Below are 57,671 nucleotides of genomic sequence, written 5' to 3'. Positions count from 1 at the left end.
TACTACCTCGCGGAGTACCCCCTCGGGGACGTCCCGGCCCGGATACGCGCGAGCAGCGACGGCGGACGGACCTGGGAGTCGGTCGTCGAATCCCGCGACGTGCGCCACTTCCACGGCGTCCACCGTGATCCCTACCGCGAGGAGCTGTGGGTGACCGCGGGGGATACCGACCAGCAGAGCGCGATCGGCCGACTCCGCGACGGTCAGTTCGAGCCCGTCGGCGCCGGAAGTCAGCGATGGCGGGCAGTCGACCTGGCGTTCACCCCGACAGCGGTACTGTGGGGAATGGACTGTTCGTACGCGCGCGAGGTGGAACTCCTCCGGTTGGATAGGAACGGGGCCGGCGAACCCGTCACTGTCGGCACGACCGACGCATCCGTCTACTACGCGGAGACGCTCTCGGACGGTCGGGAGACGTGGGTGGTGCTGTCGACCGCCGCCGAGGTCGGCGTCGACAGCACGGCCCCGCCGGGACGGCGTCACAACGAGAGCAGCGACGTCGCGCGCGTGCTCGTCTCCTCGTCGACTACCGGGTTCGAGGAGTGGCACGAACTCGCCGCCTTCGAGCGACGGCGGACGCTGGGAACCCACGTCTCGGTCGTCCCCACGGCCAGCGCGTATGTGTTTCTGGCCGCTGATCCGTCTGTCGGTCTCGTTCTCAACCCGTTCAACACGCAGACGCATCACGGGGATCTCCTCCAGGTGTCTCTGGATCGTCTGCGTTCGCTCACGGCCGCCTGATACTGATTACTCTCACTTTGTACCGCCGAGCGCCACCCCCGTTGGCGGCGTTCGGCGGGAAGAGACGAGAGTAATCAGTACGAGAGGGCACGCACCTCGCAGTGGAAGGAAGCGCTTAACCAAATATCGCCGGGGTGCAGTCCACACCAACCCGCCGACATCCGACCAATGCCACCGGACCTACTCACGAATGCGAGCCGGGGGGCGAACCTGATCAAGCATCAATCGCTGAAGCGAGCGAAGCAGCGGCGCGGCGCCTCTCAGGTCCCGGAAGCCCGGTTCGACGACGTGCTGGATCGCCACGCCGAGGGTCACTCGGAGGTATTCGTCCACGTCGGTCTGAGCGACGTGAAGGGTGCGTTCGCGACCAACCCATACGAGTTCCTCCGGTCGAAGCTCAACGCACGCTTCGAGAGCGTGCTCGCGCCGGGGTTTACCGACTACTTCGCCACCTCCGGCGTCTACCACAAGCAGTACTCGCGCCCGAAGCACGGCACCTTCAGCCAGCTGTTTCTCGACGACGCCGACTACCGCACCGACGACGCGATGAAGTCGATTCTGGTCGAGGGAGAGTACCGGTTCGACGACTGCGTCCACCACGACTCCTACCACCCCGAGGGCTGCTTCGCGAAGCTAGTCGAGGAGGACACGCTGGTGCTCGACGTCGGCACGCCCTGGCTGACCTGTTCGCACCTGCACTACTTCGAGAGCCGCTTCGACGTGCCGTACCTGACCGAACGGACCTTCGAGGGGGTAATGTACACGGACGAGACCGACTGCGAGCGGATCGAACAGACCTGTAGCATCCAGCCCTCGCCGTTCTACTCGTGGAACAAGCCAAAGCTCACGCGCCGCCTCGACCGGGACGGCGCGCTCGACAGGTACGACCTGAACGGTCTCAAGGTACTGTTTTTCACCCTCGGCGACCTGCAATCGTCGCTCGCACCGCGGCTGCGCGCCGATCCGTACTATCTCGTGACGCTGTGACGGCCGGTCACGTCCCGCGGTCGAGACGGATTCCGGAGACTCCGAGCGCGAACCGGTTCCAATCGACGACGGCGGAAGCCGGCGGCCGCCAGCCTCAGACTGTCGGATACAAATCTGCAATGGACTCGTCATCACAGGATGACGGATCCCGAGAAACAGTCGTGGGAGATCGTATTAGCTATCCTCGAACTGCTCCAGGTAGCTCTCCCTGATCGTCTGCTGCTGCTCGTCGGTCAGGTCCTCGTACTCGCTGTCGTATTGCTGGCGGGCCAGTTCGTCCCAGGACTCGACCCGGTCGCCGGTCTGCGACTGGAACTGCGCGTCGTAGTCGGCCTCGATCTGCTGTTGGGTCTCGACGTCGATCGTGGTGGTAGTGTAGTCGTCGTTGAATGCCACGTCGAGGCCGTACTGCTGGCGTGCGATCTCTTCGCGGGTCAGCACTTCGGTGACCACCAGTCCGTCCGCGAACGGTTGGCGCTCGTGGATCTCCTCGATCTGGGTTTTGGTCTCGCCACTCAACTGATCGTGGTCGACGCCGTACTTCGATTGGCTGATCTCGTCGAGCGACGCCGTGTTGGCGCCGTCGCTCGTTTCGTCACTCGTCTCGTCACTCGTCCCACTGCTCGTCGAACTGTAGCTGTCGTAGTCGGGCTCGTAGGCGACGACCGCGGTCATACTATCGTCCTCGCTGTAGATCCCGTAGATATGACCGCCGGCCATCTGTCCTAGTTCGGCCGCCTCGAAGAGTTTGGTGTATTCGACCCCGATTCCGACGGTCGTCCGTTCCCCGGGATCGAGCGCGACAGACCGTTCGATGCCGTACGATTCCGGCTCGTCGTCACCGTTCAGATCGATCCGGAACTCGACGGACTGGTTGTCCCGGGCGTCGCCGGTGTTAACTATCGTCGCATCGAACCGCGTGTCCTCGCCGATGTCCAGCGTCTCCTCTCCCTGGATCTTGGCCACCGCGAAGTGGCTCTCCCGCACCTGCAGCGGGAGCGACGTGGTCTCGTTCGCCACCGCGAGGTCGAGCGAGTAGTTCCCGCGTTCCAGGGTGCTCGTGTTCAGGGTAAACTGGAACGTCTGCGAGCCTCCCTCGTCCAGCTGGACCGACCGCGTTTCCGTCTCACCGGCCGCGTCCGGCGTTTCGAGGCTGAGGGTCGCCGTGCCCGCCACGTCGCCCTCGTTCTGCACCGTTCCCGTGACGTTGATCACCTCGCCACGGGTGACGTTAGCCGGTGCGTCGACCGCTTCGAACCGGTACGTCGCCGGCTGCAGCACCGTCAGCGTCCCCTCAGTGGTGCCCTCCGGGCTCGCAATTTGGTACGCGTAGGTCCCCGGTGAGAGGCTTTCAGTCGGAATCGCCAACGCGACCTCCGTCTGTTCGCCGGGAGCGACGACCGGGGACGCCTTCGCGACTACCTCGCTCGAGCTGAACGTGCCGTCGCCGTCCCGGTCGAGTCGAAGTTCGATCGTCTCCATTCCCCGGAAGTGACCCCGATTACGGATTGTGGCCCGGACGGACGCCTCCTCGCCCCTGACGACCGGCGGCGCGGTCGCATCCGTCAGGACGAACCTCGGCGGGTCAAGAGTGACGCTCCCGTCCTCGCGAACCGTCGGTCCGTCCCCGTTAACAACGACCGCGTACGCGACGGTTCCGGACTGGACCGCCGTCGGAGCCACCTCGAAGGACACGGTCTCGCTCGCGCCCGGCGGGATCGTCACCCTGCGCTCGGCGACCGCCGTTCGGGCAGTCTGGGTCCCGTTCGCGTCGACTAACAACGTCACCGACCGGGTCACGTTCTCCGTGCCGGTGTTGTTGAGAGTCGCGCCCACCCTGAGGGCGGAGTCGGTCCCATCCGTGGGAGTCGCCTCGGCCGAATCGATGCTCACCGGCTGTGCGCCGACGTTGAACCCGGTCACTGCCGCCCCCGCGGCGGCCGTTGCTGTGAGGCTCACGACCAGCAAGAGCGCTATCCTGGAGTTGCTAAATAGCATAGGTATGGGTTACCCTGAAACGTATATTGTAACACTCCGTATAATCCCGCGAACAGCTCCCACCTTCGTTGTCGGGCGTCGTTTTCCCACACACTGTCCCGGGTCCGCTATCTGCCACGGCGATCGGGCGACGGTATCGAGCAGCGCGTTCGGTGCCGGAGCTGTAGCCGGCCGGTGAGGGCTCGAAAACCGGTGGAGTCGCCCTCCCTGCGGCACAGCTTCGATCGACGCCGCCCCTGCGAATCACCCGTTCGAGTCATCGTGGTCGGGCGTTACGGCAGAACACGGACTCAGCGTACGTGATACTGCCAGACAGCACTGTTTCGGGAAGCCAGTCAGCGTCGAAAAGGGGTGGTTGTCCCGGGATGACATCCCGGAGGGGTGGGGAGCGCGCCGGAATGGTGGGCAGGGGGGTATCCTCCGGCGCAGTTACTCCTTTCTCGCTTTCACGTATTGTTATGCACTCTCTAAGACGTACCTCCGACGACGCACGGGACCTGTGTGCCCTGTCGGGACGAGTCCGTAATCGCCCGCGCGCTCCCGACCTGTCCCGTGTCTGGCCATCGATCAGCGTCGGGGTGATTACACACCTACGAATGTAATTTGTTTGTTGGACATATATAGTTCGGCAGCTCGCACTACAGCTTTCGCTCGATTCCACTGGTGGTGCACAAGGGTCGCGGACGCGGTCGACCGGGACACGGGTGCAGGCTGGACGTCCGTCCAGTCAATAGGGGGTTACTCACGAGTAATCAGACCATACCGGGATCAGTCGGTCAATAACAAATACCAAACGAGCATCCGAACTGGACGAACAGATTATGAGTGGACCCCGAAATAGCGTCAAGCCGCCAATCCTCCGAACGAGCAGTCGAACCGACGGCGGGCTCGACACTCGAACTCCGAAGGTGACGCGCTGATGGAGCTGGAAAACTGTCGGGTAGGCGACGGATCGGCAGTCGCCGAGAACGCGACTGTCGGGCACAAGTACGAATCCGACGCCGGTCCGACGGTCCTCGGCAGGGAGGCGATCGTGCGTTCCCGATCGATCATCTACGGCGACGTTCGCGCGGGCGACAGGTTCACCACCGGACACGGAGTGCTCGTCCGCGAACACACAACGATGGGTGACGACGTGCTCGTCGGGACGAACGTCGTCATCGACGGTCACACGACGGTCGGTTCGGCGGTGAGCTTGCAGAGCAACGCATACGTGCCGTCCGAGACGGAGATCGGCGACAGGGTCTTCGTGGGGCCGGGAGCAGTCCTCACGAACGACCCCTATCCCGTCCGCACGGAGGTCGACCTCGCGGGGCCGACGCTCGAAGACGGCGTCTCCATCGGCGCCAACGCGACCGTCCTCCCGGGGATCACCGTCGGCGAGGACGCCTTCGTGGCCGCCGGTGCAGTCGTTTGCGAGGACGTCCCGCCGCGGACGCTGGTCGCGGGCGTCCCTGCCGAGGAGCGCTCCCTTCCGGAGCCGCTCGCTGATTCGAATACGATACTATGAGTCAAAACAGCATTCCCATCGCCGATCCGGACATCGGACCGGCAGAACGGGACCGAGTAGAGTCTGTCCTCGAGAGCGGCCGGCTGGCGGACGGTCCGGCCGTCCGCGAGTTCGAGACGGCGTTCGCCGACTACTGTGGCGCCGGCCACGGCGTGGCAACCGCGAACGGAACCGCCGCGCTCCACACCGCGCTGGCTGCTGCCGGCATCGGTCCGGAGGACGCCGTGATCACGACGCCGTTCTCGTTTGTCGCAAGCGCCAACGCGATCCGGTTCTGCGGGGCGACCCCCGTGTTCGCCGATATCGACCCCGAGACCTACACCCTCGACCCCGAGGCCGTCCGGGGCGCGGTCGAGGAGCGTGAGGATGCGGCCGCGATTCTCGCGGTCCACCTGTACGGACTGCCGGCGGAGATGGATCGACTCCAGGAGATCGCCGAGGAGCACGATCTGCTGTTGATCGAGGACGCCGCCCAGGCCCACGGGGCGACCTACGACGACACCCCCGTCGGAACCATCGGCGACGTCGGGTGTTTCTCGTTTTACCCCACGAAGAACATGACGACCGGCGAGGGAGGGATGGTGGTCACCGACGATCCGGACATAGCCAAGCGCGCTTCCCGACTGGTCAACCACGGACGCGGCGACGCCGATACGCACGGCTACGACCACGTCGAGGTCGGGTACAACTACCGGATGATGAGTATGGCTGCCGCAATCGGGCTCGAACAGCTCCGGAAGCTGCCGGAGTACAACGAGCGTCGACGGACCAACGCCTCCCTGCTCTCCGATCTCCTGGCGCCGGTCACGGAACTGAGCCTGCCGGTCGAGCCGCCGGGTACCCGGCACGTCTACCACCAGTACACGGTACGCTGTCGCGACCGGGCGGCACTCCGTGACCACCTCCGCGCCCACGACGTCGATACCGGGGTCTACTACCCGGTAGCCATCCCCGACCAGCCCGCCTACGACGGGTTCGATCCGGACGTCCCGGAGGCCAGACGGGCCGCCGAGGAAGTGGTCTCCCTGCCGATCCATCCCGGGCTCGACGAACCGGAACTGAGGCGGGTGGGAAGGGCCGTCCGCAGTCACTACGACGAGGCCGTTCCGGAGGGGGAGGTCGTTGACTGAGAACAGTCCCCTCCACGTCGGCGTCATCGGGGTCGGGAGTATGGGGACCCACCACGCCCGCGTCTACGCCGAACTCCCCGAGGTTGAACTGGTCGGCGTCGCGGACGCCGACTGGGACCGCGCAACGGAGATTGCCGAGAAGTACAACACGCGGGCGCTCAACGAGATGGCGTTGCTCCAGGCGGTCGATGCGGTTTCGATCGCTGTACCCACCCCCTACCACGCGGAGGGTATCAGAAAAGCCCTGACGGCTGACACGCACGTCCTCGTAGAGAAACCGTTCGTCGACGATGCCGCCGAGGGCCGCGAACTCATCGCCCTCGCCGACGAGCGCGACCGCCGGCTGCAGGTGGGCCACATAGAGCGGTTCAACCCCGCGGTCGAGACGCTGACGGACATCGTCGCCGAGATGGATGTCCGCGCGGTCGAGGCACGGCGCCTCGGCCCGCCCATCGATCGGGAAAACACCGATAGCGTGGTCCGGGACCTTATGATCCACGACATCGACATCCTCCTCTCGCTTTTCGACGCCGACGTCGCCGACGCTTCGGCGGCTGCAGTCGACGGCGACCCCTACGTCTCGGCCACGCTCAAGCTCGAAAACGGGGTTCTCGGGACGCTGACTGCCAGCCGCATCACGCACCAAAAGGTTCGACAGCTCGCCGTCACCGGTCGGGAATGTCAGGTAACCGTCGACTACCTCACGCAGTCGGTGGAGATCCACCGACAGTCCCTCCCACAGTACATCGAGCACGAGGGCGACGTCCGCTACCGCTCGGAGAGCGTCGTCGAGCGGCCGCAGGTCAACAGTGGCGAGCCGCTCCGGCGGGAACTGCAGTCGTTCGTCGATGCTATCCGATCGAATCGGGAGCCGGCAGTCTCCGGCAGTGACGGCCTCCGAGCACTGGAACTGATCCGACTGATCGAAAACGAAACCGAACAACGGCCGGCGGCAGTCGTTGATTCCTGAGCATATGACGACGGACACATCTACGCAAACCGGGACGGTGGGACTGTACGCAAGCGATGCGACGACAGAGGAACAGCGACGGGCGTTCTGCCGAAGCCGCGTCCCGACAGCCGTCTACGGGCTGGGCAAGATGGGGCTTCCCCTGGGGGCCGTGTTCGCCGAGACGGCGGGTGCGGTCCACGGTGTCGACATCGACCCCGAGCGCGTGGGGACGCTGAACGCGGGGGAAAATCCCTTCGAGAACGAACCCGGCCTGTCAGCGGTGCTGGCCGACGTGATCGAGGACGGCCGGTTCCGGGCGACAACCGACGGCGAGATGGCCGCCTCCGTCGCCCGCATTCATGTCATCACCGTTCCCACGCTCGTCGACGATGCGGAGAAGCCGGATCTCTCGTATCTCCGGGCCGCGACGAGGACGGTCGCCTCCGGCCTCAAGTCCGGCGACATCGTGCTCGTCGAGTCGACGGTGCCACCGGGGACCTGTCGGGACGTCGTCGCCCCGATCCTCGCCGAGGCCGGCACCGAGACGTACGGCCTGGCGTTCTGCCCGGAACGGATCGCCAGCGGCAGTGCACTGCGGGACATCAGGGAGTCGTACCCGAAGATCGTCGGCGGGATCGACGCCGAGAGCGGCCGCGTTGCCGAACTGGTCTACGGGGAGCTCACCGACAACGAGGTCATCCGCGTCAGCGACGCGACGACTGCCGAGTGCGTCAAGCTCTTCGAGGGCGTCTACCGCGACGTCAACATCGCCCTGGCCAACGAGCTCGGCCAACTGACTGACGAACTCGGGATCGACGTCATCGAGGCCATCGACGCCGCGAACACGCAGCCCTACTGCAACATCCACACGCCGGGTGCCGGCGTCGGCGGCCACTGCATTCCCTATTACCCGTACTTCCTGTTCGACGGGCTGGAAAGCGATGCCCGGCTCGTCCGGACCGCCCGGTCGGTCAACGAGGGGATGCCGCAGTTCGTGGTCGGACGGCTCGCCGAAGAGCTGGCCACCGTGGGCACGTCCATCGGCGACGCGACGGTCGCCCTGCTAGGAGTCACCTACCGGCCTGGCGTCCCCGAGACGCGGGAGTCCCCGGCTATCGACATTGCCGATCGGCTGCGGGACCTCGGCGCGAGTGTGCTCGCGACCGACCCGCTACTCGAGGAACCGCCGGAGATGCCCGGCGAGTTCCTCTCTCTCGAGGCGCTCGAATCGCGTGAGATCGACGCCGCGATCCTGGTGACCGCCCACGAGGCGTTCGAAGAAATTGACTGGGACGCCTTCGAGGCCGAGAGGAACGGCGCGTCGACCGGCGTGGGTGCCGACGCCGTACCCGCCACGGACGATACCCGGAGGGATTCAGCGGAGCGGCCGTCCGGTGAGCAGCCCGGAATCGTCGTGATCGACGGTCGCCAGGCGCTCGACCTCTCGGGGACGCGTCACCGCCAGTACACCATCGGCAAGGGGAGCGAATGATGTACGGGGGGAAGACGATTGGCGTTGTCGTTCCCGCCTACAACGAGACCGAGTTCGTCGCCGACGTGATCGAGACGGTGCCTGGGTTCGTCGATCGGATCTACGTGGTCGACGACTGCTCGACGGACGACACCTGGACTGCGATCCTGGACGCTCTGACGAAGCCGGCGGATGCCAGCCAATCGAGGTCGGCGGCCGTCACGGACGGTGGTCCCGGGACGACCGAGATCGGTCGCGTGCAAACCGGGACCGTCGCGAGCCCAGGGGAAGGTAGCTCGGCCGGGAGCGCCGCCTTCGACGAGCGGGTGGTCGCCATCCGCCACGCGGTCAACGCCGGTGTGGGCGGTGCGATCAAGACGGGCTACCGGCACGCCCTCGACGACGGTATCGACGTGACGGCCGTTATGAGCGGCGACGGACAGATGGACCCGGCGATCCTCGATCGCATCATCGACCCCGTCGTCTACGACGACGCCGAGTACGCAAAGGGGAACCGTCTCCGCTACCCCAAGTACCGCCGACAGATGTCGGGCTGGCGGACGTTCGGGAACTATCTCCTCACGTACCTGACTCGGATCGCCAGCGGGTACTGGCGGATGATGGACCCACAGAACGGTTACACAGCCATCTCGAAAACTGCCCTCGAGGCCATCGATATGGACACCCTCTACGACGACTACGGGTTCTCTAACGACGTGCTCGTTCGGCTGAACACGCACGGCCTCCGGATCGCCGACGTCCCGATGCGAGCGGTCTACGGCGACGAGACCAGCTACATCCGGTACTCCCGGTTCGTCCCCGCGCTCTCGCTTTTGCTGCTGCAGAGCTACCTTCGGCGCATCGTCCACCGTACCGTCCGCAAGGAATCGAGCACAACCGTCACCCTCCAGCTGGTCGGAATCCTTTGTCTCCTGCTGGGAACGGTAGCGATGGGCTCCACCCTCGCCGGGGTAGGCCCGTCGGCAGGCCTCCCGGGAGGCGGTGTGCTTTCGCTGGTCGGCGGCGGCCTGTTTCTGGTCGGCGTCGCGGCCGACAGGCACCGGGGAGCGCGGCTCGTAGTCAGCATCGATCCGCCCGAACCGCCGCAGGAATCGGGCGACGGGACCCGGGTGCCGTCACCCGCGGACGACACCCCGGAGGAGGGCTGACCCGTGCGGATCTGCTCTGTCGTCGGGGCGCGACCACAGTTCGTGAAGGCCGCGCCCGTCTCAGAACGGCTCCGGGATGCCCACGAGGAGGTGCTGGTTCACACCGGCCAACACTACGACGAGGCGCTCTCGTCGGTGTTCTTCGAGGAGCTGGACATCCCGGAACCGGCGTACAACCTCGGGGTCGGTTCCGGCTCGCACGCGGGGCAGACCGCCGAGATGATGCGGGGGATCGACGAGGTGCTCGACGCCGAGACGCCGGACGTGGTGCTCGTCTACGGCGACACGAACTCGACGCTCGCGGCCGCGCTGGTCGCCGCCAAGCGGGAGCCGACGCTGGCGCACGTCGAGGCCGGACTTCGGAGCGACAACTGGGCGATGCCCGAGGAGGTCAATCGCGTCCTCACCGATCACTGTTCGGACCTATGTTTCGCCCCCGCGGAGAACGCCGTCGACAACCTCGCGGCGGAGGGAATCCGCGAGGGCGTCGTGGTCACCGGCGACGTGATGTACGACGCCGTGCTCGCGGTCCGGGAGCGCGCACTCGACCGATCGACGATCCTCTCGGAGCTGGCGGTCGCCCCGGACGAATTCGTTCTGGCGACGGTCCACCGGGCGGCGAACACCGACGATCCACGGCAGCTCGCGGCCATCATCGAGGGGTTGGCGGCCGTTCCGGAGCAGGTGGTGGTTCCCGTCCACCCCAGAACCGAGGCGGCCCTCCGCGAACACGGCCTCCGTGAGCGCGCCGCGACGGAGTTGACGCTGATCGATCCCGTCGGCTACCTGGACTTCCTCCGGCTGCTCGAGGCGGCCTCGCGAGTCGCGACCGACTCGGGCGGCGTCCAGAAGGAGGCGTTCTACCTCGATACGCCCTGCGTGACGCTCCGAGAGGAGACCGAGTGGGTCGAGACCGTCGAGGCAGGCTGGAACGTCCTGGTCGGCGCTGATCCCGAACGGATCGAGGCGGCGCTGACTGCCCGGATCGATATGCCCCCGAAACCGACGCTCTACGGCGGCGGCGACGCCGCAGAGCGAACGGTCACCGCGCTCGAGGAGGTCGCAGCGCAGTCCGGTTTCCGGTAGGGGTCACACTCGGGACAGTCGCAGCGCGGTCCGATTTCCGATGGGGGTCACACTCGGGAAAGTCGCAGCGCAGTCCGATTTCCGAGAGGAGTCGCGCTCGCGGAGGTCGTGACGCAGTCCAGTTTCCGAGAGGGCTCCCTCTCGGGTGGCGGTCGTCATCTCGCATCTCCCGTTCTCTGGATGACGCCGATAACCGACAGTCGGCAGGGCGACAGTGTCGGTGAGGGTCCCCCGTCCGCGACGCCTGTAGTGAGGGAGTAACTATCACCCGACGTCGTAACCGTCCCACTATGTTACCGAAACGGCCGGTGGACGTGCTGCGGACGGGGATCGATATGGAGGCGGAAAACCTGCGCCGGTACGACCTCCCGGTCGCCCGCCGCCTCTGGCTGTATCGCCAGGGCTTTCTCTCCTCGCGGGACGCGATCTACGACCTCTCCGAGGAAACCGTCGATGCGTACCTCTCGGACGTCCAACACCTCCGGACCGAGGGACTCAACGAGCCCAACACGATGGCGCTCAACAACACGGCGTTGTTCCAGCTCGTGGTGTCACGGACCCACGCCGAACTGCTGCCGACGTTCCACGCGATCCTCTCGGCGGATCAGGGAGTCACACCCGTCCCCGGCGGCGACGTCGAAACGTTCGACGACCTCGTCGCCCTCGTCCGCGAGAATCCCGTCGTCGTCAAGCCGCTCAAACAGGCCGGCGGAACGGGCGTCGCCCTGCTCGAATCGGACGGCCAACAGCTACAGTTCGACGGGCAGCCGGTTAGCGAATCGGAACTGGCCGAGATCTGTTCGTCGGGGCCCGACAGGATGGTCGTCGAGTACGTCGAGCAGGCTGAGTACGCGCGGGAGATCTACCCCGGTGCGGCCAACACCATCAGAGTGCTGACGATGATCCACCCCGACACGGGCGAGCCGTTCATCGCGGCCGCAGTCCACCGGTTCGGCTGGTCGAACACCGGCATCGTCGACAACTGGTCGTCGGGGGGGCTGACGGCCGCGTTCGATACCGAGGACGGCACGATCGGCGAGGCAGTCGCATCGCCGAAGGGCGGGTCGGTCGCGCGGATGACCCACCACCCCGACACCGACACCCCGATCAGCGGGGCCACCGTCCCCGAGTGGCCGCAGATCCGCGAGCGTCTCCTCGACCTCGCCGAAGAGTATCGCGGGCTCTGGTCGTACGTCGGGTGGGACATCGTCGTCACCGACGACGAGGGCGGGTTCGCGCTGATCGAGGGGAACGCGTTCTGTGACGTCGACCTGCTACAGGTTCACGAACCGCTGCTGGCCGACGACCGCGTCCGGCGCTTCTACGAGCATCACGGCGTCGTCTAAGACAGTCGCGAATCCCGCTGCCCGTTCACCGTTCAGGTGTCCGCCGCAGAGCCTGCAGTGCGGCCAGTTTCGGCCCGCACCAGCCTGGCGACCGCGAAGGCCATCCAGGCCTGACACCAGCGCATCAGCGTGAATCGCTTCGTATAGAAGCGACGTTTCTGGTAGTAGAACCGTCCGTCGCCGGCGTAGAGGTTGTCGCAGGTCCACTCGAGGATACGGCGCGCGAACTCGGTGTCGCCGGCCTCGCTGAACGTGACGATGCCCTGCGCGGCGGCGTGGATGTCCCGGGGGAACTGGCTTCCCTCGTCCCAGTTGGGCGCGCCGGTATCCTCGAAGAGCGTGTTCCGATAGAACGAGAGGCCTCGTTCCACTGCGTCAGCGTAGCGATCGGAGCCGGTGACGGCACGATGTCGAAGCAGTGATTCGACGATGAAGCCGTTGTGGTGGTTGTCCATCGAGAGATGCGAGGCGTCGGGCGGGTCGGTGTACATCCAGCCACCGGCGTCAGTCTGCTCGGTGACGACGTAGTCGAGCACGCGCTCCGCCCGCTCCCGGAGGCGCGGTCGGGGGTCGTGGTGGTGCACGTCGAGCAGCAACCGGGCAGCCAGCGCGTTGGCGTTGAGGACGATCGGATCCTCCCCGTTCGCGCTGGCGTGGTAATCGATCCGCGCACCCGTGGCGGTCTCTCGGTAGTTCAGGTCCTCGAACACGAACGGGAGGGCCGTCTCGGCTACCTCTGCGTACATCGGATCAAAGCGTGCGGCCGCAAGCAACGCTCTGACGGCGTAGCCGGTGGAGACGATTCCCGGCGTCTTCGCCGGTCGACGCGTGTGGAGGTCTTGGGTCGCGTGCTGATGTCCGCCGCAGAATCCGGCGTATCCCCTCGTCCGGTTCGCGATCAGCCAGTCGGCCAGCGCGAGGGCCTCCTGATGGTACCGATCCTCGCCGAGGCGGTCGAAAGCGGCCAGGTTGGCCAGGGTGAAAAGCGCCGTCCCCTTGTAATTCCGCCGCTTTTCGACCAACAGAAGCCGTCGCAGATTGATCGGGGCTCGCTTGATTCCCTCCTGGAACGCGAGGTTGAGCCACTTGTTCTCGACGGGAAGCCGCTGTCGGATTCGGCTGCTCATCCCGTCGAAGTAATCCCAGCCCGTGTACTCGCGGTCCCGGGCGTACGCGAGCGTCTCAGCCAGCAGTCCTCCGACGTCGTCGGCCCCGACGGCGCTGGAAACGCCTGCATCACCGGCTTCACCGGGCCTGACGCCAGGATTGCCTTCCGCTTCAGCCGCGTCGTAGCCCGTGGTTCCGCCGGCGATATTGTCGCTGCCGGAGGTGGTTCGGTCGGTGGTGCTCACGGGCGAGCCGTTCGTCCTCGGATCCACGGAAGGATCGCTCACGGTGCCTCCTCCGCCAGCGGGAGCGACTCCGACGCGTCCACCGCTTCGCCGTCGTCGATTGATTCTCGCCACGGTTCGATGCCGTCGACCCCTTCCGGGCCCGCGTTCTCGGCCACGTCGACGATGACCTCGGTGAGATTCACCAGACCCCCGACGTAGGCGTCCCGGCGCCGCTGCCAGTCGGCCGCGACCGAGTCGTCTTCGAGTACCGCCAGGCCCGTACTGATCACTTCGTCGAACTCGGTGGTGTTGTAGATGAGCCCCTGCCGTTCGAGCTCTTTGAAGTTCCCCATATCGGAGTCGCCGACGAATGAGTTCGATCGCACGACGGGCGTCCCGAGCAACGCCGCTTCCGTGCAGACGGTCTGCGTGTCGGCGACCACAAGGCGCGCAGCGGCCAGCGCGTCGTGTAACAGGGCGGGATGGAGGTCGAACTGTCGGGCGGGCAGCTGCTCGACGTCGAGCGTTCCGCCCTCGTCGGAGACGAACACCGTGGCCCGGTCGGCGTAGGTCTCGATCAGCCGTCGGCGCTGGGCCGGCGTGAATCCCGACTGGCCGACGTCGTGGTGAGAGCCGAAGGCGTTGAACCGGAGGACGACGTAGGGCTCGTCGGCCGGTATCCCGAGCGCCTCCCGGATGTCGGGGTTCGGCTCGTAGACACTCGGATGGAGGTAGGCCGTCTCGCTGAACCCGCGGAACTGGTAGTGGTTCGTCCCGAGGTACTTTCGGAAGGCGTGGGGAGTGAGGAAGGCCGCCGCGAAGGGGCGGGAGACCCTGTGATCGATCGAGGTCGGCTCCGAGTCCAGTACCAGTACCGCCGGGGTTCGGCTCACGAACCCGGCGTGGGCCGCGTACGCTCCGACCCCGAAGATCATATCCGGATCGAACGAGCGAACCGTCGGAAGGATGGTACGGTAGTGGCTCGGGAGGTTTCGGAGCACTGAACCTTTGGTCGTGTCACACTCGCCGTAGATGCGATAGGGGAGGTCGTACCAGTCGAGAAGCGCAACCGTACACCCGTAATCCCTGGCGAGGACGAGCGTCTCGTGGCCCGCCGACTCGAGTCGGTCGACGGCGTGCCTGTAGAGATGCACGTGTGCGGGAGTGTTTGTAAAGAAGACGTATCGCATATCGCGACGTTTGGCTGTAGACCGTTTGTAATGAAGGACCTACTCGACCGCAGATGACTCGCCGGCGGCAAAGCGGACGGAGCCGTCACCGGAGGTCCATCGACCGAGGGCAGCACGGACTGGCCCAGTAGGGACTGTTTACTTTCCCAACTGAGGGAACGGCGGCCTACCGACCAGGCAGTCACCCCTGGTGCGTCCTTCGATAATGCCATCTTACTGCGTGAGGTGCCGACGTCCGGACCGATGCGACGCAACGAGGGGACGGGGAGACCGTAGGCGCGGAATAACCATACGCCTGCTCGTCCTTGCAGGAGGCGATGAGGGATTCGCACGGACAACCGTCCGGAGTGAACGGGCAGGAGCCACGGAGGGTCGGCCAATCAGTATGAAGCGTCGTGTCATTGACAGCGGTCTGGTGTCGGCGAATCGGGATCTCCTCCTCGTCGTCGGCGTCGTCGGCGCCGGCGTCGTCGGCGTCGTCGCCGGGTGGAGCGTTCTGGGGCCCACGGCCGCTGTCGGGCTTCCGGTGGCTTTGGCGCTGCTTTTCGTCTTGCCGGGCTACGTCACGATGGAGCTGGCCTACGCCGAGCGGAGACGACCCCGCGACTGGTCGTTACCGAGCGTGGTCGAACGGCTCGCGCTCACACTCGGCCTCAGTATGGCGGTCATCCCCGTGCTGGCGATCCTGACGTATCTCTCTTCGCTGTCGTTCACCGACGTCGCGGTTGTCCAAGTTGTCGCCGGGTACGTCGTGATCGTGTCGGTACTGACGGCCGTCCGCCGGGGGAGATCCGCGGCAGCCGACGCCCCGACACCGGACCGCGAGCAGGACTCGACGTCCCACCTGCCGTCCCCGACCGGGATGTCCTCCACAGCACTCCTGGTGAACGGGGTGTTAGCGGTGAGCGTCATCGCGGCCACCGCCGCGCTCGGAGGGGCGCTGGTGGCGCCGCAGGAGGGTCCCGGGACGACCGACCTTCACCTCCTGACAGAATCCGGCGATCGGGCCGTCGCCAGCGACTATCCGGCGACGATCGGGTCCGGCGAGTCCGCTAACATCACCGTTGGGGTCACGAACGACGAACGGGCGTCGGTCGACTACACCGCCGTGGCACACCTCCAGCGCGTGCGCATCGAGGGACAGTCGGTCGAGGTCGTCGAACAGGCGGAGATCGGCAGATACGAGTTCGCGCTCGACCAAGGCGATACCTGGCAACGGCAGGTGAGCGCCGACGACGCGCTCACCGGTCAGAACCTCCGGATCGCCGTCTACCTCTATCGCGGCGATGCACCCGAGAGCCCGACAGTCGAAACCGCCTATCGGAACGTGTACGTGTGGGTGGACGTGGGACCGGGTGCGACGGGGTCCTCGAACTGATGTGGCCGTGGGGTCATCTGGCTGTCGGCTACGTCATCTACTCGGCGTTCGAGCGACTCCGGGGAGCCGGAGCGCCGTCCCAGCGGAACGCCTTCGTCCTCGCGGTGGCGACACAGGTGCCGGATCTCGTCGACAAGCCGCTCGCCTGGCAGTTCGGAGTGATGGAAAGCGGCGTCGGCATCGCACACTCGCTTCTGGTCGGCGTGCCGATCGCCGTCCTCCTGGGCGCCTGGCTCTACCGACGCGGGCATCCCGGACCCGGCGGGGCGATCGCAGTCGGTCACGTCACCCACGTTCTGGGCGACCTCCTGTTCGGCTGGCTGTTCGGCAAACCGCCGTTACTTCCGGCGTTCCTGTGGCCGCTCCGGTCGACGGTAGAACCGGCATCGGCGTCGGCCGGCTTCGCCGACAGAGTCTGGGACCTCCTCCTGAACAGTCAGGAGCTTTTCGCCACGCCGACCGGGAGACAGTACTTCCTGCTCCAGGGCGTGCTACTGCTCGTCACCGTCGGCTTGTGGTTCAACGACGGGATGCCCGGACTCAAGCCGTGGCGACGCGCTGAAAAGCCATAGCGTCGACGGAAGAGCCGAACTCGCACGAAAATGGACAGCGAGGCGCGGTCTATCGTTGACAACGACCCGCGGTGCGCCGACGGAAGGCGACGGCAGGCACCGGCCGCTGTTCGTCGACGGATAGTGATCCGGGGCGATAGATGTGGGAATTTATTTCTCCTCGAGGTAGTGGACCACTGCCAGTCCGGCCAATCCCAGAACCCAGACGAGGCCGATCACCGTCGTCCAGAACTCGCCGACGCCGGCTATCAGCGTGCTCGCGGCGTAGACGACCACGCCAGTGACCGCGAGCGCGAGATAGTACATCGCCCAGCGCCGGTCCTCCTCCTCGACATCCCCGTGGAGGTAGACATTGAGGTCGTCGGCTCGGTCGGTGAGCGTTATTTCGCCGCTGTCGCTGTCGTATTCGATGATCTCCGCGTCTTCAAGTGCAGGGATGTGCGTCTGGTACAGCGAGACCTGTACGCGCTTTCGTTGCTGGTCAGTGAGGTTCTCCGCGTCAGTCTCGTTCTCCCAGGCAGCCGTCTCTACGGACAGCTCCTGAAGGGTCACTGGGGTATCGACCCTGTTGAGGTACTGCAGGACGAACCGTCGTCGTGGATTGCTGAGGAGGCTGAAGAGGGTGTCCTGGCTGAGTTCTTCGTCAGGTACGTTTGACATCTGGATGCTCTTGTGTTGGCGAAGGGTCGGTCCCGTGCTGGTGCTACCCGACATTTCTTCTCCCTTGTCTTTGTTAAGAGTCGTATAGTAGCTTCCACTTCGCAGTTAGAGAGAGCAATAGACGGAATTTCCTCGCCTGCAGAGTGCGACCGTCCGCCAAGAATCGGTGGCTCGTACTTTCGAGGCGCGAGATATCGAAATACATCCGGTTGCCCATCTCCGGCCCGTGAGTCGACAGCGGCATTACAGCTCGAAAATCGAGGGACACCGCGGAGGTAAGCGTGGTCCACCCGATGCCAAGACGGCGACCCGATCGTTGCGTTCGTACGTCTTCACCCACCCCAATCGCGCACTATCGAGGGACCGGCCGAACGACGGTTGCAAGCGCTACTGTACCCGACGGCTCGTTCAGTAAGGGTTGCTTACCGGGAGCAGTCGGGCGGTTTGATCAGTTTCCGTTCGAGTCGTTCGTTCGCGTAAATGGTCGGCCGATAACCGTGAAACATCGACTCGTATATCAGCGAGGCGCACCTTCCGACAGTATCACCAACGATGTCTAACGAGGCGGACAATACTGATGAGTGGGACGAGATCGGATTTGTCATCAGTTCTAAATATCGGATTGCGGTACTCGAGACGCTCGCGACCGGTCCGTCGATACCGTCGAGTATCGCAGCCGAGACGGGGCTCCCGATCACCCACGTCTCCAGGGCGCTTCGGGCACTCCGTGAACGGTCGCTGGTCGAACTCCTGGTATCGAAGCAAAAAAAGAAGGGTCGGATCTACGGGATGACAGAGCGCGGCCAACAGCTCTGGAAACGGATCGAAGCCGAAGGGTTGATCGACTGATACGGACAGTCGGCTCCGCGGAATCCCCCGAACCACTTCGGGGATGTGCCGGAACTGCCGGGGAGGTTCACCTCCGGTCGGCGTCCGCGTCGCCGATGCTCACCGATCGACGGTCGCGGCTGCGGTGCCAGTGCGGGAACTTTCCTCGGGGAAGTCGGTGACGAGCCCCGCATACAGCGCCAGGAGGTCCTCGATGATCCCATCCCACGCGTAGGAGGCCTCGACCCGTCGGCGGCTCACCCGTCCCATCCGCTCGATCATCGCGGGGTCGGAGAGCAGCCGGTCGAGTTCCACCGTCAATTCGTCCACGTCCCCGGGAGGAACGACCGCTCCGTTCCGATCGTCCACGACTGACGGGATTGCCCCCACGTCTGTCGAAACGATCGCGTTGGCGCCGGCCATCGCCTCCAGCACCGCGATGGGGAGTCCCTCCGCGTATGTCGGAAGGACGTAGACGTTAGCCTCGCTCAACAGCTCGCGTTTGCGTTCTTCCGGAACGAACCCGATGTACTCCACCTCGTCGTGTTTCGACGCCAGCGCTTCGGCGTGTTCGGAGAGCGGTCCGGCCCCGGCGATCGTCGCCCGGAACTCGACCCCGGCGGTCAGGAGGCTGTCAATCGCCCGGGTCAGTTCGACGATCCCCTTGCGTTCGATGTGGTTGGAGACGAAGACGAGATGCGGTGGGTCAGCCGACGGGTCCGGAACGTACTCCGTAGGGTCGATCGCGTTCGGGAGCACGACCAGTTTCTCCGCAGGCGCACGCACAGCGAGGGCGTCGCGCCAGTATTCCGAGAGAACCACGATCGCGTCGCTCGCACCGAAGACCGCACTTTGCAGTGCTGCGAGGGGGCGGGAGGCGTCCGCAACGTACTCGTCGAACGACGAGCCGTGGACGTGCAGGACGACCGGCCGGTTCCACACGAGTCCCGCCAGGAGGACGTACGGTGTCGAAACCAGGAACGAGACGTCCTGGGACGTGTGCACGTGGACGATATCAGGTCGGCGGCGGAGGAGACAGCTGAGCCACCCCGCAAGCACAGTCACGAGGGCGCGGAGGTAGCCGATCGGACCCGAAGGTGTCCTGATCGCGGTATCGATTACGTCGTACGACAGTCGATCGTCGAGATGGCGACGCTGCTCGGCGATATAGCGGCCGATTCCGCCGGTCCGCTCGGTTTTGTAGCCCGCCGGTCCGACGATGAGCAGGGTCGTGTCGGCCGGTAGTCTGCCCGCGTCGGTTGTCTCGTCGGGGTCCGCGGACGATCTATCGTCGGTCATTCGCTGGCCTCCCCCGCCGCGTCGGCCGTCCCGTCCGTGTCGTTCTCCCCCGCCGGCCGGTCGGCAGACGCACCGGAAACATCCACGTAGTAGACCGTCACTTCACCGTTGTCGCGGATCCGTCCCACGTGGGGTTGGGCGTCGACGGCCTCGAAGGCGGCCTCCGAGTACCGCAGACTGTCGTAGGCGCTTATCTCACGGCCCCGGTCGGCCGCCGAGACTACGAAGTAGTGATCCCGGCGCTGGTCCGGGTCGGGAAGGGTTGCGTAGTAGGCCGGCAACCCGTCGAGCATCGCTGTCTCGGGAACCGCGCCGCTATCTCTGGGCTCCGGAACCACCTGTTCTGCCCACGGTGCGGACTCGGCCCCGTAGAGGGCCTGTTCGTACCGTTCGGAAGAGGTTCGAACTCCACCGAACCAGACCCCAGAGTCGGCCGGCTGGCTGGCGAACGAACTCGCGTATCCATCCATCTCGGCTTCTGGCACGTGACTCCCCGGGAGGTAGACGGACGGCGAGGGGAATATCGAGGCGGCCGACACTGCGATCACGAGAACGACCACCACCACGACGATCGGTCTGCCGCGACGGATCAGCTCGGTGAACCGGACAGGGAGTGCTGCCAGCGTATATCGGATTCCGACGGCGCCGAGGATCGTTCCCAGCATCATCGAGAAGCCGACGTGTCGGAAGAGATACGTCGAGATCGATCCGACGAAGTGCAGTGCGAAAAACGGCAACAGCGCGAGCACCCCGAAGAACAAAAGCGTCAGGACGTCGCTACCCACGTCAGGCATCGACTGCATCGGCTTCGCCTGTTTCAGACGGTCGAGCCGTCCGGTGGCAACAGCGAGAACCACGCCGGAGGCGAGCAGCGCGTAGACGGCCTCGATGCCGAACAGTTTCGCGAACATCTCCCAGATGCTCACGCCGATGGTCTCCGCGGATTCGGCCTGACTTTCGATCCGTGGCGTGGTTCCAGCCGTCCCCTCGATGAATCCCATCACCGACTCCACCATCGTGTCTGCCGTCCTGACGAAGGCCCCGTTGTGCGTCTGCACCCAGGCGACGAAGATCACCAACAACACCGCCGCCTGCAGGACGAGGGCGCGGTGTGCTGCGAGGGACTTCCCGGGTCGATACCGCCGATACCACAACTGCACGACCGCGATACTACCGAGGAGAATCAGCACGTTCAGCGCCACCTGCGGGTGAAAAAGCACCAATGCGAGCGACAAAAGCGGCAGCAGGTAGGTCGTGGGGACCGCCTCGATCGAGCCGAGTTTGAGGCCCACCGATTCTCGGTGGGCACTCGCCCGTGCGCCGGCAGTTCGACCCCCGTCGCTCAGGCGAGCCCCGATGGCCGCTCTCGACTCGTCATCAAGCAGGTGTGTGAACGCCACGTAGAGAACGAAGGGCACGAACAGCATCGTCATCGAGTACGTATGGAAGTGCAGGTGCGTGCTGACGTTGTTGATCGGAAGCAGGAGGAATCCCGAGAAGGCGCCGATGGCAAACGCCCGACGGTCAGGAAAGATGAACCACACGCACAGTGGTACGCAGATAAAAAAGAGCAGGATGTAGAGCAGCATCACGAACATCATCGCCCGCGTGATCTCGATCCCGCCGACCTTCGAGAGGCTCACCGAGAGCAGGTGGCTGCCGGGGTAGAACAACGCCAGTGGGTCGTTGCCGACGTTGATCGCCCGCGTCCAGCCCAGATGAACGAGTGAATCGGCACGGCCGTAGAAGTGATAGCCTCGAATCGTCGGCAACCCCGCCACCGCAAGAGCGGATATCCCCCCGAGCAGCAGGGCGAGCGGGAGCTGTCCGTCGTCACGCAGCGACACTCCGACAGCGGCCGCCGTTGCGATAGCCAGCGCGACCCAGAACTCAAGCGGGGTCGCCGCGTAGATAGACACCTCGTAGCTGCTCGCCGGCGCATCCCACGCGACGACGAGGCCCGCTGCAAGCGAGAGGTAGCCAACTGCGAGCGCCAGTTTACCGGCGAACGCACCACCAGTATTCCGGACTCGCGTCATCCACCATCTCCTCTCTGTCGACCGGACTGACTGGCACCCCCAGCGGGGTGTCGCCGCTGTTCGTGTCCGTTAGTGTTCACGGCCGATTTGACTTCGCTTACGGGCTTTGTTATACATCGATTACCGTCCGCTGCGTGGCGGTGATCCTGGCGGGTACCCCGAATTCGGCACTCGACTCCGGGCACCGCGTGGGTATCCAGTTCATACTTATGGAGCCGTCTGATCTTGCTAAACCTGCAATGAAACGAACACGACTCCTGCTCCTTGTCGGTATTGTTATCGGGATCACCGTTGCGCTCAAAAAGCGTCGTCGTGGAACTGAATCGGGGTGAGGATCGGTTTCGAACACGGCGGACCCCCGTGAACCGAGTAGCGGCTGCAACTGAGTACGCATATTGACTGTTGTAAATTTTTACCGCTGATCGCCACCAGCGGTGCCGGCGAGCACCGAGAAGAGACGACAACAGTCAGTATCAGTCACCCGCGCCTCGTCGTGCGATCGTGTGACTGGAGACGTGCAAACGCTACGATCGGGACGGCCCGTCGGTGTAATTGCGTTTTTCGTTGCGCTAACCGAAAATCGCCACCTCACAGCAGATCGGCTGTTCCGCCCCGTCCGGAGATGTACAGACCTCTTATACAGGTCTTAATTGGGTTAGTAATATATTAACAGGCTGTTAAACTAATGCAGAAGGGTGTAACAGCGGGCGAGCGGTTGGATCCCGTCGCAGTCAGCGAAATAGTAGTCCAAATCGTCCGAGCGATACGATCGTAAATCGGACTGAGTTGCAATCGCGGGATAAAGAAGGTTTTATAAATATACCATATCAAGCTGGTTCCAATGACCGAGAAAGGCTGGCGCTCGTTTGACCGTCCGGATATCGAAATTAACCGCGACGAACAAGTCCGGGTTTTTCGAGCTGACGATCCCGAGCAAGGCGTTTCTACCGATATCGTTCTCGCCGTCGCAGAGCTATCGGGGTCAGATCCCACCGAACTGCGACCGTTGAACGACGTCATCGACGCCGACGCCCTAGACAGCTTGTTCTCTCGAAAGCACCCGGGCAGCGAGAACGACCGAGTATCGTTCAACTACCAGGGCTACCGGGTCACGGTCTATCGAGACGGGGAGATTATGCTCCAGCCGCGAGGCGGGATCGACGCTAAGATCGAGGATAACTCTGTGGACTGTTGACCGGCGCCGACTCGCGCGAGACACTTTCGCGACCTGCCCAGCCTCCGGCAGCAACTGGAGTTCCTTACTACGGGAGTAACGGGGGTAAGCACCGGATTACTTCGAACTCCCTAGATGGTTATTAGCGCCGTATCAGTCCGATGCTCCGGCCCGAGACGACTCCTCGTCCCCGTCCGTCGGGACCAAGATCTCCGGGTCTTTCGCGTACCACGGCGTCTCGTTGAACTTCTTGATCCGTTTCATATCTTGGTCTGACAATCCAACCATACCTCATACTGGCCTCTGATTACTATAGTTACATTGCTCATACTAGTTTTTAGTAGTTTCATACCGGCTTCTGTAGGACTGTCGTTCCATAACGAACTATAATAAAGGACCTATTACTCCTAAAACGTGTCGAAAGATCGCACCCCTTTCGGAAACCCCGTTCGTTCTGGTGCTGTCGAACCAAACCGAGGGAACACACTGGTGGCCACAAGTCGCTGACGAATCTGGTTGTCTCCCTCGTGAACAGTCCGGCAGTCCGTATCAGACGTTCACGGTCCTTACGAAGGCGTATTATAAGTCCGGGGCCATCTCAGCGCCCCCTACAGACAGTCCCGCACGCGAGATCACGGTCCGTGGGTCAACCGAGAGCGGTCCATACCGGGTACTGCTGGGGCGAGCAGAGGTCGAATAAGACGGTTCATACTTTTGGGAGTGTTCCGGTGAGGGGCGGGTATGAAAGCAGTCATTCTCGCAGCGGGGAAGGGAACCCGACTCAGACTTCTGACCGACGATACGCCGAAGGCCCCGGTCGAAGTGGTCGGGCGACCGTTGCTGGATCACGTCTTCGAGCAGCTATAGTAGCGTTCGCAAGTCTTCGCTCATCCGATCGCACGACTGCGAGCGATCGGATGAGCAATCAGTTGCGAACGCTACTATAGTCAGACTCGGCATCTCGGAGTTCGTCGTCGGCTACCGAAAACAGCAGATAATCGACCGGTACGAGGACGAATTCCGAGGGTGCCGATCACGTACGCCCACCAGCGCGAGCAACTCGGCCTCGCACACGCGCTCTTGCAGGCCGAACCGTACGTCGACGATGACTTCGCGTTGATGCTCGGAGACAACATCTTCCGCGCGAACCTCGGGGACGTCGTCGAACGCCAGCACCGCGGGGACGTGGATGCCGCCTTCCTCGTCGAGGAAGTTCCGCTCTCGGAGGCCGGGCGCTACGGGGTCTGTGAGACCAACGGCCGCGGTGAGATCGTCGAGGTGGTCGAGAAGCCCGACGATCCGCCGTCGAATCTGGTGATGACCGGGTTTTACACCTTCTCGCCGGCGATCTTCCACGCCTGCCACCTCGTCCAGCCTTCCGATGGCGGCGAGTACGAACTCCCGGACACCATCGATCTACTGCTCGAATCCGGCCGGACCATCGAGGCGATTCCGATGGACGGCTGGCGGGTCGACGTCGGGTATCCGGAGGACCGCGACCGCGCCAGTCGCAGACTCCGAGCAGACGACGGTGGGTCGGCCGTCAGGAGCGAGGGGCCCACCTCCGACTGAGACCGAGTGTTGGAGTCAGTTACAACAGTCATTATAAGTGCCTCGACATTATGAGTGCCTCGACCGAACAGGAGTGCTCACCGGCGTTGCTTCCGCCGTTATCGCTCTTGGGGACGTCGTACGCTCCCGGAGACAGGGTGAAAGGGATCCGGCCCGGCCGGACGGTCGTGGTAACGGAAGCACGATTCCACCGGACGGCGTGGGCTTTTGACATCCTCCCCGCGCTGAAGCACGGGGCTTTCTCCTCGGCTTTCCGTAACACCGACCGAAGACACGCTGGCCGGGTCGGTGTAACTCCCCGCTCGCGCTGTCGCTCCGAGTAGGAGGTGTATAATAACGTACTGGACCTCCCATTGGGAGAGTAGATGAAACGGGTAGCCTCGGCCGCGATTTCGCCGCTCACCCAAGCGATCCGACAGTCCGACGTTTCGGCGGATTCGCGGCCGCCTGTGGGTCCAAGTCTGTGTTGGGGTCACGGTTCGATCTCGTGTCGGGGTCACGGTTCGATCTCGTGTCGGGGTCACGGTTCGATCTCGTGTCGGGGGAACCACCGATGATCGACCGGCGCATCTTCTCGATCGCGGTCGTGGTCTGTTGTCTCCTCGCGATGGTGAGCCTCTCGGCGTCACTGGAGTCGACCGTCGAGACGTCCCCCGGGAAGGCGATCGAATTGGATTTCGCGTCACTTCCGCTGAGTGTCGGGCAGGCCTCGGAGTTGAAACAGTCCTACCACTCAGGGAGCTCTAGTGAGGACCAGGAGGCTGCCAGTGCGTCGCGTTCGACCGAGCCCGAAAGTGAAGCCGAGCGCTCCGGTGGAACCAGTGAGGCCGAACGTTCCGGCGAGACCAGTGAGAACGAGCGCTCCGGCGAGGCCGATAAGAACGAGTTGGCCGGGGGAGACAGGATGGCCGATCCCGACCAGGGGTTGCTGGCGAAACTCGCGGCGTTGCTGTCTGCTCTGGGTTCGTCGTGGCTGTGGCTGGTGGTGGTCGTCGGCGTCCTGCTCTCGGTCACCCAGCGCAACCGCATCCTCGCGTGGGTGAAACGCCACCTAGACCGTCGCTTGTCGACGGCCGACGATCCGGCTCCCGGCCCGGAGGAGGACCGACCGTTCCACCCACCGGAGAATGTCGTCGAACGGTCGTGGCTCGAGTTGCTCTCGTGGGCCGACGTCGAGCCCGATCCGAGCGCGACACCACGGGAGACCGCCGCGGAACTGGTCGGTGCCGGTCTGGATCGCCGCGCAGTGGGGGAACTCACGGAACTGTTCGAGGAGAGTCGCTACGGCGACGAGCCGGTTACGGCCACGCGTGCAGACCGCGCGCTCAGGTGCCTCCGACGATGTCGACGGCAGGAGGGGACAGCGGAATGAGCGGACCAATTCGGGGAGAGAGGGTGGATTCGCCGAATGTGGTGCAGGTCGCAGTCGGCACGGCAGGGCTCCTCACACTGCTTGCTGCCTTCACGCTCGTCGACGGCACTGCCGAGGCGCTGGCAGCGACGTTGCGCACGACATTCGGCAGCGATTACCTGTTGGCCGCCGGCCTCGGCGGTTGCGCGCTCCTATTTGCCGCCGCAACGTTCGCTTCGAGCGCAGAGGCCGGATACCAGGCCACGATGCCCGAGGTCGAGCGCCCGACGCCGGTCCCGACGCCCGGCGAGAGGTTCGATCAGCGACTCGCCGGGTGGCACGGCTTGGTTCCCGTCGTGACGCCGACCGCGCGAGCGGCCACGATCCGGCGGCTTCGCCGGACCGCAGTTCGCACCATCGTCACTGCCGAGGGCTGTCGCCCGGCCGATGCAGAGCGACGCGTCGCGGACGGCTCGTGGACGGACGATTCCGTCGCGGCCGGGCTGCTGGAACGGGACGCCGGACCGCCGCCCATAGCGATCCGGCTAGTCGCGCTCCGGCGGAGGGAGACCTGGCTCGCGTACGCCGCTGACCGGACGGTCGATGCCATCGTCGCCCGTCGAAACGGAGTGACGGGGCAGTGAGGACGTAAATGCCCGACTCGTATCCGACCGACCGCTGGCTGGGGATTCTCGTCGTCACGCTCGGGACGGGCGGGTTCGGGTTGCTCGCGAAGCGGCCGTCCCTGCTCCTGGTCGCGGCGCTGGGTGTGGTGTTCGCGGCCTATCCACGGGTGTCTTCACCGCCGGAGCCAGACATCCGCCTGGAGCGGCACATCAGCGATGATTCGCCGACCCACGGTGAGTCCTTCGAGGTGACGACCACCGTCCGGAACGTGGGGGACGGGTGGATACCGGACCTCCGCATCGTCGACGGTCTCCCGCCGGCGCTCCCGGTCGTCGAGGGGACCCCACGCCACGGCACCGCCCTCCGAGCCGGCGAGACAGCGTCGTTCTCCTACGTCGTCGAGGCCAGGCGGGGAAAGCATCGATTCGAGCCCGCGACGGTGGTGGCACGCGATATCAGCGGCGGTCACGAGGTGGAACTCGAGGTGGACGCCGGGTCGGAAACGGCCGTAGACTGCACAGCGAGCGTCGCGCAAGCCCCGCTCCGCGCGCAGACGACGGACGTCACCGGGCGGATCGCCGCCGATCACGGGGGAAACGGGGCCGAGTTCTACCAGACGCGGGCCTACCGCCGCGGCGACCCAATCAACCGCGTCGACTGGAAGCGCTACGCCCAGATCGGCGAGTTACGGACCGTCGAGTTCCGAGCCGAGCGGGCGGCGACGGTCGTTCTCGTCGTGGATGCCAGACCGGCGGCCTACCGAGGGGCGAACGGCGAGCCACACGCGGTCGACTACAGTATCGCCGCAGCACGAGAACTGGTGGACACGATGCTGGCGAACCGGAACCGGGTGGGGATCGCTGGCTTCGGCCGGGACGTTCCCTGGCTTTCGCCGGGCACCGGCCGCGACCATCGGATGCGCGCACTGGTTCTCCTTTCGCAACACGCCACCTTTCAGTCCCGACCCCCCACTGGATCCGTCCCGGAACTCGCCGAGCAGGCCGCCCAGTTGCGCGCGCAGCTCCCCGAGGACGCACAGGTGCTCTTGCTCTCGCCGCTTTTGGACGATGAACTCCCGGAGACGATCCGCCTGCTCGACGCACGCGGTCACGCCGTCAGCGTCATCTCTCCCGACGTCACTACGTCCACCGGCTCCGGTGAGACGCTGGCGGCCATCGAGCGCACCGACCGGATCGGTCGCCTGCGCGCGGCGGGCATTCCCGTCGTCGACTGGTCGCCGGAGCGATCCCTCGCGGCGACACTACAGGATACGCCGGAGCTGTTCGACAAATGACCGTGAGAGAAGCGACCTTCAGACCGGCTGTGCCGAGTGCGGCCGTGGCCGTCGCGCTCGTAGTCGGGGTGGTGGTATCGCTCGGCGCTCGCGAGGCGGTTCTCACCACGCTGGCCGTCCAGGGCGGCGGCCTGGCGGCGGTTGGAGTCGGTATCGCGAGCCGACGTCGCGGCCACCGGACACTTGGAACGGCGCTCGCAGTCGTCGGTGTGGGCGCTATCGTCGGGGGACTCACGCTTTTCGTCGACGAGCCACACGCGCTCAGTTACACGCTCCGCTTCCTCCCAGGACTGATCGGCGTTCCACTACTCGTGGGAACGCTGTTACCAGTGAGGGCGAACGGCTCGCGACTCGTGTGCAAACTCGGTACTGGCGGGGTGTTTCTGACGGTCGTGCTCTCGGGGCTCTTCCGTGCAGTCGGTGAGTTACACCTGCTGCTCGTCGCAGTGGCCACGATCGTCGCCTGGGACGCCGCCGACAACGCTGTCAGCATCGGCGAACAGCTCGGGCGGGCGGCGACAGCCTGGCGACTGCAGGCGATCCATACGACCGGCAGCGCGATGGTCGGCCTGGCGGGAGTCGCCGGCATCTATCTCGTACGCCGCATCGCGGTGAGCGACCTGTCGCTGGCCGCATTCGCGCTGTTGTTCGTCGCGCTCCTGTTGTTCCTCGCGGCGATTCGTGGGTAGCACAGCGACACCAGCGCCCCTCCTCGTGGACGTTCTTCGGAACGAGAGTCGTCGCTTGTGGGTACGAGAGTCGGTGTGATAGTCCTCATCTGATCGGAACGAGAGTCGTCACTTGTGGGCACGAGAGTCGGTGTGATAGTCCTCATCTGATCGGAACGAAAGTCGTCATTCTGTCGGCGCGATAATCGCCGTTCTGGGTCGGGAATCCCGACAGCCGAGCACGCTGCCAATCTTAGTCGGTCGGTCGCTGAGTCTCGTATCCGACGCTCGGGACCGGGAGGTCTGCGAGGAGGTCGTCCACGACATCGCGTTCCTCGGTGCCTTCGACCGTAGCCTCTGCTGTGAGTCCGAGGCGATGGGTCATCACGGGCTCTGCGACGGCCTTGACGTCGTCGGGCGTGGCGTACTCGCGACCTGCCAGTGCCGCCCAGCCACGGACGATCTCGAACAGCTTCTGGCAGCCCCGTGGAGAGACACCCACCTCGACGCGGGCGTCGTCCCGAGTCACTCGAACGAGGTCCACGATATACCGCTTGAGGTCGTCGTGAACGCGGACGTCCTCGGGAACACGCTGGAGGGCGCGAACCGTCTCGGGTTCGAGTACCTGTGATGCCGATGGCGTGGACTGTTCGCGTGTCTCCCGACGGTTTAGCAGTTCTAGCTCCCCCGCAGCGTCGGGGTACCCCAGGCTGCTTTTCACCAGGAAACGGTCCTTCTGTGCCTCCGGCAGCCGGAAGGTTCCCTCCCCCTGCTCGACGGGGTTTTGCGTCGCGATGACGAAGAACGGGTCCGGGAGGTCGTGTGTCGTTCCGTCCATCGAGACCTGTCCTTCTTCCATCGCCTCCAACAGCGCCGCCTGAGTCTTGGGCGATGCCCGATTGATTTCGTCGGCGAGAATCACGTTTGCGAAGATTGGACCCTCCTTGAACTCGAACTCGCGGGTCTTCTCGTTGAAGATGTAGGTCCCGGTTACGTCGGCGGGGAGCAGATCCGGCGTGAATTGGATGCGGCCGAACGACAATCCCAGCGCGGTCGCAAAGGCTCGTGCTGTCAGCGTCTTGCCGGTCCCGGGCACGTCCTCCAGAAGCACGTGCCCGCGCGAGACGACGCCGGTCAGGATCACCCGGAGGACGCGCTCCTCGACGACCACCACATCCGACAGTTCTGCCAGCACCTCTCCGGCGAGTTTCTCGGCCTTACCCACGTCCATACCAGTCCGTCAGGGAGCCCCGTCTTTGTTATGGAACAACTATGCTGTCACCGGGACGGTTATGGAACAACTATGCCGTCACCGGGACGGTTATGGAACAACTATGCCGTCATCGGGACGGTTATGGAACAACTATGCCGACACCGGGAAGGGCCATCGGTGTTGTGACTCCGATAGTTGTCTATTCTTTCCCACAGGACGCCTCGTGAGCGATATGTCGACGATGAATGTACCTCACGAGACCGTGGTCCGTCGAGTGCTCGCCAAATCCCGGATGCCGGAACTGACTGCGGTTCCAAGCAGGGAGGTTGGTTAACCAACAAAACCTGTGATGAGATGAATCGTTGGTTAAGATTGGGCGAGTTCGACTTGCCTGATAGAACGGAGCAGAGTTGCTGGGTGGACCCACACCCCTCTATCGATGTGTTCCAGTGAAGTACTCCGGGTGGGTGAGTCTCGAGAGGACCAGAGGAAACGGTCTGTGGAACGTGAGGTAACAGACACACCCCTCTATCGATGTGTTCGAATGGGATGAGTACGATGGGGAAAGACCCACTGGATAGGACTTGACGACGGAAGTGAGCGACAAAACTACGATCTCGTCCGTGAACAGCGGTTATAGGCGATAAGACAATCAGAAGAAGAGAAAAAGAGGCGAAATGAATCTGACTGAATTTAGCCGACAGAATACAGATGAGAAAACACTTCGAACACATCGATAGAGGGGTGTGTGAGTGTTGTTTCTAGTAAACTAGTAGAAGGCTAGTAGAAGGCTAGTAGAAGACTAAAAAGAGAAGGAAAAAGAGAACAAAAAAGGAAGCTATAGAGCAGTGTTAGAGACCGTTCTAAGTGGATTTTGACTCTCTATTCGCGGATAGCAGTCGATTCGACATCTATCCATTCATCATCAACGACGACATTTTGCTGTCAGTACACCCCCCCACGGTTACAGCTCAAACACATCGATAGAGGGGTGTGTCTGTCTCCATTCCGAGCCCGATCGTAGCAAACACTTCGTTAGCCGTCCTGGAAAAATCGCCCAGACACGACCTCAGAGAGCTGGAAACCCCGATGAAACCGTTTGAATCCGCGAATCACACATCGATAGAGGTGGGAGAACGTTTTTATCCCCGGCTCGTGTGGTCGCTCGTATGGATACTCACGAATCCGACGCTTCCGGGACCAGTCCGGAATCATCGGAGAATGAGACCACGACGGGGGCGGACCTCTCATCGGGAACCCCCGAATCGGATCCGTCCTCGGCATCCACAGTTCAATCGTCGTCTGGAACAACAGCGGATACTGACGAGGCGTCAGAGTCGCAGTCCATCGAGGATATGCTGCTCGAGTTTGACGAACAGGACGGCCTCATCCGTGACCGGTCTCTCCTCGATCCGAACTACGTCGTCGAGGAGGACCGAATCGTCGGTCGCGACGAACAACTTCAGAAGGTCACGAAGATGCTCCGTGTCGCGCTCGGCGACAACCGGCCGCCGAATCTCTTCCTCTACGGCCCGTCCGGGACTGGGAAGTCGCTCATCACGAAAGCAGTCTGTAAGAACATCAGTCGCATCTGTGACTCCCGCGACATCCAGTTCGGCACGATCGAGGTCAACTGTCAGGACCTCGATACGCTCGGCGTCGCTGTCTACGAACTCGCCCAGCAAGCCGCCGCCGAGGCAGGCGTCGACGTCGAAGTCCCGAAACACGGTGTGGCGACGAAAGAGAAATGGGACGAACTCTACCGGATTGTCAACGGGAACTTCGATTCCGTCGTGTTCGTCCTCGACGAACTGGATATGCTCGTCGGCCGCAGGGACAAACAGGACCCTGCGTTCTCACGATTACTCTACCAGTTGTCGCGAGCTGGCGCCGCCGACGACCTCACCGCATACATCTCCGTGGTAGCCATCTCGAACGACACGAAGATGATGGAATCTGTCGGGAGTCGCGCACTGAGCTCGTTCACACCCGAGGACGTCCATTTCGACGACTACGATGCGAACCAACTGCAGGCCATCCTCCGCCGTCGTCAGGACGCCTTCCACGACGGCGTCGTCGAGGATGAAGTCATCCCGCTGGCAGCAGCGTTTGCAGCCCAAACACACGGTGATGCACGGAAGGCGATCGATCTGATGCGTGTCGCCGGTGAACTCGCGGAGCGAGAGGGCAACGAGCGTGTTCGCGAAGAACACGTTCGGCAAGCCCAGGATCGTGTCGAAAAGAATCGTGTCCTCGAAGTCGTCCGTGGCATCAGTACACAGAAAAAACTCTGTTTATACGCCACGGCGGCTGTCGCTGCCGAAACCGAAGATGGTACCGCTCGGAGCACTACCGGCTACAGGGTGTATCAGTATCTGACCGACTCGATCGACGCAGACCAGTACCAGCAGGAGTCGTACGTGAACAAGATGAAGGAACTGACGACGTACTCGCTGGTCGACTTCGAACGTCGGAGTCACGGCCCAAGTTCCGGGATGTTTCTCGAGTTCCAGTTCGGCGAACGACCGGAAACCATCTTAGAGACGTTGAGCGAGGATGCCCGTATTGGAATGGTCTCGGAGTCCGAAGTCGAGTCGGTCGTGAAGGCACAGGTTCGGAACGAAGCTTGAGGCACACTCGCGTCTCTCCGGATCGGGCCCCCGTACCCCCCTCTATCGATATGTATACGCGAACGACTCACACGAACTGGACACTTCCCACCATTTTCTCGGGCACCGATCGAGCCGTCGGTTCCAATCACTGCCTGAGAACACACACCTCTATCGAAGTGTATTCCCGACATAGAATTCCCAAACCCGCCGAAGTCAACTGACCTACGGAATTTTGTATATCCATTTGTCAAGCAACCTGCAAGGATCTTTCGGGCACACACCTCTATCGATGTGTTTCGGGGTTTTGCTCGGAGAGACACCCTCCACTATCGATGTGTTTTGATGGCCCGCTCGGAGAGTCCCACTCCGCTATCGATGTGTTTTGATGACCTGCTCGGAGAGACACCCTCCACTATCGATGTGTTTCAGTGTCCTGCTTGGAGAGCAACACTCCGTTATCGATGTGGTCGGATTCGTCGTAAGGAGTATATTAGGGAACACTTGAGGTCGTCGTAAAGCGGTTCTTATACGCTGTCGGTCGACCTGTGGAGCGTTCACCATTTTTCATCGTCGGGCTTCCTCACTCACTACGTTCCCTGTGGGAACCGTTCCTCGAAAAATCTGGATCAAAAAGGAGCGGCGTCGTGACAAGCGTTTCACAACACTCTCACGCGAAAATCAAACTCATCTCGTACACGGCGTGTTGACTCCGTAATTGGATACTTCGCGTTCTCACTCGTCCGGGTTGACTGGTCCATTATCCTGAGAAGATGTCCGGGACTGGGGCTGGGAACTGAGGTATTGCCTATACGGTTCGGTCTAGCGTCGCGAAGAGGGGAGTCAGCCGACGCGTTCCCCCCGTTCCCTCTCGGTGGTGACCGATCGGTATCCTGCCGCGTATGCGAGTACCCCGATCGCCGCAACCACGAGGCCCCACGGAACGTATCGTAGCACGAGCGACACGCTCACGAGACTCATTCCCGTATGTGGTGCAAGTGCGAATACCACTGGAATCGGCGAGAGCAGAAGGCCGGTGGTGAACGCGATCCGAAGTGGCGTCCCCCACTGGCGTGTGATTGCAAGCGGGAGGAAGTACAGTGGCGGCAGCACCAGACTCACCAGCCCGTATGTCGTGTCGTACCCGGCCGCGCCCGCCGCTGCTACGGGAAAGAGCAGCCACTGTCCGGCGAGCACCGTCGCTGTCGGCCACAGAAGCAGCCGCGTCACTGCGTCTCTCGACTCTGTTGTATCTGCCTCCCCCCTGAGGAGACGTCTTGTCAGTAGTATCTGGCCAACGACGAGCGGCCCACCCAGAATGAGTGCCGGTCCGGCACCCGTCGCCGCGACGACGAAGATCAGATAGAACAGGAAATCACCCAGCTGTTCAGTCACCGGGCCAGAAACGCCAACGAGTGTCTCGACGGTCGCTGCAGTAAGGCCGACAGCGGCCAACGGTCCGCCCACGAGCGCGATCAGCCGCAATCGTGAGAGGCCGGCCAGCCGGGAGCCGAACCGCCACAGGAGCGCGAGAACCGCGGCGAGCATTGCGAGGGGAGCGACGGCAGCACCGAGGTCCTGTGCCTTTAGCTGGGCGACGTCGATTCCGATTCCCAGCGCCGTCGCAACACTACTGATGACACCGTCGTCCGGTGCGAAAACGACGTGACTCCGAACGCCGAGGGGGTCGTACTGCTGGTCGCTTCCCTCCCACGTGACGACATCACCGTCGGACGTCGCATCGGCTGGGGCGTGCGACACGACCGTTCCTGACGGACCACGCATCGTCATCGAGTCTGCAGCGAGGTAGAACCACCGCGCCTCGCCACCGTGCCAGTAGAAGAAATCGACCACGTAGACGCCACCCGCGCTTTCGTGGGCCATATCGGGCACCTCGTACTCGACGACCAGTGTATCCCCATCCATCGACGTCGTGAGCGACTTCGGCTCCTCTACCGCGACGTATCCGCGTTCGTACACACGCTGGACGACCCGGTCGCGGAGCGACTGGTCCTCTCTGAGTGTCCCGACACCAGCACCGGTGAGAGTGACCCGTGCCGTCCAGTGCCCCGTTCCGGATTGATCGATCTGGATGGTGAGCGAACTCTCTGTCACGCCGATAGCGACACCGTTCTCGTCGGCAGCATCCACGAGCGTGTCGCTACAGACACCACAGACCGCCTGTGGCGGCGGTCGACCACTGACCGGAGATCCGACCGCCGAAAGTAGAATAATACCGACTAACGCAGCAACGAACAGGACGCGTAATCCAGCACCTCTGTCGACTTGCTCTGTGATCACGGCCGCTCAGTACAGAGTCGAGTACTGCCGTTCATAAGAATCACCCTGGTTGGGAGAGCCTTTTCACTTGGGGTGAAAACAACGCTTGATACGGTCGCCAACGAACAACAGTTCGTTCACCAGACGTTGCTGTCCCTGCTGGCTCCAAGTCACCAGCAGTGACGCAAACCTACGAGGAACTACAACAACTCGTCCGGGACGACGGGCTGATCTCACGCGTTCAGGCTGCTGGACTCTGGTGGTCCGACATCGACCTATTTACACGATTGGGGCGAAATCGCTCCTATGGGACAATCTGCTCCGAATCGTGGTGATGGAGGGGCGGACTGGCGAGCGATTGCGGCGTTTCTCGTGCTCGCGTTCGGGTGGTCCTGGGCGTTCTGGGTGCCGAAGGCACTCGCGGGCCTCGGCGTACTGGACGGCGTGCCCGTCCTGCCGGAACTCGGTGCATTCGGCCCGACCGTCGCAGCCTTCGTACTCGTCGCGTACGCGAACGGGGTGACGGGTGTCCGCCGCCTCCTCGGTCGCGCCGTCCAGGTTGACTATCCAGTACGGTGGCTCGCTGTTGCTCTCCTGCTTCCGGTCGGCGTCGTCGCCGTAGCCCTCGCAGTCGCCTCCGCCACGGGCACAGTACCATCGTATCCGTGGGCCGGGACGCCGATTGTCTTGCCCATCGCGTTCGTCTTCATCTTCTTCCTTGGAGGGCCCGTCCAAGAGGAGTTCGGCTGGCGGGGCTACCTGCTGGATCCGCTCCAGAACCGCCTCGGCGCTACCGTCGCCGGCCTCGCTATCGGCCTCGTCTGGGCTGTCTGGCACCTCCCGCTGTTCTACATTCCCAGTCAGACCATCTACTACAACATCCCTCTGTTCGGCTTCTTCGTCTCCACTGCCTTCCTGTCGGTCCTCCATACGTGGCTGTACAACAACACCAACCGCAGCCTCCTGCCCGCCCTCCTCTTTCACACGGCGTTCAACTGGGCGAACGGGATGTTCCCGGTGCTCGAATCTGACCCCGCGAGCCTCACACTCTTGGTGATGCTCGCCGCGGCGACCGTCGCTGTCGTCGCCTACTGGGGGCCGTCGACGCTGTCGCGGCCGCGCTCCCGCTCCGACGCAACCGTCTGACTGTTGCGATCCCCCACGAGGTCAGAAGGAGCGAAACGCCGCTCTCATACTGATTACTCTCACTTTTTACCGCCGAGCGCCGTCCCCGTTGGCGGCGCTCGGCGGTAAGAGACGAGAGTAATCAGTATCAGACAGTTCTCACCCGCTGTCGTGACACTTGCCGCCCGCTGACCCGTCTTCGGTGCTACATAGTAGCCCTCGCAAGTCTTCGCTCACACGATCGCACGCAGTCGTGTGTTCGGATGAAAATCAGTTGCGAACGCTACTATAGCTATCTGCTGTCCCCTCGCGTCCGATGCCGGACTTCGGGGCATACACATACGAACGGGTCGGCCGCGCAGCCGATGAATTATAACTACAGACAATAGTGGAACATATATGAGCGAAGGAGACACGCTTGTAAACGCGGTTATCGGCGCAGTCGTTACAGTTGTGCTGTCGTTCACCGGGTTTTCCCCGATCCTGGGCGGTATGGTCGCCGGCTACCTTCAGCGGGGAGACCGTGCCGACGGCACCCGTGTCGGTGCGATCTCCGGTGCGATCGCGGCCCTCCCGTTTCTCTTGCTGTTTTTCGTGTTCGGAGGGTTCTTCTTCACGGGTTCTATGATGGGCGAGGGGATGGGGGTACCTGGTGGATTCTTCGTGTTGCTTCTGTTCGGATTCGTGTTTGCTCTCGTCTGGAGTGTCGGACTGAGCGCTCTCGGGGGCTATCTCGGCGTGTATATTGCTACTGAAACCGACGTGGGTGGCCGATAACCGCGACCGTGACAGCTCCCGTTTGGTCAAGAACGATACCGGGTCACTACGTGGACTGACTTGCGATCACGACGATCCCGAATACACGATCGCCGTCCTCAGCGACGTCTCCTCGATCGACCAAGCAGGAATTTCCAGGCGGGACAGGGTGAGTGCCTCGGGACTTGACCCCGAGGTACTTCACGGCGCTCTCCAACGTATCACTCTCGAGGAATACTACTGACCCCGGTCACAGAGATGCAAGGCGGAACCCACGACTGCAGCCGTGAGTAGCTGACTACCGATAGCCGAGCAACCGTAGGCCGTTCAGCGAGACGAGCACCGTCGAGCCCTCGTGCCCGACCACGGCAAGGGGAAGCGGAATCCCTCGCAGGAGGATCGTGCCGACCATCAGTGCGATCGCACCGAACGCGATTGCGAGATTGACGGTGAGCGTCCGGCGGGTCTTGCGTCCGAGACCGAGCACGTAGGGAATCTTGCTGAGTTCGTCGCCCATCAGTACCACGTCGGCAGTGTCGAGGGCGACGTCGGTTCCAGCGCCGCCCATCGCAATCCCGAGTGTCGCGGTCGCCAGCGCCGGCGCATCGTTGATGCCGTCGCCGACCATCGCCACGTTCTCGTGTTGCTCGACCAGGTCTTCGACAGTTGCTACTTTCTCCTCCGGTAATAGTTCGGCCTGCACTTCGTCGATACCGACCTCGTCGGCGATCCGCTCGGCGACGCGCTGGTTATCGCCCGTCAGCATAACGATATGCTCTACGCCGAGTTCGCGGAGGTCGTCGATCATCTCGGCAGCGCCGGGACGGACCGTGTCGGTGAACGCGAGCCACCCTAACACGGTGACCCCGTCGCCGTCCTCCCGGGCGACGATGACGCTCGTTTTCCCCTCTGCCTCCAGCGTCTGGAGGCGGTCGAGACCCGGTTCGAGCCCCGCGATCGCTTCATCTTCGAGGACGGTCCCGAAGTAACTCCGATTGCCGATGTGGATGGTGCTGGCTTCGACATCGGCGCGGACTCCTTTCCCCGCAACTGACTGAAACCGCTGTGCGTCGGGAACGTCGAGTGACCGCTCTTCTGCCTTCGCCACGGTCGCACGAGCGAGATGATGTTCCGAGCGGGCCTGTACTGCGGCCGCGAGCGAGAGCAGCTCGTTGTCGGTCAGTGTCTCGTCTGCTGCGTCCTCACGGACGAAGACGTCCGTCAACTGTGTATCGCCCCGCGTGAGCGTTCCTGTCTTGTCGAACGCGACCGCATCGATGTTCGCTGCCGCCTCGACGTGTTCGCCGCCCTTGAACAGGACGCCCTGCCTGCCGCCGGAGGCGATCGCCGAGAGGACCGCCGCGGGCGTCGAGATGATGACCGCACACGGCGAAGCAGCGACCATGAGCGTCATCGCGCGGTAGAACGTACTGGTGAACTCGCTTCCGAGCGCGAGCGGAACAGCGATCGCCGCGATCGTGAGTGCGAACACGCCGAGGACGTACGGCTGTTCGAGGCGGTCGATGAGCCGCTGTGTCGGCGCCTTTTCGCTCTGTGCGCGTTCGACCATATGGATGAGACGGCTGATCGCCGACTCGTGGGCCTGCCGCGTGACCTCGATCTCGAGGCTCCCGCTCTCGTTGATCGTCCCGCCGAACACCTCGTCGCCGGGCTCCTTCGGTACGGGCACGGACTCGCCCGTGAGCGAGGCCTGATCGACCGTCCCCTCGCCGGACGTGACGACGCCGTCCAGCGGGATTTTGTCCCCGGGGCGGACGACGAAGACGTCACCGACGGCGACGTCGTCGACCGGAAGTGTGACTTCCTCCCCGTCGCGTAGCACCTGAGCTTCGTCCGGCCGCATCTCGACGAGGGACTTGATCGCCCGGCGCGACCGTCCGATCGCGTAGTGTTGCAGCGTATTCGAAAGCGAGAACAGAAAAAGGAGCATCGCGCCCTCGAACGGGGCGCCAATCGAGAGCGCACCGAGCGCGGCGACGATCATCAGGAGGTCGATGTCGACGGCGCCGTGGCGGAGCGTCTCGACCGCTCCTTTGAGGCCGTACCAGCCGCCGAAAGCGTATGCGAGGCCGTAGCCAGCCCACAGAAGGAGTGACGGTCCGTCGAGCCACCCTGTCACCAGACCAGTCACCATCCCGAGCAGCGTCAGTCCGACGAACACTGCCTCCCGCCCGAGTTCCGAGCGCGTGCTCACCTCGTCCGTTGTCGAACCGGAGTCATCCTGAATCGAGACGTCCCGGTCACGGACTGCATCTCGAATCGCCTCCTCGGATGTGACTTCCGCGTCGTAGGTGATTCGAGCGCTCCCCGTCCGGAAGGAGACGTCGACGTCGTGGACGCCTGCGAGCTCCCCGAGGTGTCGTTCGAGTGCCCGCGCTCCCGCTTCGCCACGACCACCTCGTCGCTCGATGCTGACAGTACACGTCGAAAGTGGAGGAGATTCAGTAACGGCCACGTTCTCTACACCAATGGTTTGCCGGGACTTGACGTTTTAGATACGCTTACGAGTGCCCCTCCGGCTATCTGTGAGTTCGATTTCTCGAATCTCCAGCGACTACCGATCTGGGGCCCTTCTGTTCTGCTCGAATCATCCGATGATCGTCACTGGGATCCGTGCTCGACGGGCGACTGTCTCGGCGACGCTTCCGAGGAGTGCTCGATCGATTCCCGAGCGCCCGTGGCTGCCGATGACGATCTGATCGATGCCGTGGTCCTCAGTGTATTCCAGGATCGCTTGTGCGGGTTTACCGACTTCCGTGACAGTATCGAGGTCGCTACCGTGTTCCGCCGCGAGATCCGTTGCCGTCGCGTGGATTTTGGATGCGCGTGCCTGGGCATTGTCGTACCAGTCATCGGCGACAGGTAAGCCGCCAGCCTCCACGTCGATCACCGACTCCATCGGATTGATGACGTAAATCGTGGTGAGAGTTGCATCCGAGAAGTTCTCGATAGCGTACGTGAGCGCACGCTCTGAAAGCGGCGACCCGTCGAACGCGATGAGAACGTCGTCGGGCATACGAATAGCATTCGATGCGAACTGGCAAGAGTGTACTGCCCGGAACACCCCGGCTGGGAGTACCGTTAAGTGCAATCTCCGTCACAACCGTGGTAATGAGTCGCAGTATTCGTGCGTGGATCGATCACCATCGCCTCCCGAGTTTCGTCGCGATCGCGTACGCGTTCACTTGGACAGTTCAGGGTGCACTCGCGTATTCGGGGATGGAAGCGTCCTGGACGCACTCGATCCTGATCGGCTTCGGCGGGTTCGGCCCGCCGGTCGGCGCAGCGGTGGTTATCTGGGCGTCGGGTGGCAGCCTCCGCACCTGGGTCGGCCAGATGTTCAAATGGCGGATCGGCGCAAGATGGTGGGTGATCGCACTCGGGCTCCCGTTCGTTGTCCTCTCGCTCGGCGTTCTGCTGTTCGTCGTCGCCGGGGGACCGATCGATCTCACCGAGTTCGAATCACCGTTCATCTACCTGTTCGCGATGGCGTGGGGGACCGTGTGGGGTGGCGGCCAGGAAGATCTCGGGTGGCGTGGCTTTATGCTGCCCATACTTCAGGACTCCTACAGCGCGCTGGTGTCGAGTGCCATCGTGGGCGTCACGTGGGCTGCCTGGCACCTCCCGCTGTTCCTGAACGCCACCACCACCCACGGCGGTTGGCCGCTCTCCCAGCAACTCCTCTGGATGGTCTCGATTCTCGCCGGATCGATCCTCTGGACGTGGATGTACAACAGCACCGGCGGGAGTGTCCTCGCCGTCGCGGTGTTCCACGCCGGTATCAATGTTATGGGGATCTTCCACCCCGCCGACCAGGAGGCGCTCATTCCGGGCGGCGCGCCGGACCCCTGGCTGAACCTGCTCGCCGAAGTCACCGGTGCCGTCCCCCTCGTGTTGGTCGCGATCCTCCTGATCGTCGTCTACGGCGCTGACCGCCTCGCGAACCGCGACCCACCGACCCCCCAAGACGCTGGCCTGCCACCGGAGACCGAATCAGACGCCGTCGAGTGAGCACGCACCAACGCTGGGCTCAGCGTGAGTTCTGAGGTGCCACGCCTTGACCCAACAACTCCACAGGCCGTGACTCGGACGGGGTTGCGGGTCCGACCAGTATTTATTGAGTGCCGTAGCGAACGCACGTACTGAGGTGTGAGAACACGTGAGTTCCTTCCTGATACTATATGGGACGGGCGAAGGCCAGACGGCGAAGATCGCAGAGCGTATCGCGAGCACAATCAGCGAGCGCGGCCACGAGGCGAGCGCGATCGACGTCCGTGACCGACCGGACTCGTTCACCCTGAACGTGTACGACGCCGTCGTCGTGGGCGCGTCGATCCACGTCGGCAAACATCAAGACGAGGTTCGTGACTTCGTCACCGAGAATCGAGACGTGTTGTCGGGGATGACGACCGCGTTCTTCCAGGTTTCGCTGTCCTCGGCGAACGAGGAGAAACGCGAAGAGGCTGCGGGGTACGTCGAGTCGTTTGTCACGGAAACCGGATGGCAGCCGGATCGAATCGGGCAGTTCGGCGGCGCGCTTCGGTTCTCCGAGTACGGGTTCCTCAAACGTCTTATGATGAAACGGATCGCAAAAGACCTGCTCACCGAAAATCGACAATCGAAGGGGGACATCGAATTCACCGACTGGGATGCGGTTGACGCGTTCGCAGCGGATGTCGCCGCGTTCGTCGAAGGCCGCCTCGGCGTCGCCCCGGACACCGCCGAGGATCCGGCGGCGTGACGCCCTCGAAACCGCCCCGACGCCTCACTCGGCCGTATCTGGTTGTGTCGACGTTCACCCTTCCGCTGGCGGTTGTGGCGACCGGTTTCGGGGTTTTCGTTCCAGAGTTCTACCGGGACGCCGAGGTTCTTCTCCCACAGTTGTACGGGCAGAATCTGCTGACGCTCGTCGTTGCAGTCCCGGCACTCGCTGGCGCCCTCTATTATTCGCACCAGGGATCACTCCGCGGCTACGTCGGCTGGCTCGGCGGCTTTCCTCTGGAAGCAGCGAGCGTGGGGCTACGTCTTCACCGGCGTCCCCCTCGTGAAAGGCACCACGCTCGGTCTCGCGGTCCTCGCTATGATCGTCTTTATGCTTCAGAACGGCCAACCAGTCCCTCTCCCCCAGGTCGTGCTGTTCGCCCTCCTGAGCCTCACTGGGCTTGCCCTCGTGACTCGATTCATCCGCGCCTTCCCTCCGGTACCTCTACAACCCAAGCGCACGCGAGAGCTGAAACACGAGCAGACTGAACGAGGAGGCTGAGATCTCTCATCGCCCGTCAACGTCGTCCGCTCGCTCGGAGATACGCGTAACAGATCCCGGTGAAGACGCCGACAGCGAGAATTCCCGTTCCCATCGTGAACTCGACACCGCCGTCGGGCGTTTGGACGAACTCGAGGATCAACAGTGGGGTGTCTGGCACGCCGAGGGTGAATGAATCGAGACCGATTGCAGCCAGGACGAGCGGTGCCAGGATACCCCCACAGACGGCGAGGATCACGACGCCGCCTGCGATGCCGACGAGCAGATCCCAGACGACGGTCGCCGGGGCGGTCTCGGTTCGCTCAAGCGACGGTGTTCCGTAGATTTCGAGCCCCGTCGTCGTATCGACCACCGTTACGGCCGGAGGATAGCGCATCAGCGTCAATGCCATCCAGAGGTCCCCGACGGCGCCGCCAGCGTTCAGCGCCAACGGCAGGGCGAGCCATGGCCACTCGAACACGAGCATCAACGGCACACCCAGCAGCGAGAGCAGCACAAGTGGGGCGAGTGCGATCGCGATGAACTGATTGCGCGAGAACCGCGTCTCGGTCGTTGCGAACGCGTACGGAAAGACGAAGTACGCGACTCCCAGACCGAATCGCGGCTCCCCGCCGAAGAAACGGATCCCTAAGCCGTGACAGAGTTCATGCGGGACGATCACGAGTAATAGCACACCGACGAGGGCTACGATTGTGAGCCCGAGATTCCACCACCCCGTATCGGGTGTCACGACCAGTTCTGTTCCGGCCGCATCACCCGTCACGCCGTAGTACAACAACAGGAGTCCGAAGAGAGCAACCACGAATCCGAGGATGCTGACGACGGTCCACTGGAGGACAAGCGGCCGTGACATCCCGTACTCCGCGATCAGGACGTCGTCTGTCTGGTTCTCTCCCGGGTACTCATCGGCAGTCATACTGATATTCTGAGATTTCCTCTTTTTGTGCCGATCACAAAGGCGTTGCTCCGAAAGGTGCCTGAGCAGGGTTCGGATTCGCTCCAACTTCGCCAGTGTTGGATCCGGGCTGATACTGATTACTCTCACTTTTTACCGCCGAGCGCTGCCAACGGGGGTAGCGCTCGGCGGTAAGAGACGAGAGTAATCAGTATGAGTCATAGGTATCCTTGTGGGCCAAGATGCCGGCACCGTTTTTAATAAATATCAGCACGCACGACATGTCGAGAAAGCTCGAATGGAATTCGTGACGTACGTCCGGGAAGGGCGGTGGACGACAGTATCCGGGTACGTGCTGTTCGTCGCGTTGATGGTTGCCGGGTACTACTACAACATCACGTTCGTCCAGTTGGGACTCATCGATCTTGGGACACGCCTCGTCGGAATGTCCGAGACTGCCGTCTCGATGTGGATGGCGGCGCTCGCGCTCGTGACGCTCACCGTCGCGGCCGTAACCGGCGTGACAATGGATCGCCGTGGGTGGAGTACGAACCTCCGAACGAAGCTCCGGCTCCTGTTCGGTGTCGTCTGCCTCCAGTTCGTGCTCACGCTCGTCGCCCCGATGGTCCGGACTGTTCCCGCGTTCGGTGCGTGGATTGTCCTCGCGTCAATCGGACTGGGCGTCGGCTTTCCCGTCTCGTTCTCGCTCGCGATCGACCTCGTTCCGGTGCCGGACCGCGGGTACGTCGCCGCGGCGATCACGGCGATCGCATATTTTTTCGCGAACGCGATTCCGCTCTCCTGGTCAGTCAACGTCTTCAGTCAGCTGATGGTCGCCGCGATGGCGCCGGGCATCCTCGTGCTGGGCATCCTGTCGTTCGCCAGCTTCGACCGTCTCGATGCGATTCTCGACGCTCTCGGGGCCCAATACGAGTCGTACGGCACCGGGCGGTTCTGTCACGGGGAGACGATTCAGGCGCGGAGTCTGGCCTTCGTCGTCCCGGTCGTCTTGATGTTCGGCGTGTTCTTCATCGATAGCCTCGGGTTTCTCCGGATCATCGACACGCCGTCACTCTTGCTGAGTTCCTGGCAGTCTCCTAACCTCTCGACACGCCTGTTGATTGCCGTCGCACACGTCGTCGGCGCCGTGATGGCCGGCGTCATCTACGCGAACTACTCGCTCTCTCGCGTCTTCCTCTGGACGTTCGCGCTGTTTGCCCTCACGCACGTTATGTACACGTCCGACCTGCGATTCGCCGCGGTGTTTCCTACGATCGCCGGCGGCGGAACCTCTCCCCTGAATCCTGCCCTGTACGCGCTCGCCGTGAGCTTCTACACGACGCTGAACTTCGCGCTCTGGCCCGATCTCTCTACGCCCGAGACGATCGGGACCCACTCCGCGATCGGCATCGGCGTCGCCGGGTGGCTCGCCACGTTCTCAAGCACGGCCCTCGCGCTGTACTTCCAGGCAGCCGACCTCACACTCCTCTCACACCTGAACGTGGTGCAGGCGCTCTCCCTGCTCCTCTTGTTCGGGCTTGCGGTCGGCCTATACGCTAGACGGATGGTCGAACTCGCTCGCGAGAACGGAGGTGCGAGTGTATGAGTCCGACAGAGGCCATCCCACTTCTCATCGTCGTCCTGCTCGTGATCTCCATCGGCGGCGGCGACGTCCAGGAGATGTCCGTGACGTTCCAGGGCGCCACCGACGTCGATTCACTCGCGGACGTCCACGTCGTCGCCGGCGGGACCACCACCGTCCCCGGGAACGCGACGGTCGTCGGCGACATCTATGTCATCGGTGGGACCGCAGCCATCGACGGCACTGTCGACGGCGACGTGACGCTCCTCGACGGGAACCTCTCGATAAATGGCGGCGCGACCGTGACCGGAACCCTCCAAACCTATTCGGGATCGGCCGCAATCAGTCCGGACGCGTCGGTCGGGCGCGTCTCGCAGTTCGAGGCGCCCACTCCGTCAAGCTCGCCCGCACAGCGGATCGGAGCCTTCCTCCTGCAGTTCCTCGTCCTCGGTGCGTTAGGGTGGTGGCTCGTCGAGCGGCATCCACTCCTCTTCGAGAACGTCGGCGCAGCCATCACCGAACACGCGCTCGTCAGCAGCGTCGTCGGTGGCCTCGGCGCAACGACCCTCCTCGTCCTCTTCGTCTATATGGCATTCACCCTCATCCTGCTCCCGGTCGCGATCGTCGGGCTGTTCGCCGAGTTCCTGATCGTTCTCTACGGCCAGGCAGTATTCGGGTACCTCATCGGGACGCGCCTCCCGATCGAGCGCGATGGCGTCGCGACGCTCGCTGGGATCGCCGTGTTCCTGCTCGCCTTCGAGCTCTTCGGGTTCGTGCCGTACCTCGGCGGAATCGCACAGCTCGCTGTCGCTGTCGTCGGGTTCGGCGCCGTCCTGAACACGTACTTCGGTCTCCAGCGGTTCGAACCCATCACGATCCCGGGAGGAACGTAACCATGCACACGGCACTCCACGATCCGAGTATCCGTACCGAGGTGGCCAATCGATGGTAACCGCACTCCACATGGGCTGGCGACACGTTCTGTTCGCGAACTGGCCCGTCGACTCCGACCTCCTCAACGCGCACCTCCCGTCGACACTCGCGGTCGATACGTACGACGGCGACGCGTGGCTCTCCGTCGTGCCCTTCACGAACGTCGACGTCCGCCCGACGTGGACCCCCGAAGGCTGGGGGCTCCCACTCCCCGAACTCAACCTCCGGACATACGTTACTCACGACGGCCACAGTGGAGTGTACTTCTTCAGTCTCGACGCCCAGGGTATCCTCAGCGTCGTCGGCGCCCGCCTCTTCCACCACCTCCCGTACTACTACGCGCGCTGTTCGCTCACCGAAGCTGACGGCGACATCCGGTTTCAGAGCAGGCGATTGCATCCCGGCGCTCGCCCCGTTCACTTCGCCGCGACATATGGTCCATCCTGTCCGGAATTCGACGTACAGTCAGGCTCGCTCGAAGCGTTCCTCACCGAGCGCTACCGATACTACACAGAGGCACAAGACGGCTCGCTGCGGTACGCAGCCATCGACCACGAGCCGTGGCCGCTGTACGAGGCCGACCCGACGATCGAGACCAACACGCTGTTCGAGGCCAATGGGCTCGCCCACCCCGAGACCGAGCCCGTGCACTACTACAGTCCAGGCGTGACGACGATCGCGTCCCCGAACCGCCGGGTGTGAGCGAATGCCGGCGCGCCCGCACCCCGTCGCTGTCGCGGACTGGTCACCCCGAGCGACACTCCTCGGGTACACCACCCTCACGTACGCCATCTCGTGGTCGCTGTGGAGCGTGTGGGCGCTCAGCGAAACCGGGGCGACGCTCACAGGCACAGTCCTGTTCATACTTGGGGGCCTGGGGCCGTTTGGCGCGAGCGTCGTCCTCGTTCGGGCGTCGTGTCGAGACGTGAGGGCGTGGCTTCGTGGCATCTTCGAGGCTCGTATCGCGCTGCGGTACTACGCGCTCGCCCTTGCGCTTCCGGTCGCCCTGTTGCTCGGTGCCGCCGTGATCCATATCGTCCTCTTCGATGGTGTCGTGACACCGGACCTCCTCCCCGGGATCATCGAGTATCCGCTCTTCCTCGGGTTTGTCGTCCTGTTCGGCGGCGGCCTCGAGGAACCCGGCTGGCGCGGGTACCTCCTGCCGGAACTCCAGGAGGCGTACAGTCCGCTCACGGCTGGACTCCTCGTTGGCGTGGTCTGGGCCGGGTGGCACCTTCCGCTAGTATTCATCCCGGGTACCATCCAGCACACGCTCCCGCTTGGCCTCTACCTGCTCCAGCTCGTCGAACTCTCGGTTCTGTTGACGTGGCTCGCCAACCGGGTCGGCGGGAGCGTCCTGCCGGCGATGCTCTTACACGCGGGCGGCAACGCGCTCCTGAACTATTACCCCGTCGGGGGTGTCTCAGGTGCAACGTCACCTCTCGGGCTCGGACTGCTCGTCGCGATGCTCACCCTCGCGGTCGTCGCCCTTGTCCTCACTGCCGGGACATCGCTTGGCACCGACCGTCCGGCTCGTTAATGTATTTGTCAGCAGAGCACGATGCATATCCGTATGGCGGCGGCGACCGCGACCAGGACGATCGGCCGGGTGTCGAAGCGAATCGGACGATACGTCAACCACGAGGACGTCCTCGTACGGTTCGTCGCCCTGTGGGTCGTCGTCGCGAGCGTGTTCACGGCGTCGTGGGTCCTCAGCTACCTCGTTCTCCCCCAGGGGCTGTTACGCGGCGGGAACCCGGGCGCAGCCACGGGATACGCGGGGAGTGTCACGCGGGAATTCCTGTGGCTGTTCGGCTGGAACGTCGGCGTCTCCCTGATCGCTATCGGCGCGAACACGCTCCGATCGGTCAACACACCGATGGGCTATGTCATCGAGGTCGTCCAGGCGCCTTGGTACGGGGCAGTCTGGGGGACCGGATCGCTCGCCATCGGGGCGGGGGAGCGCATCGCACCGTCGTTGGCTGTGCTCGTCGAACGGAGCGGCCCGATGGAGATCACGGCGTTCGTCGCGATTGTGGTCGCGACGCGTGGCGTGATGCTGTGGCATCAGGAATCTGGCCCCCGGTGGAAAGAAGAGTTCGAACGGGTACGATCCCCGAGGGACTGGTCGCTAACGCACCGTGAGTGGGCGCTTCTAGTCGGTGGGTATCTGCTGTTGGCGGTCGCCTGCTACCGGGAAGCCGTCGCGATAGCGCAGGTCGCTACGTAAAGAGGAACGTGATCACGGGGTCTCCAGTTATCATAGAGTCGTTTAGCTGTACTTCTGCGGATTAGCGTAGAGGCCGATTTTGTCCCGTTTGCCACCGTTGCGGAGGGCCTTTCTTCGAATCGTCTGTACCGTTTCAGCGGATTTGTCTCCCTGGCACTGTTCGAGAAGGTGATGTCTCCTACTCGTTGAAACCTTCCTCGCTCTTCGTTCGTGATCGATAGACGTGACTGCCGCCACGGGTTATTATGTTACTCATTCAGATTAACGACAAGAGTACAGGTAAGAATTATTGCTTTTTGCAAACCAGTAACGCGATATGAACAAGGAGTCCATCAAACGGTTCGGAGCGTTGTTCGTTCTCGGCTCTATCGGAGTTCTCATCTGGGGGATAACGCAGGACTGGACAGAATTCCAGGACGCTGCCGTGGAGGCGGGGGTTTCGACCGGGGAGATGGCTGTTCTCACGGTTACCAGCGTTCACATCGCGCTGGCAGTCACCGTCGCAATCGGCCTCTACTGTGCGCCTCGACTCGGATTTCAGTCAGTCGTTCTGAACCGCGTATCGCAAGGAAAACCACTTCTCGCCGCTCTGAAACCTCACGCCATTCCTGCGCTGGGGATTGGAGCAGTCTTCGGGATCTTTTTGATTGGTGTCGAACTCGTGACCCCGATCCTGCTCGAGGGTATCGGTGCTGAACGGAATCAGACAATCTCGTTTTTTGTTAATCGGTTTCCCGGTGCGGTGATTATGGGCGGGATAACCGAGGAGTTGCTCTTTCGGTGGGGGTTGATGTCCCTGGTCACGTTCCTTCTGTGGAAGGCGCTCGGAGGCGAACGGACCCAACCACAGGCGTGGCTTGTCTGGTCCGGCATCGTTGTCGCCGCCCTCATCTTTGGGGTCAGCCACCTCCCTGCTGTCTTCACGCTATACGGCAGCTCTCCTCCCATCGTGTTGTTCACCCTGCTGGGTAATGCCGCCCCAGCTATCGTCTTCGGATGGATCTTCTGGCGGTACAGTATCGAGGCTGCGATGATCACCCACGGATTCGCCCACTTCGTCAATATCATCGTCATAGTCCTCCTCATCTCGATGGGAGTGTGGCCATGGTGAGTCAAATCTGGAGAGATCCAATCGTCGCTTGGAACCTACGAAACCAATCCTGCGACGAGACCTATACCCCTGAGTCTGATTTGAGACTGGGATGGGGTACGTCTCCACCCCGTTCCAGGGTTTTTGCCCCATAGACGACGGTGATCAGCACGACGAAAGCCCACAGCGTACCGATGTAGAATATGATGTCTGTTCGGAGTGTTCCCTCAAAGGTCTGAAGGGTGAAGTTCGTCCACGAGTGCAGTAAGATGCTAGCAAGAATGCTTCCTCCTGTTCCGTTGTGTATCCAAGTGAAGGCCACTGAGAGTGCGATAACGCCTATTATGAACAGCCAGAACTGCGTTGTCAAGAATCCAACAGCATCGTGTTGATTCGTCCCTTCGATGAGAAATAGCGGGAGGTGCCACCCAGCCCAGACGACGCCCAGAAGTAACCCAGCGGCTAACGCTGTCCGAGTTCGTTGCAGTTGGTCGAGAGCGTATCCACGCCAGCCGAGTTCTTCGAGAACTGGTGGTAGGGTCGAAAAGAGCAGGGTCGGGAGGAAAGCAGCAGGATTCGTGGTGAGTTGCGACACCCAGTCAGCTACAAAGTAGCCCGTCCCGCCCAGCGCGATGTCGATCACGGCGGCTATGGCAAATGTAATTGGCGCGTACAAGAACACGGCCAGATACCACTGAAGGCCAATACGACGAATATTCGTAACTCTATCCCAGAAATCCTTCTGCGCGCTCTCCGTATATTGGTGTTTCATAAACACAACTCCAGAGAGCCCAGGGCCAAGGAGACCCAGCAACAGTAACGCGAGGCCGAGAACATTATCGAATGCGAGGTCGAAGATGATAGCTGGTACCCAGAACCCCCACGTGATTGCGAATGTCACAGCGAAGAAAACCCAAGGACTGGACAGCTCTATACCTGTATTGCCAATTGTCCGACTTGATGGTTCGGTCATAATATTCCTATCAACTGTTTTCTACTTAGTGGTGCGGGGAATTCACTATATCTCTACAGTCGACATCCAGTAACGGTCTTGATCAGGTCTCAGCGCGTCTCCAAATCGGTCTCAAGTAGCGTTAGACGACAGTCTTCGACCCTATTTATCAGGGGTTGACCTGCGGGAGGGGGACGCGAATCGTCGCGTTTGAATCGACACCGACCGTGTATCCGAAGGTAGTTGTGTAACTGTCTGGATTCGGCCCGAAGAACGAACACCCAGCCGTCACCGTCAGACACGCGAATAACAGAACCGGGAGACACGTTCGAGACGTACAATCTCGTTGAATAGTTTGAAAAGCAATTATCTAAACTGCTCTCTTCAACCCCTCTACGTGGGTATTCGGTCACTTGGTCGGTACGGGAACAGCGCCTCAGTATCTTTCCAGCGGATCCTAAACCACAGTACGGCACTTCAATAGGCTATGCAAGATTCGCCTTCTCTACACAGCACCACTCCCGAAACCGATTACCGGTCAAGGGGTTCCACAAGGCCGGTTAGCTCAAATCGGCCCGGCGGAACCTGAGATACCCGACGAGTAGCGGGACGACAGCCCAAGCAAACAAGATCACCAGAAATACCACTGGATCGAGGTAGCTGGGTGCCGGCCCACCGATCCGCGCTTCCACAGCAGTTCCGCCACCGAGCAACAACCGCTGGACGAGCGCATTGTACGCCCCGGTCGGACTGAGGCCCTGCAAGAGCAGGAACCACGCAGGCACGACGCCACCGGGCATCTCGCCAATGATCAGCAAGTGAACCGCATTGGGAGCCAGGTCCCAGAGGAGCGTCAGCCCGAGGTATGCCGTGATTGCCAGGGTCATCGCCCGGGCGCGTGTCGCCGTGACGGCCGAAATCCCGATGGCGATGCCGACGAACGAAACGCCGAGAAGGACAGTCAAAACCGTCGTCCCAATGAAGGCTACCACGGGGAGTCCACCGTAGAGAATCGCCGTAACCACGCCTGAGACCACGAAACCCAGCGCGAGGCCGATAGCGACCACACCACTCCGGCCGAGAAACTTCCCGAGGAGCACTTCACCTCTCGACGGCGGGAGACCGAGGATCACCTTCAGACTCCCCGACTCCCGTTCGCCGGCGATCGCGAGATAGGCGGCGATCAGCGCCATAATCGGAACGAGGAGTCCCGCGAACTGCGATGCGCCGCCGATCGCCATCTCGGCACCGCCTCCGACATCAGGGATGAGTAGTGAGATGCCCGCGGACAGCGACGTCATCACGGCGATGATGACGACGATGCCCCAGATCATTCGCGACCGGAAGGCGTCAGCGAATTCCTTGCGAGCGATCGTCAGCCAGAGCTTCGCAAGCGTCATCGGTCCACCTCCGAGGCGTCGACCCGCGGGGGTGCATCGCCTGTGTAGGCGCTGAACAGGTCTTCCAACGATGACTCCTCGATCGTCACGTCGAGAATCGCAGCGCCATCACCGCGGATGCGGTCGATAACGTCGACTTTGGCTGTGGCCTCATCGACGCTCACTCGAATCGTTCGGCCATCGACTGCAACGTCGGAGACACCGGCGAGCTCCGCGAGGGTCAGCGAGTCCGGGACGGCGTCGACCGTGAGCGTTACCGTCGATCCCGTGCCAAGCGCGTCGCGAAGCCCGCCGATCGAATCGATAGCGACCAGTCGCCCACGGTTGAGTATTGCGACGCGATCACAGACCGCTTCGACCTGGCTGAGAATGTGACTGGAGAAGAAGACGGTCTTCCCTCGATCAGCGTGGTCTCGGGCGATCTCACGAACGAGGCGAACCCCGTTGGGATCGAGCCCCGATGACGGTTCGTCGAGAATCAACAGTTCGGGATCGCCGACGAGGGCGATCGCGAGGGCTAATCGTTGCATCATCCCCTTCGAATAACCACCGACGACCCGGTCGGCAGCTGCAGCATCGAGCCCGACTCGATCGAGCAAGTCGCCGACAGTGTCGTCGGATCGCTTCAACGCGATCGCGTACTCCAGATGTTTGCGGCCAGTCAGGCGGTCGTAGAGCCCGTATCCATCCGGAAGAATTCCGACCCGCTCGTGGATTTTGCGCGTCTCAGTCTGCGCGTCGTATCCGAGGACAGTTGCACTCCCGGCGGACGGGCGGACGTAGTCCATAATCACATCGATTGTCGTGGACTTTCCGGCGCCATTCGGCCCGAGAAACCCGAATATCTCGCCTTCGTGGACGGTCAGGTCGAGATCGTCAACAGCGAGAACGTCTTTCCCGTAGCGTTTTGTCAGCCCTGTTGTCTGGATCGCAACCGCTTCGTTCCGGAGCGGTTCTTTCGATTCGGACGTGAGACGAGAGGTGGTATCCATACTACTTGTACGCCGACACTCCTCAAAATCTCACGGTACGATCAGATGCCGGGGACCCCGCCAAAGGTCGCCCGCGGTTGTATCGAACCTCGGACGCAACACCCGGTATCCGACCATATTCACTGACTGTCCGTCGTCCGTTCGGCGGAAGATCCGGCCTGTGAATCGCTGAACGACTCCTCGAACGTCGTCTGTCGGTCGCTGGGACCTGAACCCCGCCGGGTGCGGAACGAGTTCCGGAGCTCCAACGCGAGTGCGCCCAGTCCCAGCAGGAGTGCACCGAAGACGAGGAATCCGCCCAAGACCGGGATCGCATCGAGAAGGGCGAACCCGACGAGGCCCGCCACGAGCGCCAGCCACCGGTTGTCCCGTCCGAGCAACCGGAGAGCCCACGCACCGACGGCGTACTGGCCGTAGACGGCTCCGACCCAGATTGCGAGCCCGAATGCAATTGCGCCGAGGACGGCGAGCGGAATGCCGATGATCGTGATGGCGATCAGCGCCAGGAGAATCGGGCCGCCGACGAGTGACAGCAATCCAACGCCGCCAGCTTTCGCCGACTCGTCAGACACACGCCCCGCGAGCCTCGCCGAGAAGGACGGAAAGAGGACGAGCAGAATCGCCCCGAGCAGGAGATTTGCGAGGAGGCCGTACCCTGCCGTCACCCAGTTGGGAAGCCTGAAGCTACCGACGTTGTCTCGGAGATTCGGATCCTCCACGACGCCGCCCGCGACCGTCGCCGCGGGGTCTTGCGTGAACGTGGCGGCGTCGTAGCGGAACTCGCCACCGATATCTGCGTTCGGTCCGAGGACGATCGTCTCAGCGCCGACACGGACGTCGCCGTCGATCCGCCCGTCTATGCGGGCGTATCCCGCGCCGACGCTGACATCACCGCCGATCGTGGCGGTCTCGGTCACCTGGACGTTGCCGCTGCCGGCGATGACGTCGCCGCCAACCTCACCATCGATGCGGACGTCCCCCGCGGCGCCGGAGATCGATCCCCCGACTCGCCCGCCCTCGGCGACGTGAATCGTCCCGGCGGCGCCGGAGACATCACCCGTGACAGTTCCTCGGATCACGATGCTTCCCGCGAGTGCGTCGACGCTGGAGACTGTCTGCCCTTCCTCGACGACAATCGTTCCCGAGGCTCCCCGAACGGACTGCGCCGCCGCGACGCCTGTCACCGTCGAAAGGAGGAGCACCGCAACGAGGACGACCACGACGCCCCGGCGCCCCGCCGTCCCGGATGATAAGCGCATACCACTCGTATCAACGCAATGACCCAAAAATATACTGAGCTTAACGCGATGTAGGACTCGGCGGTTTCCACTCCAGATTCGGTCACCTATAGTAGCGTTTGCAACTGATTGCTCATCCAATCGCACGCAGTGGTGCGATCGTGTGAGTGAAGACTTGCAAACGCTACTATAGCAAGAAGATATGCGCTCCGCGGCGATGGCCGATGTCGATGCTTAGTCGATTCCAAGACGTCGACGAGTCCGTGCCTATGCTCTCGGAACGCCGCTGCGGAACTTGCGAGATCCGGAAATGGCTTGCCTACTGCTCTACGCACAGCCTCCGCCACGGAATCGGTGTCGGGGCCCTCACCCGATCAGGCCGTGCGCGATGCCCGGGGCCAAGAGCCGGCCGCGACGCTTCCGAAGCCAGCCGTACACGAGGCCGCCGGCGAACGCGGTCAGGAACGGGTACCACGCAGTAAGCGAGTAGTACCCCACTGTGAGAGGGAAAACACACTGGCTTGGACGACAACCGCCGGCCACTCCCCGAAACGGTGACCGATGGCCGTCTGAAGGAACCCCCGGAAGAGCGTCTCTTCCTGGAAGGCAGCGACCGCGAAGCCGAAGGCGTACAGGAGCAGTGTCCCGACCGGTGATGGAAACGATATCAATACAGATGGTTCTCGGCGAATGTAAGGATCTCCGGACGAAAGGGTCGGTCCTCACTGTCCGGCAAGCGGTAGCATACTTGAAGACGCTCGTTGCCATCGGTCACATATGAGTATGTCTGTCGCAGGCGAGACTCGTCACGTTGACGAGGAAGATAGTCAGTTCCCGGCCTACGGACCGATCGAGGCAGGCCTCGGCTATCTCCTGTTCTACGTTCTCGTAGATCGCGTGACCCCGGCCATCGTCACGGTGTTCAGCGACACGGTTCTCGGTCTATCACCCTCGTTCGTCCGGTTCGGGCTCGCGACCGCACTGTGGTTCGTGCTCGTGGTGACCGCAACCGACCAAGTACGGCGTCAACTCGCGGCGCTCGGCGTCGGTACGTACGACGAGTACCAACTGCGGGTGTGGTCACGCGTCACTCCGTCGTCACTGCGAACTGCGGGATACCTCTTGGCGCTGATCACCGGTACTGCCGTCGCCGTGATAACGATCGACCGTGCCGTCGAGGCTCTGCTGTCGCTGATTCCCGTCGTCGCCACCGTGGACCTCGTCGCGTTCGACCTCGTCGAACTGTTCGTGATGGTCGTGTTCTTTTTCTCCTACAGCGTCGCAGCTCACTCTCTCGACAGGCTGGTGATTGGCGGAATTAGAACACTGACGTCCAAGTGATTTTGATATTGCCTCCCCGTTCCGCACTGGCCACTCTGAAAGGCGTAATGACCTTTTCGGGAACTGTACGCCGCTACATCTGATACCATAGAAGGTTCCAGTACGCGAGCACGAGCGCAAAGACGACACCCGCGAGGCCGACCACGGTGTACTGGAGTCGTGTCAGCCGACTCCAAACACCCTGCCGCCAAGCCAACCCGGTGAGAACGAGCATCGTGACACTTGCGAGTGCTCCCACGGGCGGGAACAGCAGGACCATCTGCAGTGGCAGCGGATCCCCGAGGAGGGCCGCCTGTGGATCGCTTAACACGACAACGGCCAATCCAATCACGAACACCAGATAGCTCACCGCTGCGAGTCCAGCGATCCGGCGAGTATGCCGCAGTGGGGAGGTCGATCGTTCTCGCGTCTCACCACGGTACCATCGCCAGAGACCCGTCGCCGTCCATCCGAGGACGGCTCCGAGAAAGACCAGAATGCTCAGACCGGCGATAGCTGCGTGCATTGCCGGCTGTTCGCTGACAGTGAGTCGTTCGTATGCCGAGGGAGGTCTGCTGTCGAAGAACAGGTGGGTTATTTCCCCGTCCGTTTCGCCGAAGGCGAGGGCATCCGACCCATCGACCGCTTCGAAATACAGTTTGTCCACCTCGATCCACTGCGTCGCTCCGCCCGGACCAGTCGTGACGAGTCGGCCCTGGTCATCGACGGAGACAGAGACGTTCGACTGCGCGCCCAACAGTTTCTCCGACGTGGTGTATGGAGACCTGAGTGTGCGATACGTGCCGGTCACGTCACTCGCCCGCGTTGGCTCGCCATCGGGCTGGGGTGTGCTCTCTTCGCTCGGGTAGTACTCGTCGATCAGTGCGTCGAGCAGTTCGTCTCTGGCTTCGATACCACCAGGGCTGTTGTACGAGACGAAGAGCCCGACCCCGTGCTCCGGAAGCAGGGCCACTAAACTGTGGAATTGCTCGGTGTCGCCCGCGTGCCCCACGATACGCACATCTTTCCGGCTCAGTTCGTAGAACCCAAAGCACATTCCGTTCAGTCGATCGTCGTTGCCGAATCGCCGCTGGTGCATCGTCGCTACGGAATCGGATTCGAGGATGCGTCCCTGGCCGGTTGCGCCACCCTGCAGATGGGCTCGAATGAACCGCGCCATATCGGTCGCTGTTGAACTCATCGAGCCAGCTGGCGCCATACCGACGTACTCGAAATCACCCTCCTGATACCGACCGTTCGGGGTCGTGTACCCCTTCGAGAGCGTCCCGTCGATAGCATCGGGAACGGGCTGGTCGAACGTGCTCTGATCCATCCCGAGCGGCTCGAAGATCTCCGCTTCGACATAGTCGCTGAACGCCGATCCGGCAGTCGTGGCGGCGATGTGACCGGCAAGCGCGGCCCCGTAGTTCGAGTAGGCAGTGAACTCACCCGGCGGCCGAACTCTTGCCGGTCGCTCGTTCTTGAGCATCGTCGGGAGCGGACGCAGATCCGATTCGTTCAGGACAAACGTTCCACGAGCGCGTTCCTCGAATCCCGCAGTATGAGTCGCAAGGTGATCGAGGGTGATGGGTTGGTCGTACGTGTCCGGTATCGTGATATCGTCGAGATACTCGTTTATGTCACTCCCGAGGTCGACCCGACCCGCCTCGAAACTCTGCATAACTGCCGTCCACGCGAAGAGTTTCGACGTCGATCCGATGCGGAAGAGCGTATCGTCGGCCCTGACCGGCGCGTCGGTCCGGACGTCCCGGACACCGTATCCCTTCGTGAACGTCGAATCACCGCCGACGACTGCGACGGTCGCACCGGGGATGTCGTGGGCCTCGAGCTGGGCGTTCATCACGCCATCGAGAAACGTCTCGAAGGGTTCCGGGTCGGATAGCGGTCCGTTGGACTGTTCCTGCTGGCTGGGTTCGATCGCGCTCGCTCTGCTGGGCATCTCTTGGAGGGCGACCGCCGCGGAGCCTGTCGCTGCGAGGCCGCGAAGTACCGTGCGTCGCGAGTACGCGTTCGGCTGTTGGGTACCAGCGATGGCATCAGTCACTGTTTGCGATCGGGACATCGGTCGATTGCGTTTCAGCAGCGTTGTGCAGTCACCGCTCTAACGGTCACGAACTCACACTCTATTGAAATAAACATTCAGGGAGAACGGCCTCAAAGGCAGTTCAAGCAGGAAGCCGGAACCGGCCTCATTTTTATCGTCCGAGAGTAAGGCGAGATAACACGCCCCACGGGTATATATGTACTTATCACGAAGGTATTGATCAAGGTCGAATTATGGACCGATTCTCGGACAAGACAGCACTCGTCACTGGAGCAGGATCGGGAATTGGACGTGCAACAGCCCAACGCCTCGCCGACGAGGGGGCTGATGTAGTGGTCTCTGACGTAGACGAAGAGCGCGGTGAGGCGGTGGTTGCATCTATCGAGGACGACGGTGGGTCTGCCACCTTTGTATCGGCCAACGTTGCTAATCCCGAAGAAGTTCAGCAGTTAGTTGAGATTACTGTCGATACGTACGGGGGGCTTGATATTGCCGTCAATAATGCCGGTATTCTCACCGGGTTCGAAGACATCACCGACATCAGTGAGGATGATTGGGAGCGACTTATCGACGTCAATCTGAAAGGTGTATGGGCCGGAATGAAGGCGGAGTTGCCCGTGATGGAAGAACAGGGCGGGGGAGTCATCGTGAACACAGCGTCTGAAGCGGGACTCGTCGGGATGGGTGGACTCGGGAACTACGTCGCCAGTAAACACGGCGTCGTTGGGCTGACGAAGACGGCCGCGCTTGAATACGCCGACCGTAGCGTCCGCGTCAACGCGATCGCGCCCGGGCCAACGGAGACGAACATCCAAGAAACGATGGCAGGCGGGTCGGATCCTCGTGAGTTGCCCTTCGATACGAGTACTATGTCTGACGTGCCGATGGGACGTCAGGCCGACCCAAAGGAGATGGCCGGTGTCGTGGCGTTCCTGTGCTCCGAGGACGCGTCCTTCGTGACTGGCGTCACTATCCCGGTTGATGGCGGCCAAGCGGCCGACTAACCCCGCCGGTCATTTTCTCCGATGGATCGGGCACATCTGTCTCACGACCAACCGCCCCTGCAAAGTGGATAGGCACGCCCGCTTGTGGATCTGTGAACCTGACAGCGCGGTCCGAAGCGATGTCGAAGTGCATGATGTCTACTGACTACATTCCTGTGAACGCGGGTCGTAACGGACCCACATATATTTGTCATATCCTGCAGTCACATTGCCTTGTTGAACGCAAGACAACGACGGGGTAGGGTCGATTGTTTGTAGTCTCACGCCATCAGAGGCAGGTATGTGGAGTCAGAAGATGCAGTAGCCGTCACTCACGGTGGTTGTCGA

Annotated in this window: 49 protein-coding genes and 1 pseudogene (1 of these 50 running past the window's edge); 31 read left to right on the top strand and 19 right to left on the bottom strand. The window is 62.7% G+C overall.

Annotated elements, in window-relative coordinates; all coding sequences use genetic code 11:
• Both RJT48_RS17035 and RJT48_RS17030 read left to right on the top strand, forming a co-directional pair.
• Window positions 1-741, top strand: partial view of a beta propeller repeat protein gene (locus RJT48_RS17035; protein ID WP_311173537.1) — the 3' portion only. The gene continues 366 nt to the left of window position 1, outside the view; only the last 741 of its 1,107 coding nucleotides appear in the window; its start codon lies beyond the left edge, outside the window; the stop codon is at window positions 739-741.
• Window positions 742-909: 168 nt separating this feature from the next.
• The gene (locus tag RJT48_RS17030) at window positions 910-1,728 is read left to right on the top strand and encodes an AAC(3) family N-acetyltransferase (protein WP_311173536.1); all 819 of its coding nucleotides are present in this window, start codon (window positions 910-912) and stop codon (window positions 1,726-1,728) included.
• A gap of 174 nt (window positions 1,729-1,902) precedes the next feature.
• Here RJT48_RS17030 and RJT48_RS17025 read toward each other — a convergent pair whose 3' ends face one another.
• Window positions 1,903-3,687, bottom strand: a complete 1,785-nt coding sequence (locus RJT48_RS17025; RefSeq protein ID WP_311173535.1) for a CARDB domain-containing protein — start codon at window positions 3,685-3,687, stop codon at window positions 1,903-1,905.
• Window positions 3,688-4,645: 958 nt separating this feature from the next.
• Between RJT48_RS17025 and RJT48_RS17020 the strand changes: the two genes are divergently transcribed.
• The 7 genes from RJT48_RS17020 to RJT48_RS16990 all read left to right on the top strand — a co-directional run bounded on the left by RJT48_RS17020 (window position 4,646) and on the right by RJT48_RS16990 (window position 12,390).
• A complete protein-coding gene (locus tag RJT48_RS17020; protein ID WP_311173534.1) occupies window positions 4,646-5,236 on the top strand; it encodes an acyltransferase in 591 nt (196 codons plus the stop codon).
• Window positions 5,233-6,366 carry a DegT/DnrJ/EryC1/StrS family aminotransferase gene (locus RJT48_RS17015; protein WP_311173533.1) on the top strand — a complete coding sequence of 378 codons (1,134 nt, stop codon included), beginning with the start codon at window positions 5,233-5,235 and terminating at the stop codon, window positions 6,364-6,366. Before RJT48_RS17020 ends, RJT48_RS17015 begins: the two co-directional genes overlap by 4 nt.
• A complete protein-coding gene (locus RJT48_RS17010; protein ID WP_311173532.1) occupies window positions 6,359-7,336 on the top strand; it encodes a Gfo/Idh/MocA family oxidoreductase in 978 nt (325 codons plus the stop codon). The genes RJT48_RS17015 and RJT48_RS17010 overlap by 8 nt, the downstream gene beginning before the upstream one ends.
• Before the next feature lie 4 nt (window positions 7,337-7,340).
• Window positions 7,341-8,810 carry a nucleotide sugar dehydrogenase gene (locus RJT48_RS17005; RefSeq protein WP_311173531.1) on the top strand — a complete coding sequence of 490 codons (1,470 nt, stop codon included), beginning with the start codon at window positions 7,341-7,343 and terminating at the stop codon, window positions 8,808-8,810.
• Entirely contained in the window at window positions 8,810-9,958 is a 1,149-nt protein-coding gene (locus RJT48_RS17000; RefSeq protein ID WP_311173530.1) for a glycosyltransferase family 2 protein, read from the top strand. The genes RJT48_RS17005 and RJT48_RS17000 overlap by 1 nt, the downstream gene beginning before the upstream one ends.
• 3 nt (window positions 9,959-9,961) lie before the next feature.
• Window positions 9,962-11,044: a non-hydrolyzing UDP-N-acetylglucosamine 2-epimerase gene (gene wecB / locus RJT48_RS16995; protein ID WP_311173529.1), complete on the top strand. Its 1,083-nt coding sequence runs from the start codon at window positions 9,962-9,964 to the stop codon at window positions 11,042-11,044.
• A gap of 290 nt (window positions 11,045-11,334) precedes the next feature.
• On the top strand, window positions 11,335-12,390 hold the full coding sequence (locus RJT48_RS16990; RefSeq protein ID WP_311173528.1) for a sugar-transfer associated ATP-grasp domain-containing protein: 1,056 nt from the start codon (window positions 11,335-11,337) through the stop codon (window positions 12,388-12,390).
• A gap of 32 nt (window positions 12,391-12,422) precedes the next feature.
• Here the strand turns inward: RJT48_RS16990 and RJT48_RS16985 are convergent, their stop codons facing one another.
• Entirely contained in the window at window positions 12,423-13,583 is a 1,161-nt protein-coding gene (locus RJT48_RS16985) for an antibiotic ABC transporter permease (protein WP_425604730.1), read from the bottom strand.
• A 197-nt stretch (window positions 13,584-13,780) separates the two neighbouring features.
• The gene (locus tag RJT48_RS16980; RefSeq protein WP_311173526.1) at window positions 13,781-14,914 is read right to left on the bottom strand and encodes a DUF354 domain-containing protein; all 1,134 of its coding nucleotides are present in this window, start codon (window positions 14,912-14,914) and stop codon (window positions 13,781-13,783) included.
• Between the two features lie 385 nt (window positions 14,915-15,299).
• Here RJT48_RS16980 and RJT48_RS16975 point away from each other — a divergent pair, with 385 nt between their 5' ends.
• The gene (locus tag RJT48_RS16975) at window positions 15,300-16,292 is read left to right on the top strand and encodes a DUF1616 domain-containing protein (protein ID WP_311173525.1); all 993 of its coding nucleotides are present in this window, start codon (window positions 15,300-15,302) and stop codon (window positions 16,290-16,292) included.
• Window positions 16,250-16,864 (top strand): metal-dependent hydrolase, encoded by a 615-nt coding sequence (locus RJT48_RS16970; RefSeq protein WP_311173524.1) that lies wholly within the window; start codon window positions 16,250-16,252, stop codon window positions 16,862-16,864. Before RJT48_RS16975 ends, RJT48_RS16970 begins: the two co-directional genes overlap by 43 nt.
• Before the next feature lie 150 nt (window positions 16,865-17,014).
• Here RJT48_RS16970 and RJT48_RS16965 read toward each other — a convergent pair whose 3' ends face one another.
• A complete protein-coding gene (locus tag RJT48_RS16965) occupies window positions 17,015-17,524 on the bottom strand; it encodes a DUF7344 domain-containing protein (protein ID WP_311173523.1) in 510 nt (169 codons plus the stop codon).
• Window positions 17,525-18,076: 552 nt separating this feature from the next.
• Between RJT48_RS16965 and RJT48_RS16960 the strand changes: the two genes are divergently transcribed.
• A complete protein-coding gene (locus RJT48_RS16960) occupies window positions 18,077-18,373 on the top strand; it encodes a winged helix-turn-helix domain-containing protein (protein WP_311173522.1) in 297 nt (98 codons plus the stop codon).
• 99 nt (window positions 18,374-18,472) lie between these two features.
• Here RJT48_RS16960 and RJT48_RS16955 read toward each other — a convergent pair whose 3' ends face one another.
• Window positions 18,473-19,651, bottom strand: a complete 1,179-nt coding sequence (locus RJT48_RS16955) for a glycosyltransferase family 4 protein (RefSeq protein WP_311173521.1) — start codon at window positions 19,649-19,651, stop codon at window positions 18,473-18,475.
• Window positions 19,648-21,690, bottom strand: a complete 2,043-nt coding sequence (locus RJT48_RS16950) for a hypothetical protein (RefSeq protein ID WP_311173520.1) — start codon at window positions 21,688-21,690, stop codon at window positions 19,648-19,650. The genes RJT48_RS16955 and RJT48_RS16950 overlap by 4 nt, the downstream gene beginning before the upstream one ends.
• A gap of 841 nt (window positions 21,691-22,531) precedes the next feature.
• Between RJT48_RS16950 and ddfA the strand changes: the two genes are divergently transcribed.
• Window positions 22,532-22,885 (top strand): DdfA family disk-determining factor, encoded by a 354-nt coding sequence (gene ddfA, locus RJT48_RS16945; RefSeq protein WP_311173519.1) that lies wholly within the window; start codon window positions 22,532-22,534, stop codon window positions 22,883-22,885.
• A 132-nt stretch (window positions 22,886-23,017) separates the two neighbouring features.
• On the opposite strand, the gene RJT48_RS16940 is transcribed toward ddfA, so the two are convergent.
• Complete coding sequence (locus RJT48_RS16940) at window positions 23,018-23,152, bottom strand: hypothetical protein (protein WP_311173518.1); 135 nt, start codon at window positions 23,150-23,152, stop codon at window positions 23,018-23,020.
• 453 nt (window positions 23,153-23,605) lie between these two features.
• Between RJT48_RS16940 and RJT48_RS16935 the strand changes: the two are divergent.
• The 5 genes and pseudogenes from RJT48_RS16935 (at window position 23,606) to RJT48_RS16915 (ending at window position 28,397) form a co-directional block, all read left to right on the top strand.
• Window positions 23,606-24,436 (top strand): annotated as a pseudogene (locus RJT48_RS16935) (sugar phosphate nucleotidyltransferase).
• Between the two features lie 553 nt (window positions 24,437-24,989).
• Window positions 24,990-25,808 carry a DUF4129 domain-containing protein gene (locus RJT48_RS16930; RefSeq protein WP_311173517.1) on the top strand — a complete coding sequence of 273 codons (819 nt, stop codon included), beginning with the start codon at window positions 24,990-24,992 and terminating at the stop codon, window positions 25,806-25,808.
• A 23-nt stretch (window positions 25,809-25,831) separates the two neighbouring features.
• Complete coding sequence (locus RJT48_RS16925; protein WP_311173516.1) at window positions 25,832-26,431, top strand: DUF7269 family protein; 600 nt, start codon at window positions 25,832-25,834, stop codon at window positions 26,429-26,431.
• Between the two features lie 8 nt (window positions 26,432-26,439).
• Window positions 26,440-27,708, top strand: a complete 1,269-nt coding sequence (locus RJT48_RS16920; protein WP_311173515.1) for a DUF58 domain-containing protein — start codon at window positions 26,440-26,442, stop codon at window positions 27,706-27,708.
• Complete coding sequence (locus RJT48_RS16915) at window positions 27,705-28,397, top strand: DUF7519 family protein (protein WP_311173514.1); 693 nt, start codon at window positions 27,705-27,707, stop codon at window positions 28,395-28,397. The genes RJT48_RS16920 and RJT48_RS16915 overlap by 4 nt, the downstream gene beginning before the upstream one ends.
• Window positions 28,398-28,629: 232 nt before the next feature.
• Here the strand turns inward: RJT48_RS16915 and RJT48_RS16910 are convergent, their stop codons facing one another.
• Window positions 28,630-29,607 (bottom strand): AAA family ATPase, encoded by a 978-nt coding sequence (locus RJT48_RS16910; RefSeq protein ID WP_311173513.1) that lies wholly within the window; start codon window positions 29,605-29,607, stop codon window positions 28,630-28,632.
• 1,151 nt (window positions 29,608-30,758) lie between these two features.
• On the opposite strand from RJT48_RS16910, the gene RJT48_RS16905 reads away from it, so the two are divergent.
• A complete protein-coding gene (locus RJT48_RS16905) occupies window positions 30,759-32,219 on the top strand; it encodes an AAA family ATPase (RefSeq protein WP_345784762.1) in 1,461 nt (486 codons plus the stop codon).
• An 822-nt stretch (window positions 32,220-33,041) separates the two neighbouring features.
• On the opposite strand, the gene RJT48_RS16900 is transcribed toward RJT48_RS16905, so the two are convergent.
• Window positions 33,042-34,499, bottom strand: a complete 1,458-nt coding sequence (locus RJT48_RS16900) for a hypothetical protein (RefSeq protein WP_311173512.1) — start codon at window positions 34,497-34,499, stop codon at window positions 33,042-33,044.
• 285 nt (window positions 34,500-34,784) lie between these two features.
• Between RJT48_RS16900 and RJT48_RS16895 the strand changes: the two genes are divergently transcribed.
• Entirely contained in the window at window positions 34,785-35,624 is an 840-nt protein-coding gene (locus tag RJT48_RS16895) for a CPBP family intramembrane glutamic endopeptidase (protein WP_311173511.1), read from the top strand.
• A 378-nt stretch (window positions 35,625-36,002) separates the two neighbouring features.
• On the top strand, window positions 36,003-36,380 hold the full coding sequence (locus RJT48_RS16890; RefSeq protein ID WP_311173510.1) for a DUF5518 domain-containing protein: 378 nt from the start codon (window positions 36,003-36,005) through the stop codon (window positions 36,378-36,380).
• A 277-nt stretch (window positions 36,381-36,657) separates the two neighbouring features.
• On the opposite strand, the gene RJT48_RS16885 is transcribed toward RJT48_RS16890, so the two are convergent.
• Window positions 36,658-38,835, bottom strand: coding sequence for a heavy metal translocating P-type ATPase (locus RJT48_RS16885; RefSeq protein WP_311173509.1), 2,178 nt, complete (start codon window positions 38,833-38,835; stop codon window positions 36,658-36,660).
• A gap of 132 nt (window positions 38,836-38,967) precedes the next feature.
• On the bottom strand, window positions 38,968-39,396 hold the full coding sequence (locus RJT48_RS16880; protein WP_311173508.1) for a universal stress protein: 429 nt from the start codon (window positions 39,394-39,396) through the stop codon (window positions 38,968-38,970).
• Window positions 39,397-39,491: 95 nt separating this feature from the next.
• Between RJT48_RS16880 and RJT48_RS16875 the strand changes: the two genes are divergently transcribed.
• Both RJT48_RS16875 and RJT48_RS16870 read left to right on the top strand, forming a co-directional pair.
• Window positions 39,492-40,391, top strand: coding sequence for a CPBP family intramembrane glutamic endopeptidase (locus tag RJT48_RS16875; RefSeq protein WP_311173507.1), 900 nt, complete (start codon window positions 39,492-39,494; stop codon window positions 40,389-40,391).
• A gap of 148 nt (window positions 40,392-40,539) precedes the next feature.
• Complete coding sequence (locus tag RJT48_RS16870; protein WP_311173506.1) at window positions 40,540-41,121, top strand: flavodoxin domain-containing protein; 582 nt, start codon at window positions 40,540-40,542, stop codon at window positions 41,119-41,121.
• A gap of 538 nt (window positions 41,122-41,659) precedes the next feature.
• Here RJT48_RS16870 and RJT48_RS16865 read toward each other — a convergent pair.
• A complete protein-coding gene (locus RJT48_RS16865) occupies window positions 41,660-42,559 on the bottom strand; it encodes a DUF3267 domain-containing protein (protein ID WP_311173505.1) in 900 nt (299 codons plus the stop codon).
• Window positions 42,560-42,836: 277 nt separating this feature from the next.
• Between RJT48_RS16865 and RJT48_RS16860 the strand changes: the two genes are divergently transcribed.
• The 6 genes from RJT48_RS16860 to RJT48_RS16835 all read left to right on the top strand — a co-directional run bounded on the left by RJT48_RS16860 (window position 42,837) and on the right by RJT48_RS16835 (window position 48,394).
• Window positions 42,837-44,144, top strand: a complete 1,308-nt coding sequence (locus tag RJT48_RS16860; protein WP_311173504.1) for an MFS transporter — start codon at window positions 42,837-42,839, stop codon at window positions 44,142-44,144.
• Entirely contained in the window at window positions 44,141-45,013 is an 873-nt protein-coding gene (locus RJT48_RS16855) for a polymer-forming cytoskeletal protein (protein ID WP_311173503.1), read from the top strand. Before RJT48_RS16860 ends, RJT48_RS16855 begins: the two co-directional genes overlap by 4 nt.
• A gap of 52 nt (window positions 45,014-45,065) precedes the next feature.
• Window positions 45,066-45,755: a YqjF family protein gene (locus tag RJT48_RS16850; protein WP_311173502.1), complete on the top strand. Its 690-nt coding sequence runs from the start codon at window positions 45,066-45,068 to the stop codon at window positions 45,753-45,755.
• A gap of 4 nt (window positions 45,756-45,759) precedes the next feature.
• Entirely contained in the window at window positions 45,760-46,593 is an 834-nt protein-coding gene (locus RJT48_RS16845) for a CPBP family intramembrane glutamic endopeptidase (RefSeq protein ID WP_311173501.1), read from the top strand.
• A gap of 33 nt (window positions 46,594-46,626) precedes the next feature.
• The gene (locus RJT48_RS16840) at window positions 46,627-47,283 is read left to right on the top strand and encodes a hypothetical protein (RefSeq protein WP_311173500.1); all 657 of its coding nucleotides are present in this window, start codon (window positions 46,627-46,629) and stop codon (window positions 47,281-47,283) included.
• A gap of 316 nt (window positions 47,284-47,599) precedes the next feature.
• On the top strand, window positions 47,600-48,394 hold the full coding sequence (locus tag RJT48_RS16835; protein ID WP_311173499.1) for a CPBP family glutamic-type intramembrane protease: 795 nt from the start codon (window positions 47,600-47,602) through the stop codon (window positions 48,392-48,394).
• A gap of 61 nt (window positions 48,395-48,455) precedes the next feature.
• On the opposite strand, the gene RJT48_RS16830 is transcribed toward RJT48_RS16835, so the two are convergent.
• From RJT48_RS16830 to RJT48_RS20825, 6 genes are all read right to left on the bottom strand, one after another.
• A complete protein-coding gene (locus RJT48_RS16830; RefSeq protein ID WP_311173498.1) occupies window positions 48,456-49,346 on the bottom strand; it encodes a CPBP family intramembrane glutamic endopeptidase in 891 nt (296 codons plus the stop codon).
• Between the two features lie 539 nt (window positions 49,347-49,885).
• The gene (locus RJT48_RS16825; RefSeq protein WP_311173497.1) at window positions 49,886-50,725 is read right to left on the bottom strand and encodes an ABC transporter permease subunit; all 840 of its coding nucleotides are present in this window, start codon (window positions 50,723-50,725) and stop codon (window positions 49,886-49,888) included.
• The gene (locus tag RJT48_RS16820; RefSeq protein WP_311173496.1) at window positions 50,722-51,717 is read right to left on the bottom strand and encodes an ABC transporter ATP-binding protein; all 996 of its coding nucleotides are present in this window, start codon (window positions 51,715-51,717) and stop codon (window positions 50,722-50,724) included. Before RJT48_RS16820 ends, RJT48_RS16825 begins: the two co-directional genes overlap by 4 nt.
• 119 nt (window positions 51,718-51,836) lie before the next feature.
• On the bottom strand, window positions 51,837-52,976 hold the full coding sequence (locus tag RJT48_RS16815; RefSeq protein WP_311173495.1) for a bactofilin family protein: 1,140 nt from the start codon (window positions 52,974-52,976) through the stop codon (window positions 51,837-51,839).
• Window positions 52,977-53,321: 345 nt separating this feature from the next.
• Window positions 53,322-53,453, bottom strand: coding sequence for a CPBP family glutamic-type intramembrane protease (locus RJT48_RS20830; protein ID WP_425604729.1), 132 nt, complete (start codon window positions 53,451-53,453; stop codon window positions 53,322-53,324).
• Complete coding sequence (locus tag RJT48_RS20825) at window positions 53,414-53,626, bottom strand: CPBP family intramembrane glutamic endopeptidase (protein WP_425604728.1); 213 nt, start codon at window positions 53,624-53,626, stop codon at window positions 53,414-53,416. Before RJT48_RS20825 ends, RJT48_RS20830 begins: the two co-directional genes overlap by 40 nt.
• A gap of 106 nt (window positions 53,627-53,732) precedes the next feature.
• On the opposite strand from RJT48_RS20825, the gene RJT48_RS16810 reads away from it, so the two are divergent.
• Window positions 53,733-54,296, top strand: a complete 564-nt coding sequence (locus tag RJT48_RS16810; protein ID WP_311173494.1) for a hypothetical protein — start codon at window positions 53,733-53,735, stop codon at window positions 54,294-54,296.
• A 73-nt stretch (window positions 54,297-54,369) separates the two neighbouring features.
• Here the strand turns inward: RJT48_RS16810 and RJT48_RS16805 are convergent, their stop codons facing one another.
• Entirely contained in the window at window positions 54,370-56,358 is a 1,989-nt protein-coding gene (locus tag RJT48_RS16805) for a serine hydrolase (protein ID WP_311173493.1), read from the bottom strand.
• A gap of 215 nt (window positions 56,359-56,573) precedes the next feature.
• On the opposite strand from RJT48_RS16805, the gene RJT48_RS16800 reads away from it, so the two are divergent.
• Window positions 56,574-57,344, top strand: a complete 771-nt coding sequence (locus RJT48_RS16800) for an SDR family NAD(P)-dependent oxidoreductase (protein ID WP_311173492.1) — start codon at window positions 56,574-56,576, stop codon at window positions 57,342-57,344.
• The last annotated feature ends 327 nt before the right edge of the window (window positions 57,345-57,671 follow it).

The sequence above is a fragment of the Halobellus ordinarius genome (assembly GCF_031823395.1).
Lineage (GTDB): Archaea > Halobacteriota > Halobacteria > Halobacteriales > Haloferacaceae > Haloquadratum > Haloquadratum ordinarius.
Note: the sequence above shows the minus strand (reverse complement) of the source record. Positions and strands in the feature narration are given on the sequence as shown.

Bases quoted from the DNA above. Each gene is read 5' to 3' on its own strand.
- RJT48_RS17030 (WP_311173536.1), top strand. From the start codon at position 910: ATGCCACCGGACCTACTCACGAATGCGAGCCGGGGGGCGAACCTGATC.
- RJT48_RS17020 (WP_311173534.1), top strand. From the start codon at position 4,646: ATGGAGCTGGAAAACTGTCGGGTAGGCGACGGATCGGCAGTCGCCGAG.
- RJT48_RS17015 (WP_311173533.1), top strand. From the start codon at position 5,233: ATGAGTCAAAACAGCATTCCCATCGCCGATCCGGACATCGGACCGGCA.
- RJT48_RS17005 (WP_311173531.1), top strand. From the start codon at position 7,341: ATGACGACGGACACATCTACGCAAACCGGGACGGTGGGACTGTACGCA.
- RJT48_RS17000 (WP_311173530.1), top strand. From the start codon at position 8,810: ATGTACGGGGGGAAGACGATTGGCGTTGTCGTTCCCGCCTACAACGAG.
- RJT48_RS16990 (WP_311173528.1), top strand. From the start codon at position 11,335: ATGTTACCGAAACGGCCGGTGGACGTGCTGCGGACGGGGATCGATATG.
- RJT48_RS16980 (WP_311173526.1), bottom strand. From the start codon at position 14,914: ATGCGATACGTCTTCTTTACAAACACTCCCGCACACGTGCATCTCTAC.
- RJT48_RS16975 (WP_311173525.1), top strand. From the start codon at position 15,300: ATGAAGCGTCGTGTCATTGACAGCGGTCTGGTGTCGGCGAATCGGGAT.
- RJT48_RS16965 (WP_311173523.1), bottom strand. From the start codon at position 17,524: ATGTCAAACGTACCTGACGAAGAACTCAGCCAGGACACCCTCTTCAGC.
- RJT48_RS16960 (WP_311173522.1), top strand. From the start codon at position 18,077: ATGTCTAACGAGGCGGACAATACTGATGAGTGGGACGAGATCGGATTT.
- RJT48_RS16955 (WP_311173521.1), bottom strand. From the start codon at position 19,651: ATGACCGACGATAGATCGTCCGCGGACCCCGACGAGACAACCGACGCG.
- RJT48_RS16950 (WP_311173520.1), bottom strand. From the start codon at position 21,690: ATGACGCGAGTCCGGAATACTGGTGGTGCGTTCGCCGGTAAACTGGCG.
- ddfA (WP_311173519.1), top strand. From the start codon at position 22,532: ATGACCGAGAAAGGCTGGCGCTCGTTTGACCGTCCGGATATCGAAATT.
- RJT48_RS16940 (WP_311173518.1), bottom strand. From the start codon at position 23,152: ATGGTTGGATTGTCAGACCAAGATATGAAACGGATCAAGAAGTTCAAC.
- RJT48_RS16930 (WP_311173517.1), top strand. From the start codon at position 24,990: ATGATCGACCGGCGCATCTTCTCGATCGCGGTCGTGGTCTGTTGTCTC.
- RJT48_RS16920 (WP_311173515.1), top strand. From the start codon at position 26,440: ATGCCCGACTCGTATCCGACCGACCGCTGGCTGGGGATTCTCGTCGTC.
- RJT48_RS16915 (WP_311173514.1), top strand. From the start codon at position 27,705: ATGACCGTGAGAGAAGCGACCTTCAGACCGGCTGTGCCGAGTGCGGCC.
- RJT48_RS16910 (WP_311173513.1), bottom strand. From the start codon at position 29,607: ATGGACGTGGGTAAGGCCGAGAAACTCGCCGGAGAGGTGCTGGCAGAA.
- RJT48_RS16905 (WP_345784762.1), top strand. From the start codon at position 30,759: ATGGATACTCACGAATCCGACGCTTCCGGGACCAGTCCGGAATCATCG.
- RJT48_RS16895 (WP_311173511.1), top strand. From the start codon at position 34,785: ATGGGACAATCTGCTCCGAATCGTGGTGATGGAGGGGCGGACTGGCGA.
- RJT48_RS16890 (WP_311173510.1), top strand. From the start codon at position 36,003: ATGAGCGAAGGAGACACGCTTGTAAACGCGGTTATCGGCGCAGTCGTT.
- RJT48_RS16880 (WP_311173508.1), bottom strand. From the start codon at position 39,396: ATGCCCGACGACGTTCTCATCGCGTTCGACGGGTCGCCGCTTTCAGAG.
- RJT48_RS16875 (WP_311173507.1), top strand. From the start codon at position 39,492: ATGAGTCGCAGTATTCGTGCGTGGATCGATCACCATCGCCTCCCGAGT.
- RJT48_RS16865 (WP_311173505.1), bottom strand. From the start codon at position 42,559: ATGACTGCCGATGAGTACCCGGGAGAGAACCAGACAGACGACGTCCTG.
- RJT48_RS16860 (WP_311173504.1), top strand. From the start codon at position 42,837: ATGGAATTCGTGACGTACGTCCGGGAAGGGCGGTGGACGACAGTATCC.
- RJT48_RS16855 (WP_311173503.1), top strand. From the start codon at position 44,141: ATGAGTCCGACAGAGGCCATCCCACTTCTCATCGTCGTCCTGCTCGTG.
- RJT48_RS16850 (WP_311173502.1), top strand. From the start codon at position 45,066: ATGGTAACCGCACTCCACATGGGCTGGCGACACGTTCTGTTCGCGAAC.
- RJT48_RS16845 (WP_311173501.1), top strand. From the start codon at position 45,760: ATGCCGGCGCGCCCGCACCCCGTCGCTGTCGCGGACTGGTCACCCCGA.
- RJT48_RS16840 (WP_311173500.1), top strand. From the start codon at position 46,627: ATGGCGGCGGCGACCGCGACCAGGACGATCGGCCGGGTGTCGAAGCGA.
- RJT48_RS16835 (WP_311173499.1), top strand. From the start codon at position 47,600: ATGAACAAGGAGTCCATCAAACGGTTCGGAGCGTTGTTCGTTCTCGGC.
- RJT48_RS16830 (WP_311173498.1), bottom strand. From the start codon at position 49,346: ATGACCGAACCATCAAGTCGGACAATTGGCAATACAGGTATAGAGCTG.
- RJT48_RS16825 (WP_311173497.1), bottom strand. From the start codon at position 50,725: ATGACGCTTGCGAAGCTCTGGCTGACGATCGCTCGCAAGGAATTCGCT.
- RJT48_RS16820 (WP_311173496.1), bottom strand. From the start codon at position 51,717: ATGGATACCACCTCTCGTCTCACGTCCGAATCGAAAGAACCGCTCCGG.
- RJT48_RS16815 (WP_311173495.1), bottom strand. From the start codon at position 52,976: ATGCGCTTATCATCCGGGACGGCGGGGCGCCGGGGCGTCGTGGTCGTC.
- RJT48_RS16810 (WP_311173494.1), top strand. From the start codon at position 53,733: ATGAGTATGTCTGTCGCAGGCGAGACTCGTCACGTTGACGAGGAAGAT.
- RJT48_RS16805 (WP_311173493.1), bottom strand. From the start codon at position 56,358: ATGTCCCGATCGCAAACAGTGACTGATGCCATCGCTGGTACCCAACAG.
- RJT48_RS16800 (WP_311173492.1), top strand. From the start codon at position 56,574: ATGGACCGATTCTCGGACAAGACAGCACTCGTCACTGGAGCAGGATCG.